The sequence below is a fragment of the Rhizobium phaseoli genome, from assembly GCF_010668805.1.
Lineage (GTDB): Bacteria > Pseudomonadota > Alphaproteobacteria > Rhizobiales > Rhizobiaceae > Rhizobium > Rhizobium phaseoli_A.
On sequence record NZ_WUFT01000026.1, the window covers coordinates 1 to 55,464 of the forward strand.

At 58.3% G+C, this 55,464-nt stretch carries 58 protein-coding genes and 4 pseudogenes (1 of these 62 only partly in view); 40 read left to right on the forward strand and 22 right to left on the reverse strand.

Features of this window, described 5'->3' with window-relative positions; translation table 11 throughout:
* From GR197_RS32140 to GR197_RS28165, 6 genes and pseudogenes are all read left to right on the forward strand, one after another.
* Positions 1-335: hypothetical protein (locus GR197_RS32140; RefSeq protein ID WP_204330435.1), on the forward strand; the 335-nt coding region annotated here is incomplete at its 5' end.
* The gene (locus tag GR197_RS28145; protein WP_164015586.1) at positions 323-1,360 is read left to right on the forward strand and encodes a phosphatidylglycerol lysyltransferase domain-containing protein; all 1,038 of its coding nucleotides are present in this window, start codon (positions 323-325) and stop codon (positions 1,358-1,360) included. The genes GR197_RS32140 and GR197_RS28145, both read left to right, overlap by 13 nt.
* 59 nt (positions 1,361-1,419) lie before the next feature.
* Positions 1,420-1,836: a response regulator gene (locus GR197_RS28150; protein WP_246724705.1), complete on the forward strand. Its 417-nt coding sequence runs from the start codon at positions 1,420-1,422 to the stop codon at positions 1,834-1,836.
* Positions 1,837-2,058: 222 nt separating this feature from the next.
* Complete coding sequence (locus GR197_RS28155) at positions 2,059-3,942, forward strand: methyl-accepting chemotaxis protein (protein ID WP_164015589.1); 1,884 nt, start codon at positions 2,059-2,061, stop codon at positions 3,940-3,942.
* A 98-nt stretch (positions 3,943-4,040) separates the two neighbouring features.
* A complete protein-coding gene (locus GR197_RS32530; RefSeq protein WP_164015592.1) occupies positions 4,041-4,397 on the forward strand; it encodes a YidB family protein in 357 nt (118 codons plus the stop codon).
* A 55-nt stretch (positions 4,398-4,452) separates the two neighbouring features.
* Positions 4,453-4,718, forward strand: a pseudogene (locus GR197_RS28165) (hypothetical protein); the annotation flags it as partial.
* Positions 4,719-4,966: 248 nt separating this feature from the next.
* On the opposite strand, the gene GR197_RS28170 reads toward GR197_RS28165, so the two are convergent.
* The gene (locus GR197_RS28170; protein WP_164015594.1) at positions 4,967-5,428 is read right to left on the reverse strand and encodes a cupin domain-containing protein; all 462 of its coding nucleotides are present in this window, start codon (positions 5,426-5,428) and stop codon (positions 4,967-4,969) included.
* Positions 5,429-5,536: 108 nt separating this feature from the next.
* Here GR197_RS28170 and GR197_RS28175 point away from each other — a divergent pair, with 108 nt between their 5' ends.
* The 4 genes from GR197_RS28175 (at position 5,537) to GR197_RS28190 (ending at position 8,856) form a co-directional block, all read left to right on the forward strand.
* The gene (locus tag GR197_RS28175; RefSeq protein ID WP_164015597.1) at positions 5,537-7,096 is read left to right on the forward strand and encodes a winged helix-turn-helix domain-containing protein; all 1,560 of its coding nucleotides are present in this window, start codon (positions 5,537-5,539) and stop codon (positions 7,094-7,096) included.
* Positions 7,097-7,319: 223 nt separating this feature from the next.
* The gene (locus GR197_RS28180; protein ID WP_164015600.1) at positions 7,320-7,928 is read left to right on the forward strand and encodes a TetR/AcrR family transcriptional regulator; all 609 of its coding nucleotides are present in this window, start codon (positions 7,320-7,322) and stop codon (positions 7,926-7,928) included.
* A 12-nt stretch (positions 7,929-7,940) separates the two neighbouring features.
* Complete coding sequence (locus GR197_RS28185; RefSeq protein ID WP_164015603.1) at positions 7,941-8,228, forward strand: YciI family protein; 288 nt, start codon at positions 7,941-7,943, stop codon at positions 8,226-8,228.
* A gap of 4 nt (positions 8,229-8,232) precedes the next feature.
* Entirely contained in the window at positions 8,233-8,856 is a 624-nt protein-coding gene (locus GR197_RS28190) for a DNA-3-methyladenine glycosylase I (RefSeq protein ID WP_164015605.1), read from the forward strand.
* On the opposite strand, the gene GR197_RS28195 is transcribed toward GR197_RS28190, so the two are convergent.
* Positions 8,853-9,389: a peroxiredoxin-like family protein gene (locus tag GR197_RS28195; RefSeq protein ID WP_164015608.1), complete on the reverse strand. Its 537-nt coding sequence runs from the start codon at positions 9,387-9,389 to the stop codon at positions 8,853-8,855. The genes GR197_RS28190 and GR197_RS28195 overlap by 4 nt on opposite strands.
* A gap of 47 nt (positions 9,390-9,436) precedes the next feature.
* Here GR197_RS28195 and GR197_RS28200 point away from each other — a divergent pair, with 47 nt between their 5' ends.
* Entirely contained in the window at positions 9,437-10,237 is an 801-nt protein-coding gene (locus tag GR197_RS28200; protein ID WP_348643307.1) for an AraC family transcriptional regulator, read from the forward strand.
* Between the two features lie 188 nt (positions 10,238-10,425).
* On the opposite strand, the gene GR197_RS28205 is transcribed toward GR197_RS28200, so the two are convergent.
* Genes GR197_RS28205 through GR197_RS28220 form a run of 4 tightly spaced genes read right to left on the reverse strand, consistent with a single transcriptional unit; the run spans position 10,426 to position 13,008 of the window.
* Entirely contained in the window at positions 10,426-10,944 is a 519-nt protein-coding gene (locus tag GR197_RS28205; protein ID WP_164015611.1) for a DoxX family protein, read from the reverse strand.
* Positions 10,944-11,744 carry an HvfC/BufC N-terminal domain-containing protein gene (locus tag GR197_RS28210; RefSeq protein WP_164015614.1) on the reverse strand — a complete coding sequence of 267 codons (801 nt, stop codon included), beginning with the start codon at positions 11,742-11,744 and terminating at the stop codon, positions 10,944-10,946. Before GR197_RS28210 ends, GR197_RS28205 begins: the two co-directional genes overlap by 1 nt.
* On the reverse strand, positions 11,731-12,657 hold the full coding sequence (gene bufB / locus GR197_RS28215) for an MNIO family bufferin maturase (RefSeq protein WP_164015617.1): 927 nt from the start codon (positions 12,655-12,657) through the stop codon (positions 11,731-11,733). Before bufB ends, GR197_RS28210 begins: the two co-directional genes overlap by 14 nt.
* 45 nt (positions 12,658-12,702) lie before the next feature.
* Positions 12,703-13,008 (reverse strand): BufA1 family periplasmic bufferin-type metallophore, encoded by a 306-nt coding sequence (locus GR197_RS28220; protein ID WP_164015620.1) that lies wholly within the window; start codon positions 13,006-13,008, stop codon positions 12,703-12,705.
* A gap of 184 nt (positions 13,009-13,192) precedes the next feature.
* Between GR197_RS28220 and GR197_RS28225 the strand changes: the two genes are divergently transcribed.
* Both GR197_RS28225 and GR197_RS28230 read left to right on the forward strand, forming a co-directional pair.
* Positions 13,193-13,786 carry a glycosyltransferase gene (locus tag GR197_RS28225; protein ID WP_432444208.1) on the forward strand — a complete coding sequence of 198 codons (594 nt, stop codon included), beginning with the start codon at positions 13,193-13,195 and terminating at the stop codon, positions 13,784-13,786.
* Positions 13,787-13,996: 210 nt separating this feature from the next.
* Positions 13,997-14,530: a DUF2062 domain-containing protein gene (locus tag GR197_RS28230; protein WP_164015623.1), complete on the forward strand. Its 534-nt coding sequence runs from the start codon at positions 13,997-13,999 to the stop codon at positions 14,528-14,530.
* Between the two features lie 80 nt (positions 14,531-14,610).
* Here the strand turns inward: GR197_RS28230 and nhaA are convergent, their stop codons facing one another.
* The gene (gene nhaA / locus GR197_RS28235; protein WP_164015626.1) at positions 14,611-15,801 is read right to left on the reverse strand and encodes a Na+/H+ antiporter NhaA; all 1,191 of its coding nucleotides are present in this window, start codon (positions 15,799-15,801) and stop codon (positions 14,611-14,613) included.
* A gap of 662 nt (positions 15,802-16,463) precedes the next feature.
* On the opposite strand from nhaA, the gene GR197_RS28240 reads away from it, so the two are divergent.
* The 4 genes from GR197_RS28240 (at position 16,464) to GR197_RS28255 (ending at position 20,098) form a co-directional block, all read left to right on the forward strand.
* Positions 16,464-17,807 (forward strand): chloride channel protein, encoded by a 1,344-nt coding sequence (locus tag GR197_RS28240; protein ID WP_164015627.1) that lies wholly within the window; start codon positions 16,464-16,466, stop codon positions 17,805-17,807.
* A 159-nt stretch (positions 17,808-17,966) separates the two neighbouring features.
* Entirely contained in the window at positions 17,967-18,404 is a 438-nt protein-coding gene (locus GR197_RS28245) for a GFA family protein (RefSeq protein ID WP_164015630.1), read from the forward strand.
* An 835-nt stretch (positions 18,405-19,239) separates the two neighbouring features.
* On the forward strand, positions 19,240-19,593 hold the full coding sequence (locus tag GR197_RS28250) for a MarR family winged helix-turn-helix transcriptional regulator (RefSeq protein ID WP_017991111.1): 354 nt from the start codon (positions 19,240-19,242) through the stop codon (positions 19,591-19,593).
* A gap of 88 nt (positions 19,594-19,681) precedes the next feature.
* Complete coding sequence (locus tag GR197_RS28255; protein ID WP_017991110.1) at positions 19,682-20,098, forward strand: hypothetical protein; 417 nt, start codon at positions 19,682-19,684, stop codon at positions 20,096-20,098.
* Positions 20,099-20,170: 72 nt separating this feature from the next.
* On the opposite strand, the gene GR197_RS28260 is transcribed toward GR197_RS28255, so the two are convergent.
* Together GR197_RS28260 and GR197_RS28265 are read right to left on the reverse strand one after the other, a co-directional pair.
* Entirely contained in the window at positions 20,171-20,479 is a 309-nt protein-coding gene (locus tag GR197_RS28260; protein WP_164015633.1) for a hypothetical protein, read from the reverse strand.
* Positions 20,480-20,501: 22 nt separating this feature from the next.
* On the reverse strand, positions 20,502-20,834 hold the full coding sequence (locus GR197_RS28265; protein ID WP_246724708.1) for a response regulator: 333 nt from the start codon (positions 20,832-20,834) through the stop codon (positions 20,502-20,504).
* Positions 20,835-20,995: 161 nt separating this feature from the next.
* Here GR197_RS28265 and GR197_RS32685 point away from each other — a divergent pair, with 161 nt between their 5' ends.
* From GR197_RS32685 to GR197_RS32535, 3 genes are all read left to right on the forward strand, one after another.
* A complete protein-coding gene (locus GR197_RS32685) occupies positions 20,996-21,124 on the forward strand; it encodes a hypothetical protein (protein WP_018069779.1) in 129 nt (42 codons plus the stop codon).
* 237 nt (positions 21,125-21,361) lie between these two features.
* Entirely contained in the window at positions 21,362-21,589 is a 228-nt protein-coding gene (locus GR197_RS28270) for a hypothetical protein (RefSeq protein WP_094088679.1), read from the forward strand.
* Between the two features lie 24 nt (positions 21,590-21,613).
* Entirely contained in the window at positions 21,614-21,958 is a 345-nt protein-coding gene (locus GR197_RS32535) for a hypothetical protein (protein ID WP_246724709.1), read from the forward strand.
* 9 nt (positions 21,959-21,967) lie between these two features.
* Here the strand turns inward: GR197_RS32535 and GR197_RS28280 are convergent, their stop codons facing one another.
* Positions 21,968-22,456: an invasion associated locus B family protein gene (locus GR197_RS28280; RefSeq protein WP_164015636.1), complete on the reverse strand. Its 489-nt coding sequence runs from the start codon at positions 22,454-22,456 to the stop codon at positions 21,968-21,970.
* A 520-nt stretch (positions 22,457-22,976) separates the two neighbouring features.
* Here GR197_RS28280 and GR197_RS28285 point away from each other — a divergent pair.
* Positions 22,977-23,204 (forward strand): hypothetical protein, encoded by a 228-nt coding sequence (locus GR197_RS28285; RefSeq protein ID WP_164015639.1) that lies wholly within the window; start codon positions 22,977-22,979, stop codon positions 23,202-23,204.
* A gap of 622 nt (positions 23,205-23,826) precedes the next feature.
* On the opposite strand, the gene GR197_RS28290 is transcribed toward GR197_RS28285, so the two are convergent.
* Entirely contained in the window at positions 23,827-24,744 is a 918-nt protein-coding gene (locus tag GR197_RS28290; protein WP_164015640.1) for an NADP-dependent oxidoreductase, read from the reverse strand.
* 160 nt (positions 24,745-24,904) lie between these two features.
* A pseudogene (locus GR197_RS28295) lies at positions 24,905-25,024 on the reverse strand (DUF3788 family protein); the annotation flags it as partial.
* On the opposite strand from GR197_RS28295, the gene GR197_RS28300 reads away from it, so the two are divergent.
* Together GR197_RS28300 and GR197_RS28305 are read left to right on the forward strand one after the other, a co-directional pair.
* Positions 25,009-25,293 carry an HAD family hydrolase gene (locus GR197_RS28300; RefSeq protein ID WP_246724710.1) on the forward strand — a complete coding sequence of 95 codons (285 nt, stop codon included), beginning with the start codon at positions 25,009-25,011 and terminating at the stop codon, positions 25,291-25,293. The pseudogene GR197_RS28295 and the gene GR197_RS28300 sit on opposite strands and share 16 nt — an antisense overlap.
* A 324-nt stretch (positions 25,294-25,617) precedes the next feature.
* Positions 25,618-25,869 (forward strand): hypothetical protein, encoded by a 252-nt coding sequence (locus GR197_RS28305; protein ID WP_164015644.1) that lies wholly within the window; start codon positions 25,618-25,620, stop codon positions 25,867-25,869.
* 55 nt (positions 25,870-25,924) lie between these two features.
* Here GR197_RS28305 and GR197_RS28310 read toward each other — a convergent pair whose 3' ends face one another.
* Positions 25,925-26,353: a hypothetical protein gene (locus GR197_RS28310; protein ID WP_348643305.1), complete on the reverse strand. Its 429-nt coding sequence runs from the start codon at positions 26,351-26,353 to the stop codon at positions 25,925-25,927.
* Between the two features lie 53 nt (positions 26,354-26,406).
* On the opposite strand from GR197_RS28310, the gene GR197_RS28315 reads away from it, so the two are divergent.
* Both GR197_RS28315 and GR197_RS28320 read left to right on the forward strand, forming a co-directional pair.
* Complete coding sequence (locus GR197_RS28315) at positions 26,407-27,009, forward strand: hypothetical protein (RefSeq protein ID WP_164015649.1); 603 nt, start codon at positions 26,407-26,409, stop codon at positions 27,007-27,009.
* 58 nt (positions 27,010-27,067) lie between these two features.
* The gene (locus GR197_RS28320; protein WP_164015652.1) at positions 27,068-27,361 is read left to right on the forward strand and encodes a hypothetical protein; all 294 of its coding nucleotides are present in this window, start codon (positions 27,068-27,070) and stop codon (positions 27,359-27,361) included.
* A gap of 30 nt (positions 27,362-27,391) precedes the next feature.
* On the opposite strand, the gene GR197_RS28325 is transcribed toward GR197_RS28320, so the two are convergent.
* Positions 27,392-27,628, reverse strand: coding sequence for a hypothetical protein (locus GR197_RS28325; RefSeq protein ID WP_164015655.1), 237 nt, complete (start codon positions 27,626-27,628; stop codon positions 27,392-27,394).
* Between the two features lie 105 nt (positions 27,629-27,733).
* On the opposite strand from GR197_RS28325, the gene GR197_RS28330 reads away from it, so the two are divergent.
* From GR197_RS28330 to GR197_RS28340, 3 genes are all read left to right on the forward strand, one after another.
* On the forward strand, positions 27,734-29,272 hold the full coding sequence (locus tag GR197_RS28330) for an IS3 family transposase (RefSeq protein WP_164015658.1): 1,539 nt from the start codon (positions 27,734-27,736) through the stop codon (positions 29,270-29,272).
* A 266-nt stretch (positions 29,273-29,538) separates the two neighbouring features.
* The gene (locus GR197_RS28335) at positions 29,539-30,180 is read left to right on the forward strand and encodes a hypothetical protein (RefSeq protein WP_204330437.1); all 642 of its coding nucleotides are present in this window, start codon (positions 29,539-29,541) and stop codon (positions 30,178-30,180) included.
* Positions 30,181-30,355: 175 nt separating this feature from the next.
* On the forward strand, positions 30,356-31,012 hold the full coding sequence (locus GR197_RS28340) for a hypothetical protein (RefSeq protein ID WP_204330438.1): 657 nt from the start codon (positions 30,356-30,358) through the stop codon (positions 31,010-31,012).
* A 136-nt stretch (positions 31,013-31,148) separates the two neighbouring features.
* Here the strand turns inward: GR197_RS28340 and GR197_RS28345 are convergent, their stop codons facing one another.
* Together GR197_RS28345 and GR197_RS28350 are read right to left on the reverse strand one after the other, a co-directional pair.
* On the reverse strand, positions 31,149-34,946 hold the full coding sequence (locus GR197_RS28345; RefSeq protein WP_164015660.1) for a hypothetical protein: 3,798 nt from the start codon (positions 34,944-34,946) through the stop codon (positions 31,149-31,151).
* 248 nt (positions 34,947-35,194) lie between these two features.
* A complete protein-coding gene (locus tag GR197_RS28350; protein ID WP_164015663.1) occupies positions 35,195-36,340 on the reverse strand; it encodes an RHE_PE00001 family protein in 1,146 nt (381 codons plus the stop codon).
* Positions 36,341-36,354: 14 nt separating this feature from the next.
* Here GR197_RS28350 and GR197_RS28355 point away from each other — a divergent pair, with 14 nt between their 5' ends.
* A complete protein-coding gene (locus GR197_RS28355; protein ID WP_164015665.1) occupies positions 36,355-38,028 on the forward strand; it encodes an IS66 family transposase in 1,674 nt (557 codons plus the stop codon).
* A 326-nt stretch (positions 38,029-38,354) separates the two neighbouring features.
* The gene (locus GR197_RS28360) at positions 38,355-39,503 is read left to right on the forward strand and encodes a tyrosine-type recombinase/integrase (RefSeq protein WP_164015668.1); all 1,149 of its coding nucleotides are present in this window, start codon (positions 38,355-38,357) and stop codon (positions 39,501-39,503) included.
* A 383-nt stretch (positions 39,504-39,886) separates the two neighbouring features.
* Here GR197_RS28360 and GR197_RS32810 read toward each other — a convergent pair whose 3' ends face one another.
* The 5 genes from GR197_RS32810 to repA form a co-directional block, all read right to left on the reverse strand.
* The gene (locus GR197_RS32810) at positions 39,887-40,960 is read right to left on the reverse strand and encodes an RES family NAD+ phosphorylase (RefSeq protein WP_130738468.1); all 1,074 of its coding nucleotides are present in this window, start codon (positions 40,958-40,960) and stop codon (positions 39,887-39,889) included.
* Positions 40,957-41,742: a hypothetical protein gene (locus tag GR197_RS28370; RefSeq protein ID WP_130738469.1), complete on the reverse strand. Its 786-nt coding sequence runs from the start codon at positions 41,740-41,742 to the stop codon at positions 40,957-40,959. The genes GR197_RS32810 and GR197_RS28370 overlap by 4 nt, the downstream gene beginning before the upstream one ends.
* A gap of 481 nt (positions 41,743-42,223) precedes the next feature.
* A complete protein-coding gene (gene repC / locus GR197_RS28375; RefSeq protein WP_130738470.1) occupies positions 42,224-43,438 on the reverse strand; it encodes a plasmid replication protein RepC in 1,215 nt (404 codons plus the stop codon).
* A gap of 191 nt (positions 43,439-43,629) precedes the next feature.
* The gene (gene repB, locus GR197_RS28380; protein ID WP_130738471.1) at positions 43,630-44,667 is read right to left on the reverse strand and encodes a plasmid partitioning protein RepB; all 1,038 of its coding nucleotides are present in this window, start codon (positions 44,665-44,667) and stop codon (positions 43,630-43,632) included.
* Positions 44,664-45,887 (reverse strand): plasmid partitioning protein RepA, encoded by a 1,224-nt coding sequence (gene repA, locus GR197_RS28385; RefSeq protein WP_032999097.1) that lies wholly within the window; start codon positions 45,885-45,887, stop codon positions 44,664-44,666. Before repA ends, repB begins: the two co-directional genes overlap by 4 nt.
* 378 nt (positions 45,888-46,265) lie before the next feature.
* Between repA and traI the strand changes: the two genes are divergently transcribed.
* The 10 genes and pseudogenes from traI (at position 46,266) to GR197_RS28435 (ending at position 55,134) form a co-directional block, all read left to right on the forward strand.
* Complete coding sequence (gene traI, locus GR197_RS28390; RefSeq protein ID WP_130738472.1) at positions 46,266-46,889, forward strand: acyl-homoserine-lactone synthase TraI; 624 nt, start codon at positions 46,266-46,268, stop codon at positions 46,887-46,889.
* Between the two features lie 10 nt (positions 46,890-46,899).
* A complete protein-coding gene (gene trbB / locus GR197_RS28395; protein WP_130738435.1) occupies positions 46,900-47,877 on the forward strand; it encodes a P-type conjugative transfer ATPase TrbB in 978 nt (325 codons plus the stop codon).
* On the forward strand, positions 47,867-48,250 hold the full coding sequence (locus tag GR197_RS28400) for a TrbC/VirB2 family protein (RefSeq protein WP_130738436.1): 384 nt from the start codon (positions 47,867-47,869) through the stop codon (positions 48,248-48,250). Before trbB ends, GR197_RS28400 begins: the two co-directional genes overlap by 11 nt.
* Positions 48,243-48,542: a conjugal transfer protein TrbD gene (locus GR197_RS28405; RefSeq protein ID WP_027681723.1), complete on the forward strand. Its 300-nt coding sequence runs from the start codon at positions 48,243-48,245 to the stop codon at positions 48,540-48,542. The genes GR197_RS28400 and GR197_RS28405 overlap by 8 nt, the downstream gene beginning before the upstream one ends.
* A 10-nt stretch (positions 48,543-48,552) precedes the next feature.
* Entirely contained in the window at positions 48,553-51,009 is a 2,457-nt protein-coding gene (locus GR197_RS28410) for a conjugal transfer protein TrbE (protein ID WP_164015671.1), read from the forward strand.
* Positions 50,981-51,784 carry a P-type conjugative transfer protein TrbJ gene (gene trbJ / locus GR197_RS28415; protein ID WP_128408799.1) on the forward strand — a complete coding sequence of 268 codons (804 nt, stop codon included), beginning with the start codon at positions 50,981-50,983 and terminating at the stop codon, positions 51,782-51,784. The genes GR197_RS28410 and trbJ overlap by 29 nt, the downstream gene beginning before the upstream one ends.
* Positions 51,778-51,981 carry an entry exclusion protein TrbK gene (gene trbK, locus GR197_RS28420; RefSeq protein ID WP_204330439.1) on the forward strand — a complete coding sequence of 68 codons (204 nt, stop codon included), beginning with the start codon at positions 51,778-51,780 and terminating at the stop codon, positions 51,979-51,981. The genes trbJ and trbK overlap by 7 nt, the downstream gene beginning before the upstream one ends.
* Positions 51,975-53,156 carry a P-type conjugative transfer protein TrbL gene (trbL, locus tag GR197_RS28425; protein WP_130738438.1) on the forward strand — a complete coding sequence of 394 codons (1,182 nt, stop codon included), beginning with the start codon at positions 51,975-51,977 and terminating at the stop codon, positions 53,154-53,156. Before trbK ends, trbL begins: the two co-directional genes overlap by 7 nt.
* A gap of 20 nt (positions 53,157-53,176) precedes the next feature.
* Positions 53,177-53,524: pseudogene (locus GR197_RS28430) on the forward strand (VirB8/TrbF family protein); the annotation flags it as partial.
* A 71-nt stretch (positions 53,525-53,595) separates the two neighbouring features.
* On the forward strand, positions 53,596-55,134 hold the full coding sequence (locus GR197_RS28435; protein WP_164015674.1) for an IS3 family transposase: 1,539 nt from the start codon (positions 53,596-53,598) through the stop codon (positions 55,132-55,134).
* Between the two features lie 59 nt (positions 55,135-55,193).
* On the opposite strand, the pseudogene GR197_RS28440 reads toward GR197_RS28435, so the two are convergent.
* Positions 55,194-55,464, reverse strand: a pseudogene (locus GR197_RS28440) (ParB/RepB/Spo0J family partition protein) (its annotated part continues 452 nt past the right edge of the window); the annotation flags it as partial.

Here is a 55,464-nt window from a genome sequence, read left to right on the forward strand (position 1 = left end):
CACCAGCCTCCTGCTCCTTCAGCACCGCAATAATCTGCTCTTCGGTAAATCTCTGCTTCTTCATTCGTCCGTCCTTTGATGGGCCGGACTCTAATCAATTCTGGAGGAAATCCTCAGTGGCAGGTCACCCCCTCGAATATTCGAGGAAGGATTCCAACTTGCTGCAATTCAAAAGCCGCGATCAAGCCCGCGGTGCCAGCGCCCACGACGACGGCGGATTCGACTTCATTTGTTCGGAACACGATATATCTATCCCGTTTTCATTGACATTCTATCCACACGCATTGACGGTGCAACTTGGTGGTCTTGGAATTATTCTAAAATGGTGCCCATGAGAACCTTGATCGATTCTTGTTTTGACCGGAGCCTGCCCGCCATCCCATCTTCCAAGCTGACGCTTGATCAGCGGCTCGCTCTTTGTCGGCAGTACGGTGACTTTTCCTTGGCCTACTCCACAGCCGTTCAACCCGATCTTAGTTATTTCGGCGACGAAAACGGCTACATCGCCTACGCAACGAAGATGGGCCATGTTTTCGCGCTCGGCGATCCCGTCGCCAGTCGGAACTGTAAAGCTGACTACATCGCCCGATTCATCGCCCAATCCGGAAAACCGTGTTTTGTGCAGATACACTCCGTAACCGCCGCCGCACTCACATCACATGGCTACAGTGTCAATCAACTGGGCAAAGACAGTGCCCTTTCATTGCCGAGCCATTCGTTCAAGGGTAAGCGCAACGAAACGCTCCGCTATTCCGAGCGATGGCTATACAAGAACGAGTATACCATTCACGAGTGCGGTAATGGAGAGCTTGGCCCCGAGCTTTCGAATATCTCTGATGATTGGCGGGCTGGTAGAATCGTCAGACGCCGCGAGATGCGGTTTTTAAATCGGCCATTTTGCCTGTCCCTGACGTCCGGTATGAGACGATTTGTTCTTTTGTCGCCTCATTCAAAGCCAATAGCGTTGCTCGATTTCGACCCGCTTTTCCGCGATGGCAAGGCTATTGGATACACGGCAGCGTTCAAGCGGAAGATTCAGGGCACAACGGCCCATGCCGAAATCGGGCTCACGAAGTACGCGGCAGATCGCTTTAGACAAGAAGGCGCTGAAATCATGACGCTCGGCTTGTCACCGCTGGCCGGCATCGAGAAAAGCCAATTTCCCGAGAGCACCGTTTGGCGCTACCTGTATCAGCGCGCTTTTCTGTCGCCGCTCATAAACCGCCGCATTTTCAACGTTCAGGGTCAAGCTGCATTCAAGCGCAGGTTCCACGGCGATGAGTTGCAAACTTACATCGGCTTCAAACGCGGGACTCCAACGGAAAAGGTTGCGCTCTTGCGATTGCTGAAAACGTTCTAGCAGACCAGATCGCGCTTCACGCGCGTCGGGCCTATGTTGCCGACTTGCGCGGTAGTGACATGCATGCGCAGGCGGTGTACTTCAGTTCTATGGAGACTCCGGCTATTGGCCTGCCCGTTCTCATTCTTGAGGACGAACCTTTTATTGCCTTAGATGTCGAGGAGCTTCTCGCCGCGCACGGTTACGGCGAGGCGATCGCCCTTTCCAGAGGCTCGGAAGCTCTGTCCTGGCTGGAGATCAACGTACCGCGGCTGGCGATCATCGATCCCAGGCTGTCCGATGGCATGTGCTCCGCAGTGGTGCGACTGTTGGCCGAGCGCGGCACGCCGTTCATCGTCTACTCCGGGGAGACGAGTTTGTTGACAGACGAGGAACCGGCTTTCGGTGCAGGAGAGCTGGTGTTGAAGCCTGCGCCCCCGGAGGACATCATGGCCGCGGTCACACGAGCTCTGAAACCTGTGCAGGCAACGGATTAGAGCTAAATCCGCGGGCACCAATGATGACCACCTGAAATGCGTGATGCCACTCGCGCCTCCCCAAACGCGAACTCAGACCGACCGTCGGAGCTGCCCCGGAACAACGGGAGGCCATTGAAACAGCGGTCGTCTCTTCAATGTTGGTAAACGGCGTATTATGCTTGAGTAAATCATTAAATTATTTTCCTTACAATGTGTCGGAATTGCCAAAGGGATCCTTCAATGCGTCGTCCAAGCATAAAGTCGAGCCTGCTCATAATTCTCGGCGGCCTCGCTCTTCTATTCGCTCTCATTGCGTATCTTTCAGTCGACGGCCTCAGCAAGACAAACGGCGCGACCGAGGAAATCGCGAAAAATTGGCTACCGAGCGTACAGGCATCGCGGACAATCAATCTCAACATGGCGAATTTGCGCCTCGCGTACCGCGATCACATCATCGCGCAGTCGGACGCGGACAAAAAAACGCGCGAAGAAGCCATGGTCGCGGCAGAGGATACACTTCGCAAATCGATAGATGCTTACCTTTCTTTGGCGTCATCCGACCGCGAGCGCCAGTTGGTCGCCGGGATAAAGGATAGCGTTGAGGGCTATGTCGCCAGCAGGCCGCAGCTTGTGGTTCTTTCCCGCGCGAATAAAATTGAGGAAGCCGGTAAATATCTCGGCGGCGAGATGCGCACCTATTCGGACAAGCTGAAAGAACTTACAACTGCCTTGGTCGAATTCAACGTTAGCGGCAGCAACAAGGCGGCAGAGGCGAGCAAGACGACCTATGCGTCCATAAAGTTCTATCTAATTGCCGCGATTGGAATTGCAGGACTGCTTGTTGTCGGCGCTGTGGCCTTCGTGCTGACCTGTATTGCCAATCCGATCGGTCAGATTACTGTCGCGATGAGGCGGTTGGCCGAAGGAGACATCGGTTCTGACATCCCATTTGCCGGCCGCGCCGACGAAATCGGCTCCATGGCAGTCGCGGTGGAGGTTTTTCGGCAAGCGGCGATCGCCAACAAGCGGATGCAGATCGAAGCGGACGAAAACCGCAAACAGGCAGATGACGATCGCATAGCTGCGCAGCAGAAAGCGGAGTCTGATGCCACCGAGCGTTTACGCATTGCCACATCAGGTCTTGCTTCCGGCTTGCGGCGGTTGGCTGCAGGCGACCTGGCATTTCGTCTCGATGAGCCGTTTGCTCCCGACTTTGAAGCACTACGCCACGACTTCAACCAGTCCATCGCGCAGCTTGCCGAAGTTTTGACGGCTATCTCCTCCAGCATCATCACGATAGAAGATGGCACCCGGGAGATTTCCTCCGGGGCAGATGATCTTTCAAAGCGCACGGAACAGCAGGCAGCAGCCCTCGAAGAAACTGCGGCCGCCCTGGAAGAGATCACCGCCAACGTATCGAACTCGAGCAAGCGGACTGAGGAGACCCGTACGGTAGCCACGCAGGCAAACCAAAGTGCGGTAAAGTCCGCCGAGGTCGTTTCCCATGCCGAAGAGGCGATGGGACGTATCGAGACATCCTCGCAGCAGATCTCCAATATCATCGGCGTGATCGATGAAATCGCGTTTCAGACAAACCTTCTCGCCTTGAACGCTGGAGTCGAAGCGGCCAGAGCGGGCGAAGCGGGCAAGGGCTTCGCAGTCGTCGCTCAAGAAGTGCGGGAACTTGCCCAGCGTTCAGCCAGCGCGGCAAAGGAAATCAAAGGCTTGATCCAGAACTCCTCCAAGGAGGTGGAGAGCGGTGTCAAGCTGGTGCGTGACACCGGGCAGTCTCTAAAGACCATATGCAGTTTCATCACGCAGATTAACCAACATATGGATGCCATCGCAACTTCTGCCAAAGAGCAATCGGTCGGCCTCAGTGAAGTCAACGTCGCAGTCAATCGGATGGATCAGACCACGCAGCAGAACGCCGCCATGGTCGAACAATCGACTGCGGCCTCTAGTTCACTTGCTCAAGAAGCGCAAAAACTTCGTGAGCTTGTCAGCCAGTTCAAGTTAGATGATGTCGCATCCGGCCAATCCACAATGCTGCGAATGACGGCGAGAACCATGGCTCAAGGTGTCGCCCATTCGACCGTCCAATTGGCAAGGGCACATCGCTAGCTCACGGCTACAGCAGCAGGGGTGCCCCTTGTTCATTTTCGGTTCATTCGGCGGGTGTAGCGTTTGCATCATATGACGAGTGGACCAAGGGGAGTGTTATGGGGCTTTTCGATGGTTTGGGCGGTGTCGTCAGCGACCTCTTGAATGGCAGGCCGGTCAATCTTCTGGCGGTTGCCGAGGATGTCTTCCAAAATGCTGGCGGACTCGATGGCGTTCTCACGCAACTCAACCAAAGCGGGCTTAGCCACCAGGTAGCCTCCTGGATAGGTACGGGCGACAATATCCCGATCACCGCGGACCAAATTCGCGCAGCGCTCTCCTCAGAGCAGCTACGGGGCCTTGCCTCCAAACTCGGCATCGATATTAGCAAGGTACCCGAGCTTCTCGCGGAGCACCTTCCGACAGCCGTAGATCAGGCCAGCCCCAATGGAACCCTCCCGTTGTCAGCGTCTTAACGCCGAGGCGGAAGCGAAGACTGAAACGTCAACATCATCGACGGAGGCCGATCATATGTCACACAAACTGCTTCTCTCCGCTGTGCCGGCTCGCTGCTTGCCGCTTTTATTATGTCGTCGCCGGCGCATGCGTTGACGATGAAGGAGTGCAGCACAAAGTATCAGGCCGCCAAGGCCGACGGTTCCGCCAAGGACGTGAAGTGGAACGATTTCCGCGCAAAGTTCTGTGGCGCGGACGCCGCTGCTGCCGACAAGGCTGACGAAGCGGACGTTACCGCCACGAACGAGAAGGAACCGGCAAAGCCGACGACCGCGGCGCCCCTAGTGGTGTAGATCAGCGCTTGGCCTGCCCGGCGCTGGCCGGGGTTGCAGAGGGTAGGCCTCTAAAGCCGAAGACGATCATCCACCCGCACTTCGTCGTCCAAATGATGCATGTTGCGTGCGGTTGGGCGCCTTGATGGCATTGCACCATCGACCCCTGTCGTAGTGGTTCCCGCTTGTCTTTGCGCCGCTATCACCCGACCACGCCCTGACGGCAAGTCCGCAAATCATGCCTGGAGAACGCAGCGTTATGTGCGAGTTGTCAAAGTCGAAAGCTGATCGGTGTCGTAACGATTTCGCAGATCGGCGAGGGCTTCTGGATCCGGTGCGCCCTGCGCGGCAAGTTTCGAGAGTTCTTCGAAATAGTGTTCATGGCCGGGCGGCGAGACTGTCATCAACACGCGGGCCGGCGTCTCGCTGACATTGGTAATGTTGTGCGGCACGCCTGGCGGGATGAAGAGAAAGGTTCCGGGCGTTGCGCGGATCACGCTGTCCGCGACATACCATTCACATTCGCCCTCGAGCAGGTAGAAGCTTTCTTCCTGCACCCGGTGGACATGCCGTCCGGTGGCGAAGCCTGCCGGAATCGTCCAGTCGAACATGCTCGTGTGCTTGGTATTTTCGCCGGTGACGAGGAAGACCATAGGATGACCACGCAGGGTGACTCCATTCGTCTCATCGGGCATGCGGACGACTACATCTGCGCTCATGGGATCCTCCATTGACGGCTTGCTTGCTTGTGCAAATATCTATGGAAGATCAGCGCACCGCGCGGGAAAGTCGTGAATCCGTTCCTAAAAATCTGCTAAAAGTGTCGAATGAAGAGTGGGAGCGACATCTACCGGTTCGGCCCGTTCCGCCTTGACTCGGCGGCAGGCATTTTATACCGGGGGGACGAGCCCACAATGCTTGGACGTCGGGCTGTCGTGCTGCTGTGCCGGCTGCTTGAAAGCGCGAGGGCACCTGTGTCAAAGGATGCGCTGGTCGAGGCTGGATGGGGCGGATTGGCGGTTGCCGACAACAATCTAACGGTACAAATCGCGGCCCTGCGTCGGGTTCTGGCGGAAGCGGACGCCGAGAGTTGGATCGAAACCATTCCGCGGCGCGGCTATCGGTATGTCGGACCGGCCGCTGTTACAAATGTTGCCGATACGGCAACTGCCGGCCACGCCGCATCGGCACTGACACTACCCGACAGGCCCTCCATTGCTGTCTTGCCGTTCTCGAATCTCAGCGGCGATCCGGACCAAGAGTATTTCGCCGATGGGATGGTCGACGATATTATTACCGGCCTTGCACGGATTAAGTGGCTATTCGTCATAGCGCGCAACTCGACCTTCGCATACAAGGGGCGCGCCGTGGACGTGAAGCAGATCGGTCGCGAACTCGGCGTGCGCTATGTTTTAGAAGGCAGCGTGCGCAGGGCAGGCGGTAGCGTGCGCGTAATCGGGCAGATGATCGATGCATCGAGCGGCGCGCATGTATGGGCCCAGCGCTATGAGCGCAGTTCAGAGGACATTTTCGTGCTTCAAGACGAGATCGCGCGCTCACTGGTGGGTGCGATCGCGCCGAGCGTGCGAAAGGCAGAAATCGAACGCGTCTGGCGGAAGCGGCCAGACAGCCTCAATGCCTACGATCTCGTGCTCCAAGCCCAGTCTGACGTCGATTCCGGTATGCCGGAGCAGGTGACGAGAGCGCTGGCGCTTCTTGAGCGAGCAATCGTGCTCGAACCTGCATATGCACTGGCGCATGGCAATGCCGCGATGTGTCACCATTGTTTGTTTCTCCGCGACGGCTTACGGCAAGCCAATCGAGCAGCTTCGATCCGCCATGCCCGTTGCGCGATCCTCCACGGACAGGATGATGCGGCCGCGTTGACACTTGCGGGGTTTTCCATCGGCATGGACGGGCACGACCGCGGCGCCGCTTTTGCTGCGCTGGAAGCCGCGCTCGCCGTCAGCCCGTCGTCGGCGCTGACCTACATCCTTGGCAGCGTTATTCTGGGATGGGGCGGAGATGCCGAACGGGCCATTGAATGGAGCGAGCTCGGCATGCGGCTTAGCCCTTTTGACCCATGGGCTTTTGCCGCCTTTGACGCGCAAGCAATGAGCCATTTGCTGCGCGGCCGCTATGACGAATCCTGTCGCGCAGCCTACAAGTCTGTTCAGGCCAATCCCGCTCATAGCATCACTTATGTGCAGTTGGCCGCCGCGCTGGCCAAACTCGGCCGATTGGACGAAGCAAGGGCTGCCGCCGCGCGCGTGCTCGAACTTCAGCCTTCATTTCGCTACGGCCGTCAGTTTGCTGGCGTAAACTGTGCGCCAGAGCTCGCCTCGGCTCTCGGCGACGCGTTGCGGGACGCCGGATTACCGGAGTAGCGCGACGAGACGATCTTGTCGGCGGCGATCTGCAAAACCTGCATCTTTTGGAGCGCGACGAAGGACCGCGCGATGCGCCCGTCCCGGTGCGAAGGATGCCGAAGCGCGAAGCATCCACGCTCCTGCAATTATCGATCTGCCTAAAAAAATAACTTGAGATCTGTAGGTCAAATGTCCTACGGAACTATAGCTATCGGCAGCGCACAATCCAGAGGAGTCGAGCATGGTCGCGGCGACCACACGGCAGCAAATTGTTCAGGCTGCAGATACGCTTTTCTACGAGCGTGGCTTCGAGGCGACGTCCTTTGCAGACATCGCCGTGGTGGTCGGGCTTTCGCGCGGTAACTTCTACTATCACTTCAAGACGAAGGACGAGATTCTCCATGCCGTGATCGCCTATCGCCTATCCAATATCCAGGCAATGCTCGAGGCGTGGGAGGTTGGCGCGAAAACCCCAATCGATCGCATCCGTAGCTTCATCCAAATTCTGATCCTGAACCAGGCAAAGATAATGGCCTATGGCTGTCCAGTCGGCACACTTTGCAACGAACTCGCTAAGCGCGATCACATTGCCAAGAACAGAGCCGTCGAGCTGTTTACTTTGTTTCGCGACTGGCTGTCGTGCCAGTTTACAGCCCTTGGCCACGGCACCCAAGCCGATGAACTCGCCATGCATATTCTCATGCGCAGTCAAGGTGTCGCCGCCCTCGCGACCGCCTTTCGCGACGAAGCCTTCATCCGCCGTGAAGTCGACGATATTTGCCTGTGGTTGGCAGTGCAGCGACCCAATCTATCCGATAATCCCGAATCCGTTTCCATCCAGAATTCCTGAAGGAGGCCCTGTATGTTCGTCGTTACACTTAAATTCTCCGCCAACAAGGCCCGAGCGTCAGCCCTTATGGAAGGGCATAATGCCTGGGTCAAACAGGGCTTTGAAGATGGTATCTTCCTCCTTACCGGAAGCCTTCAGCAAAATGCGGGCGGAGCGGTTCTCGCCCACAACACATCCCGCGCCGATCTCGAAATGCGCCTTCAGCAAGATCCTTTCGTTGTGGGGGGTGTCGTGAGCGCCGACATTCTTGAAATTGCACCGGGCCGCACCGACGACCGCTTGGCCTTTCTTGGGGCATGAGAAATTGAGCGCGACGATCTTCGGCCCGGATGGGCAGCCGCGTTGCCGCTGGTGCGCAGCCGCTCCGGAGTTCCTGCCCTACCACGACACCGAGTGGGGCTTTCCCGTTGATGATGACCACCGCCTGTTCGAAAAGCTTTGCCTAGAGGGTTTTCAATCAGGCTTGAGCTGGCGGACGATCCTGGCCAAACGCCAGAACTTTCGAGCTGCCTTTCTCGGTTTCGACTTTGACCGCATCGCGCAATTCACGGAGGCCGACATTATGCGCCTGCTCCGGGACGATGGCATCGTGCGCCATCGCGGTAAGATCGCGGCGGTCATAAACAACGCTCAGCGTGTCCAGGAACTGGTGAAGCAGGAGGGATCGCTCGCCGCTTATGTCTGGCGCTTCGAACCGAAGGCGACAGAGCTTGCTGCTCCGCAGACTGCATCCACCTCAGCCGCGTCCATCGCCATGTCGAAAGACTTGAAGAAGCGCGGCTGGTCATTTGTCGGCCCCACCACAGTCTATGCTTTCATGCAGGCGATTGGACTAATCAATGATCACGCCGAAGGCTGCGTATTCCGAGACAGGGCCGAGGCGGCTAGAGCTGCGTTCCAGCGTCCCAGGGCCGCCAACCGGACTTAAACCTCGCCGGTATATTCACCTCGTGCCGGGTAGTCGTTTTTGATGACGAAATCCAATGCTTGCACCATCTCGACGAAATTTGGTCGTGCGAATGGCATGGATTGCACCGAGAGCCAATAGACCGTTTGATCCGGCTTGATCAGGAAGACCCCCGGCTCGGAAAACAGCTCAGGCTCCTCGATGCCGATTGAGGTTTTTCCGCGCGAGGATGAAATGTAGAGGCCCCATTGCCGTGCCACGCTTAAAGGCAGACCGAAGCCGATACGCAAGTGCTCAGCACCAATCTTATCGGCCATTTGCCGGGCGCGGTCCTCCCCATCAGAGCTTATGCAGATTGTACTGACTCCGCGCTCGTCGAAGGATGGCGTCATCCGCTCCAGCTCCTTGAGATAGATGCCGCAGACCGGGCAGTGGAGACCACGGTAAAAGCAGACGAGCGTCATAAGTGATGGCTTTTCGCGGGTGAGATCGAACTCTCCGTGCTGGAGGGTTTTGACGGTCAAATGAGGGGCCAGTGTTCTCGGGACTACCATCGATAAACTCCGCTTGTGTGATACTTCCGACGCCAAAGTTGACGTTGGTGCTTCAACATTCCATAGTCAGAGCCATCAATGGTCCTGAAAGCATGATCGAGAATCCGAAAATCCTTCCGAAAGTGGATCGCCTCTCAGCCTTCTTCGACACGTTCGAGCTGGAAGCCTCGCTGGAACCGCCGCGGGCCTGCGACGGACAAGCGAGGCTATTTGTAATCGGCGAACCGGGGGGACGTGCGGAAAGGATCATCCTTTGCCTGCGCGGCGACACGATCCCTGAACCGCCGGCTTTGGTAACAGCAACGGTCGATTTCGAGGGGGCATACAACCCGCTCTTGAACGCGCTGCCGGATCAAGTTCTGGTCGAAATCAGCGACATTCCAACCCTTCGGGACACGACAGCCGCTTTCCTGGCGGAGGCCTTGGAATCCCGTTGCGGGCGCAGCGCGGCCCTCAACCGCCTCTGCGAAGTGATGGTTTTGCTTATTCTGCGGACAGCGATCGACCGTGGTGCAACAGGACCTGGCTTACTGGCAGGCCTGTCCCATCCCTCATTACACCGGGCATTGGTAGCTATGCATGATGCTCCGACTCGCGCTTGGAACATCGAAGACCTTGCTGCGATGGCGGGGATGTCACGGAGCCATTTCATGGCGCTGTTTCGCGAGGTGGTCGGCACAACGCCGCAGGCTTACTTGACTGGATGGCGTTTGACCGTTGCTCGACGGAAACTCACCAAAGGAGCGAAGGTGAAGGCGGTGGCGCGTCAGGTCGGCTTTGGCAGTGCTGCTGCATTTTCTCGAGCATACTTCCGGAAATTTGGGCACTGGCCATCAGTCCGATCGTAGCACTGAGCATCTAAATCATATTCTGCGGACCTTCGCTTTCGGATTGTTGCATATGTCGAGGCTGGCCACTCGCAGTATTCATTTCCGGGTTATCGAGAGCTTTGCGGTCAAGCTGACCCAGCCGTGGCGTCACTACGGCCGGGCCCTGGCAGGTCAATCTTGCTAACAGTTTGACCGAAAGAGCTGGATCAGGCAGCCCGGCGGCCAAACCAATGTGCAAGCCAATGGTCGATCGACAGCTTTCCCGGTCCCCATGCCATGAGCGACAGCGCCATCGCAGCCCAGGTAATGTGGATCGGCCATCCGTCCGGCACCGTGAGCTCGACGATCAACGTCATGAACAGCAGGCCGGTCGCCGCAAATCGGGTAGCGAAACCCAGGACCAGCAAGATCGGAAAGGTGATCTCGGCAACGCCGGACAGGAAAGCCATGGTGACTGGCGCCGGATAGGCATAGGGACCGCCCGGCAAATGGAGCATGAATTCGTCGGTGAACAATGTGATCGCCGTATCGTTCAATTGCAGGAAACCATCCCACTTCAGAATGCCCGACTTCCAAAAGGGCACGGCCAGAGCGAGGCGCACAACTGCCTGAACGACGCTCGGCAGCGCAAAGGCCCGAACCAGTCTCTGTGCCATCTCTACATGTGTCACGATCGGCTGAAGCCTGGCTCTGATCGAAGTCTGTTGGGTGGTGGTCGATATCATCATGCGTCTCCGAGAGTGATGCCGCAAAATACCCCCGCTTCGATCATGCCGGCCACGCTGGCCGCGATGTCGAACGACGGACAAGCGTCGATGGCCTTGGCTGCGGCGACACCAAGCGGTTCGCCGGAAATGAGGGAAATCAGGAACTCTGCACCGCCCAAAGGAAGATGACGCACCGCCACCTCCATATCCGGCCGCGTTATAAGCGCATCTTCCGGGTCGACCACTTCGATCGGGCTTATGGAGCCGTCACCGCGATTGGCGGCAAAGATCGTCAGCGCCGGATAGTCCGACCGAACGATCCTTGTTGCCGGATGCGCCGCAAAGACCAAATCACCGAGACGGTCCGGCCGAACGGAAGCAAGAGCATCAGCGGCAAGCGGCTCGACATCCGTTGCATGGTAGGCGTCCAGCCAAGCCCGTTCGATCCTGGCGACGTCGGGAAGCCAGGGCAAGGACCGGGCATATTCGTACTGTTCGATGAAAGCAGGAAAATCCCGGCCATATTCGAAGAGAAGCGGCGATGTCGGTGGCGTGGCGCGCACATGAAAGCGCGCCATGGCGCGGAAAAACTCCGCCCCCGTCAGACGTTGCACCGCCGGGAAAATCCCGGCGAGGGCATCGATCAGACTGACGGTGACGTTGTTGCGGTAGACGTTGTAGCGTTTGATCGCTCCCTTGCCGTTTGGCCCGACAACGCCGTCGGGCGTCCCAGCGTCCGGGTTGGTCAGTGCCGGCGCAAAATCCGCCGCATAAGTGAGGGGCTTTATGCGGCGAGATGGAGGATCAAGCCGCAGCATGGCTTTGATCCGGCAACGCGATGGAACCATGGTGATCCATGATCGCCTGCGCTGCGAGGGCCTCGGCACGCAGTATCGGCCAATCGGGTATGTTGCTGTCCCACTCGATGAGCGTTGGAACAGGGCCACCACGGCCAATGACGATCTCGTAAAGCTTCCAGACGGCATCGGCGACCGGACCGTCATGGCTATCGATCAGCAGCAGCTCGTCCTCGTCGTCAGTCTGTTCGGCGTGGCCTGCGAGATGGATCTCACCAACCGCGGCAATGGGAAAATCGGACAGATAGTCGAGCGCTGAAAACCCGTGATTGGTGGCGGAGACGAATACATTATTGACGTCGAGCAGAAGACCGCAGCCGGTGCGCCGGACGATTGCGCGGATGAAGTCGGTCTCGCTCATCGTCGATTGGCGGAACGTCACATAGGTGGATGGGTTCTCCAGAAGGATCGGGCGTCTGATGGCCTCCTGCACTTCCTCGATATGCTCGCAAACCCGCGCCAGACTTTCTCGTGTGTAGGGAAGAGGAAGGAGGTCGTTGAGGAAGGTCGTCCGATGCGTCGACCAGGCCAAGTGCTCAGACACCAGAGCTGGTTCGTAGCGTTCGACGAGAGAGCGGAAACGTTCAAGATGGGCCCGGTCGAGCGGCTGAGGTCCGCCGATCGACATGCACACGCCGTGGAGCGACACCGGATTGTCACGGCGGATCTGTTCGAGAATACGATGCGGCGGCCCGCCGGCCCCCATATAATTCTCGGCATGGACTTCGAAGAACCCGCGATGAGGCCCCTCCGCGGCTATAGCGGCAAAATGCTCGTGCTTGAAGCTCGTCCCCGCGAGACCCTCGATCGGATGGCGGGGAAAGCGGAGAGTAGTTGCCGCAGACGCGGTCGTTGAAATTTGATCGGTGGTCATGGCGTCTCTCCGCCTCCTCTTTGTCATCGCTGTCGCGTGTAGAAATTACATTGCCTTCAGCGTGCCGTGCTTGCCGTTCGGCAGGACGATCGAGGTGCAGGTGCCGCCGCGTACGAACTTCCAGGAATTGCCCTGGAAGTCGACCGTCGAGGTCCCCTGGCAGGACGTGCCGGCGCCGGCTGCACAATCATTCTGGCCCTTCAGGGCAACGCCGAAGCATTTTTCCTTGTGAGCGGCGGTTGCAGCAGCACCCTCGGCTTTGGTGAGCGGTCCGGCGCCGGCCATCGAAGCAAGGGCCGTGGTGACAGCGCCGGCGAGGACGACGGAGTTGATGGCGGATTTGATGGACATTGCGTTCTCCCGATGATGGATGGACGCTCTCGTTGAGCGCATATTCAGGTTCGCAATCTCCCCGACATTGGTTACACGCGTCGCTATCACTAGTTCGTGAAACCTCGTCATGTCACCGGAAACCGGCACGGGCGCGGCGAGGCCGGCAATCGCTTCCAAGCCCTGACCAACATGATGAAGTTGCGTGGAATGTGTATTTACATCGAAAGATTGCGTCGTCGTCCACTACATCGTCGCGTTGGCAGCATTCCTCGCCGAAGGAGAGCCGCCCGTCTATGTCGGCTTCGGAAGCATGCCGGGTGTCGATCCGGCCCGGATGACAGCCATTGTTGTCGAGGCGCTTGCGAGGCACGACAAGCGGGGTATCTTGGCTCTTGGAGGCGGTGCCCTGATCGCAGAACATGAATCCAGGCACGTTCGTTTCATCCGCGACGCCCCTCACGACAGGTTGTTTCGGGAGGTGAGTGCGATCATCCACCACGGCGGCGCCGGAACGACCGCCGCCGCTCTTCGGGCCGGCAAACCTATGATCATTTGCCCATTTTTCGGCGATCAGCCGTTCTGGGCAAGACGGATAACGGATCTCGGCGTCGGACTGTCACTCGATCGCAGAGCATTGACCGTCGAAAGCTTGACAGATGCACTCGCAGCCATGGACGATCCCCTAATGCGACGCCAGGCAGACGCGGTTGGCGCACGGATACGGGACGAGGATTGGGTTGCGACCGCAGTCGGCTTTATTGAGGCTGCTGCAAACAAACTTCAGGCGCATCCTTGAAATGCATGGACGGCGCCCTGCCCCAGTTCCTGCCTGGTCGAGAGCCCTGATTCATACCCAAATCAACAAGATCAGAAGGCGTTGAACGACAGCGGTGCCGTGTGCCAAAATGCGCTCGCCTGCAAAGACAGATGACTTGCACTACAAGCGCGGGTCTCCCGATATATCGTCATTGCAAATCCAAACGTTCACGCGGCGGAAGGTCAAGGCATGCTATTTAGGAGACGGAAGCCGCTCTCACTGGCTCAGCGGATCCGTGCCGTCCTTTGGCCATCCAAGGGCGTATTGCGGTCCATCCGCTACATTGCCATTCGAGTGCTTCGATTAAAGGCAACTCCTCATGCCGTTGCGGCTGGCGTTGCAGCAGGGGTGGCCGTGTCCTGTACGCCGTTCCTCGGCTTTCACTTCATGATGGCTTTTTGTCTAGCCTTCATCCTCAGAGGCAACATGATCGCGGCCGCGCTCGGGACGGCGTTTGGGAACCCCCTTACCTTTCCGCTGATCTTTGCCGCCGCCTACCGAATTGGAGTCTTTCTTTTAGGACGCGCGCCCGAGAGGGTGGGTGAAGCCAATCTGTTCACGCTGCTCCGGCACCTCGATTTTGCACCGCTTTGGCATCCCATTCTAAAGCCGATACTTGTCGGCGGGCTTCCGCTCGCCGCTATCTTCGGTGCAGTCTTTTATGTATTGACATGGCAAAGCGTTCGCCTGTTCCAGCAGCGAGGAAAGCGGCGGAAATCGTAAGCCCCAAAAGAGGCGGCGGCGCGACGACCCTCAGAAGAACTTGAACTTCGCGAGAGGGGTCGTCGCGCATGTGTAAACGCCTACGACCGGCTGCTTTTCCTTCGACTCGCCATCAGAACCGCGGATCCGGCCACGCCAGAGATCGCCGAACCGAGCAGGATACCGATCTTGACCTTGTCCTGTACCGCCGGGTCGTCGAAAGCCAGAAGACCGATAAAAAGGCTCATTGTGAAGCCGATGCCGCAAAGAAGCGCGACGCCCGTCATCTGCGTCCAGTTCGCCATTGCCGGAAGCTGCGCAAAGCGCATTTTCACGAGGAGACCGACGACAGAAAGAACCCCCAGCAACTTGCCAGCAAACAGTCCCGCAGCGACGCCAAGCGTATGAGGATCTGCCAAACTCGAGATGGAGGTGCCGAGAAGGGAGACGCCGGCGTTGGCGAAGCCGAATAATGGGACGATGACGAATGCCACTGGTCGATGAAGGAGGTGTTCGAGCCGGTGAAGCAAGGACTCTTCGTCGCTAGCCTCCGGAGCGCCGGGAGAAAGTTTAATCGGTATCGTCAAGGCCAGCAGCACGCCAGCAAGCGTGGCGTGGATCCCGGAGATGAACATGAGCACCCACAAGGCGACGCCAAGGCCGAGATAAAGCGTCAGCGTCTTCACGCCCGCTCGGTTTATGAAAAACAGGAGGGCCAGAACTGCGGCGGCTCCGGCAAGGGCCAGGAGGTTGAGACCGTTTGTATAGAAGAGTGCGATGACGAGGACGGCGCCGAGGTCGTCGATAATGGCAAGTGCCGCCAGAAAGATTTTCAGGGACGCCGGAACCCGGTTGCCAAAGAGCGACAGCACTCCGAGCGCGAAGGCAATGTCTGTGGCCGTCGGGATCGCCCAACCGCGGAGGCTTGCTGGCGCACCGGCATTGAAAGCCAGATAGATGAGGGCTGGGGCGAGCATTCCTCCCGCCGCGGCGGCACCCGGAAGGATTCGCCTGCTCCAGGTCGAGAGCTGGCCGTCGAGCATCTCCCGCTTGATCTCCAGACCGACAAGCAGGAAGAACACGGCCATGAGGGCGTCATTAATCCAGTGCTGCAAGCTCAGTGGACCGATATAGAAGTGAAGGGCATGGAAATAGGCTTCCGCCAGCGGGGAATTTGCAACGGCAAGCGCCATCGCCGCGGCAGCCATAAGAACGAGGCCACCAGATGCCTCGCTATCAAGAAATCCGCGCAGAGTAGATTGAATGCGACCGGTCGCGATCGGCAAGGACATGGTTTCGCGCTCCCTTGTGGAAGGTTGATCTTTGTCTCCGTCGATTTCGGGAAGCCCGCGGCGCACGCAGCACACGCCATCTTGAAAGGGGTACACAAAAGCAGCACGGATTTCCAGAGCATACCCACGTCTCGCAACACTCGACAGCAGATGGGCATCCTGCCTCGATCAGCGCTTCTCGAAATAGCAAGATGAAACTGGACTACCCGCGAGTTATCACCCTGGCGGACCTGCAATTCGCCAGGAGGCAGAACACAGAAAAAAGCCCGCTCCAGCGGGGGAGCCAGGAGCGAGCCAGATGCCTTTGGCGTTCGACCGCCTAAGGAAGCGCTTCAGATTAAACTCTCGCTCATGCGATGTAAATTATCGGCAGCTCCTATGGGTCCGAAAGCACCCTCGAGAGCTGATCCTTGATTGGCGCGGTCGTCGTTGAATCCCCTGACGGAAATGTGGGGCTGGGCCGCATGCCCTTATCCAACGCATCAAAGCGACGATGTCCGGCCCGAGGGACGGCAAGCCTAAATCGAATGCGTCGAACTGAGCCTCCGTGCTTCGGCACTCCCGCGGTCTTGCCCACGTTCGACACGTTGCAATTGGGGGTGATCTTGGGGCGCGATGGCGCTAGTAAAGGACAACCCCGCCCCGTATCGCCGAGCCCCGACATGCCATCATCCTATCGATATTCCAAGCTCTTTCGCCGCTCCCGCGTCTTATGGGGCTCTTTCTCGCTTTGGCAGCCGAGGCTGGTGTTTTGGTGCGGGGCATTGGCAATCGGGGTGATCAGCGTCGGCTTTGCGAAGCTTGCGGATCTGGCGCAGAAGGGCTTCGGGTCTCTCACCTCGTCCGGTGAATGGGCCTTCCTGTTGCCACTTGTCCTGACCCCGCTTGGCTTCATGCTGTCGGCCTATCTGGCGGCGACGCTGTTTCCGAACTCGCAGGGCAGCGGCATTCCGCAGGCGATCGCCGCGCGACATCTGCGGGACGAGGAAGATCGGACGCGGCTGCTGTCGCTGAAGATCGCTTTCGGCAAGATTGTGTTGACGGTGCTCGGGCTGTTCTCCGGCGCCTCGATCGGCCGCGAGGGTCCGACCGTGCAGGTCGGCGCGTCGATCATGCTCGCCGTCGCCCGGTTCAGTGGCATGGCGCAGGCGCGCGGGCTGATCCTGGCCGGATCGGCGGCGGGCATTGCGGCCGCCTTCAACACCCCGCTTGCCGGTATCGTCTTCGCGATCGAGGAAATGAGCCGGACCTACGAGTCTCGGGCGAACGGGCTGGTGCTGACCGCCGTCATCCTCTCCGGTCTGGCGGCACTCGGGCTTTCGGGCAGCTACAACTATTTCGGCATGGCATCGGCTGCCCCCACCGAGCTTCGCGACTGGGGGCTGGTTCTGATCTGCGGCATCGGCGGTGGTGCGCTTGGAGCAGCCTTCAGCGGCTTCGCGTTGCACTTCGGCCAAAAGATCCGCCGCTGGGCGCAACCACAGCCACTGAAGCGCATGCTGGCGCTTGCGGGCATCTGCGGACTGGTGATCTCAGTCATCGGCGTGGCGTCGGGAGGCACGACTTTCGGCACCGGCTACGAGCAGGCGCGAGCTGCGGTCGAAGGCAATGCCCTGCCTCTGCTCTTCTTCGTTGAAAAGCTCGCCGCCAGCTTCCTGTCCATGCTGTCAGGTATTCCGGGCGGCATCTTTGCGCCGTCTCTTGCCGTCGGCGCCGGTTTCGGCAGCACCGTCGGCTCCCTGCTCGGAACCAGCATCGCACTGGCGGCCATTCTCGGCATGGCCGGCTATTTCGCAGGCGTCGTGCAGGCGCCGATGACGGCCTTCGTCATCATCCTAGAAATGACCGGCGACCACCAGGCCGTCATCCCGATCATGGCGGTGTCGATGATCGGCTACGTGACGTCGCGGATCCTGTCGCGCGAACCGCTCTATCACGGTCTTTCGCGCGTCTTTATTGCGGCGGCGATCCGGGCGCGGCGTGCTGTCGAAAGGGAATCGGAGTAGCGTGCCTACGCGGACGAGCGACAAACCTGCGCGGCATGCTCCCGGCGTCGAAACGCTTCTCGGGCTGTGCTCGATCCGTCCACCGGCATCGCGGGGTCGACGAAGGGAGGCGTAAGTAGTCGGTTGGCATCGCGAACATCAATTAGGGAGGAGCACGGAATGAGACGAGCGGCCAGTTGTTCATGCGGCCAGCTTTCGATAATCGCCGATGGAGAACCCGTCAAAATCTCCGTCTGCCATTGCCGGGCCTGCCAGCGTCGCACCGGCAGCGCGTTCGGAGTGGCCGTCTTCTTCCAAGCGAATCAAATGGAGACTTCCGGAGCGTCGAACAGCTACGTCCGGTCGGGCGACAGCGGGAGATCGATCGATTTCAGGTTCTGCCCGGTGTGCGGGTCGACCGTTTTCTGGATGCCGGAGTTCAGGAAAGGTCTCGTCGCCGTCGCCTTGGGATGCTTCGCCGACCCCTCCTCGCTAGCGCCGACCCAAAGCGTCTACGGAGAAAGTCGCCTGGGGTGGTATCGCTCGATTTCGGTTAGGCAAAGGCGCGTCGGCAGTGGGGCCTCTTTCTCCAGGCGATTTCCGAGGGCCGCCCCCTAGTTTGTGATTTCCTCGCGAGCAAGAAAACCATTAATATCCCGGCATGATATTTTCAGCGTCCGCGATAGGTTTGAAGCTGTTCGGGCTCGTGAGCCTTGCCTTCCACCGACGTCCTGAAGCGACATCGACGGAAGCCAGCGAAAATGTTGTGGTAAGTCTCCTGCTCGACGAATGGTGCAGGCATTCTGCAACGAACCGAAACGATCCGAACTCCTACGCCACCATCCGGTGGATCGTCGCGCTTCGTGCAGCGGGTAAGACCGTGGACGAAATCCGGTCCGAGATTTTCACGGAAGCCGCGGCCGAAGAGGCAGACTAGGGAGGAACATTCACAGGTTCAATCTCGTGGATCATCAGACCGCCCCGATCGATTCGGAAACGTCATCATAGTCACGGGCCACAGCGCTCGAAGCTACATTCTACCAGCTCTCCGCGTCGACAGTGCTAAGCTCTGCATTACGCCGCCAGCCGGTGAAGATACCGGCTATTCCCTTCAAGGCTCACGTCCAAATGATCTGTGTCACGTGGCAACGCTTCGGATTCGCATCTTTGAAACACGACAGAATTTTCTAGTGAGGTCACGAAATTGGCACAGTTTTTTTAGCAACATCGGGAGAATATGGCTCGCGAGCTATCCGTCGACGCCGTTGCGACCCAACACTTACCGCATCGGCTCAACTTGCAGACCGTTCTCCTATTGCGTGCCGCTGTTCATGTCACATCATGACATATGAGAAGGACCATTCGCATGCCTCGATCGGGACGCCGGACTTCTGGCCTGACTGACGACGTCTATGAAGGCCTGGCGGGATTCCGGCTAGCCATGAGGCGGTTTTTGTCGTTCAGCGAGGCGGCCCTTGCCGAGGCTGGTGTCACCTCGCAGCAGTATCAGGCTCTCCTGGTCGTGCGCACGGCGCCGGGCTGGCAGATCAGGCTTCGCGACCTCGCCGAACAGATGCTCATGCAACACAACAGCGCCGTCCAGCTTGTGGATCGGATGTGCTCGGCAGGTCTCGCGGAGCGGATACCCGCAGAAGATGACAAGCGCAGCGTGCTGATCGGCCTGACGACGAAGGGCGAGCTGACCCTTGAATCCCTGGCGAAGGTTCATGTTGAAGCAATGCTTGCGCACGAGCCGCTGCTGGCTGAATCCTTGTCTCGGCTTCGTCAGGTGACGGAACTGGCCTGACCGTCACTCACCATTTCTTGATCGCGACGCGCTTGACCTCCGAACGCCCTATTGTATCATGGCGTGATATAAAAGGAGGAGAACAGCTATGCAAAGCGGCGAAGGTGGCTGGTCCAGCTACCGACCGTCCAAGACCCTATGGGCCTGGTCCATCGTCGGGGCCTCGGCATTGACGATGGCTCTTGGCTTCACCTGGGGAGGATGGACGACGTCGGGAAGGGCCAGGGTGATGACCGACATCGCCGTCCGAAACGCGAAGGCGGACCTGGTCGCGGGCATCTGCGTCCATAACTTTGTGACGGCGAAGGACGCACAGGAGAACCTCAAGGCCCTGCAGGCGAAGTCGTCATGGCAGCGTGACGACTTCATCACCGATGGCGGCTGGACCAACATCGCGGGGATCGACGGTACTATCACGAACGCGGCGGACGCCTGCGCCGACCAACTCGTGAAGATGAAGGAACTGCCGCAATCGGGAGGAGATGCCGCAGTCACCGACAGCTAGAGTTCAGGCCGGAAGTGATGAGTTATCTGGCCCTCGCGAGGCCCGTCCGAAATGATTTCGGGCGGGCCATTGTTACGCTCTGAAATCGCCAGCGGCCTGCGAATCCAATGCCTGGAGAACCTCTCTGGCCATGAGGTGTGCGGCCATCAAGACCGCAGGCGACAACGGTCTGCCGTCGCGCGCGTCCTGGCATATTTTCAGAAGGCCCAGCAGCTCGATCGGGTTCTCGATGAATCCGTCCAGCGCGTCTTCAAGATCCTTGGGAAACTGCGATCCGACCTGGATCGCGAGCTCGCCGTCCTCCCTTAGCACTCCTCGACTGATCAGAATCATTTCAAGCCGCCCTATCCAATGACCGAGTTCGGCGCGTGTATCGATCATGTCGTCCCCCTCCCTAGCTTGTTCAAACGAAGAGCCGCATTCCTCCTGGCGGGACGCCTCGTTCGCCTTCGCGGATTGTTCTCAGATATTCGAGAACGTCCCGGATCAAGTTTGGATGGGCGGGTTTCGATATCAGGCCGATAACCTTTGAAAGATCGGTTTCAATCAGTTCGGGGCTTCCCGTGACCATGACGACCGCGACGCCGAAATCGCTCGCGAGATACTGCCCGATCCGCGGACCGGTCGCTCCGTCTCTCAGGTTGACGTCCACCAAGGCAATCGTGCTGAAGGCAGCGAACTGCTGCACTGTCTCAAAGCTGTCGGCTATCCCGGAGATCTCATAGCCAAGTGTCATCAGAATATCCTCAAGATCAGACGCGATTCATCATGTCGTCTTCGACAATCAGGATTTTCTCCCCAGCCACCAATTTCCCTCCTTCGTTCATGCTGCATTCATGATTGACAATATGGGCGAACTGTCAAAGAATGTCACCACATGATATAAGGAGCGAGCCCATGACGAAGACAGCCTTCCTCTCCGCTGTATTTGCCTGCTATGTCGCGGTCATGTTCGCCATCGCTTCCATCCCCGGCGAGACATCTTCCGAGGTCTCGCAGGCTCAACAGCTACAGGCGGTGAATTGAACTCTGGCGCAGGGCGGCGAAAATCAACGATGAACTGTAGCGTCGGAGCGTGACCGTGTCCCCTGATAGCAAGGTTTTTCTGGTCGCCGTCGTGCTATTCGTCGCGGCGATATGGGGCGGAGCGATCTACGCCTTCCTGCAGCTCTGACCCTCACATACATCATCACGTGACATTTTCTGCTGAAAACGGAACCGTTGCGCGCGCCGCTCATTACTCCTGCCAAGGAGATATTCGACATGCAACGCTCGCTGATCCAGCCAGACCACGCCTATGTGTCGCGCGATCCCGGACGACCGCGTTACGTGTCCCGGATCGAAAACGGCATCATCGCTTATCGCCAGTACCTGTTCGGCATCCCCTTCTCCAGGACGGCGACTTTGGACGATTTTGCCAAGTGGGCGCATGAGGACGTCGAACTGAGAGAGCGACGCGACGTATTCCAGCCGCCGCGGCAAACCGCTTGATAACCGGAGAGCGGTTCAACGTTGATGGCGACCCAGAGTAAAAAAGCCGTTCTCTATCGAGAAACTGAATTGAAGTGCGCCTGCGTTGCCGGTGGCGATGGCATTGTGGATGATCACGAAAACCTTAGCGCTGTGACAACGATGGAAGGGGCTGAAATGCACGCCGAACAAGACGAGTCCTTTTACAACGTCCGCAGCCTACGGCGCTGCTATGGCATTGGTCGGCACGAGGCGGAGCGGCTTCTTCAGCGGTTTGGCAACTCGAAGCAGGAACTGGATCTGCTCCTTTCGGCCCGTGGCAGGACTCCCAGGCATCGCCCGAAGGAACTTGCGACACTCGAGCAGAGAGCCCCGTTTGGAATAGGCTGAACACGCCCCTCACTTGCAGTGGGCAACGCGCTCTAGCGCCGCTGTCACCCCTCTCAGTGAATAGGTATAGGTCGTACGAGTGCCTCGCGCCGACGTCGCATTCAGCGTCATTTGGCTGCCGGACCGAAGTGCATTGACGAGTTCCGGTTCGAGAGCGGCGTCGGAAACCCAGGCGGCGTTGTCCTTGACGAACATCTTGAAGGTCTTGTCCCCGACTGAAACCTGCACTGTCGAGCCAGTTTTCAATGCGTATCCGAGGATGGCTTCGGGTTCATTACCGCCCCCCTTCTCCGCCGGCGCAATCAGGAAATAGTTCTTTCCATGGTCCACATTGACGGGAGCAGATTCCTTCGGCACCGAAAGCGCATAGCAGACCCGAGATCGGTTCCTCGTAAAGGAATACACGCCCCAGTCGCCGCTTTGAGACACCATCCTAGCCGCAGCATGGGCGGCCAATGGCATCGATGCGGCGACAGCAAGGCTGGCAAGCTTCTTCATTTTTTCCTCTTCCTGAAGTGTCGAAATTAACGCTCGGGGCCGGACCTAGCGGGGGTTGGTTGCGCGTTTCCCGCGCAAGAACCGGACCTCTTCGAAGGTGATGCACCCGTTCACGACGTGGCCCTCCCAGACTCGGTTTCCAAGCTGGCAGGTGACCATGAGGCCTTCGCTCTCACCGACGGCGGCGGTTGAGGAAACCGTGACGAGATTCTGGGTGCGATATCGCTGAAACTCTCTGGTCGTGAGGCCCAGACGGTCGGCAAGCACTTCGTCTGAAAGTAGGGATTTGGGGTTCGGGACGTCGGACATGTTGAAGGTCGAGCTCGGGCCGCATCAATATCATGCCGTGATATACTTCTTTCCGGACTGGCGGTTCAACCCCTTGGCGCACGGAAATGGTCATCTGCCCGATTTTGATGGAGAGCCGAACTTATCCCGCGTCCTATCTGCCGGAAGAATGCGAATGATGTTCAATTTTTCAGATTTCTGCTAAAACGTCTCTCCTGAAGGAGTAGGTGTCATGTTCGCAGCGACTTTAGTACCGGACGCATTCTATTGGGCCAGACCCCTCAAGCGGAGTGATGGTCGCCTCACCGTCGTCCAGATATCGACAGTCTTCGGCGTAGATCAGGACTATTGGACTCTGGCGGTGCTGGGGAGCGATCAGCACCAGATGATCGGCGACTATGAAATTGTCGCGCTCGCAGAGCCTCCTGAAGACCAATCTATACGTCTTGCGGCCGAATAGCGGAATAGCGGTGGGTTTTATTGCCCGCACTATCTATCGCGACGCTTGTCACGTGCCCAATCCGCAGGTCGCAGATCGTCTCGCGGGTGCGCGATGCGGCGAACGTACTCGGCGATGACAGGGTCGTCGGTCAAATGCCTCTGAAACTGCACCTCGTCCATTCGGCCGGCGCGATAGGCATTTACTATCTCTTCTTGGGCTGCGGTTAAGGTTGCCTGACCCTCAGGCTCTGGCGGGACGACGCCGAGCTGGGTAGGCACAGCCCCCGTAGCGCCTTCTTTTTTCTCACAATCGTCCATCGTAACCTCCTCCAAGGCGCGATCGCTCACGGCATCGTCAAGCTAGTGCTCTTGATGGAGCGCCCATGTCGCGATGGTGCACGAATGGATAACATGGCCATTGGCCGTTAGTTCCAGCGTCGCTCGCAGTAGACTTTCCTCGAAAAGACATTGAATTCCGAAATTTCGTGGACGCTGGCGATAGTCCCCACTCGCAGCGCTTAGGGTCGCCAACACTGCCCGACCGGCCGGAATGAAGGTGCATACTAAGGCGATAGGTATGCGAACCTTGCGTGCAATGCGCACTCCCTGGAGGAACCTCTTCCAAGGAGTGCGCGTGGCGCTCACGGGAGAACACGGATGACCGTCTTTCCTGCGCGCCGCTCCGTCGAATTGAAGCTAGCGACCGCATCGTCCAGGCTGGAAACCTTGCCGACGTTCGTCCGCAGTCTTCCGTCCCGGACCCGCTGAACGATCTCGGATAGCTGGGCACGATCAGCCTCGACGACGAAGTCGACCGTCAGGCCATCCACAGGTCGAATATCCGTCGGTCGGACGGCTGTCACAAGCGTTCCCCCGGCCCGGATCAGCGCTGCGGACCGTCTCTGAACATCGCCGCCGATGACGTCGAACACCAGATCGACGCCACCGACGTCTTCCAAGGTGTCGTTTCCAAGATCGACGAATTCATTCGCACCGAAGTCCAGAGCCTTCTGGCGGTCAGCGGCGCGTCCGGTGCCGATGACATAGGCGCCGGCTTCCCGCGCAAGCTGCGTCACGATCGAGCCGACGGCGCCAGCCGCTCCGTGTGCGAGCACGGTCTGCCCGGCTTGAAGACGGCCATGCTGAAATAGTCCTTGCCACGCGGTTAGGCCAGATATCGGCAGACTTGCGCCCTCCGTGAAGTCGACGTCGCCCGGCAGAGGCGCGAGGTTGCGGGATTCCACCGCGACGTACTCAGCGAGTGTGCCGTCGCGATACCAGCCACTCAGGCCGAACACCCGCTGACCGATAGACAGACCCGTGGTGCCGTAGCCGAGCGCGGTGACCACACCGGCCAACTCATGACCGAGGATCGATGGCGTCCGATCACGAAAGGTCCGATCGGTCCAGGTCGAAGGCCAGTCCAGTTCGGTGTTGACGAAGCCCGCTGCATGCACCTCAACGACGACGTCGTTTATCGCGGCCTGCGGCTCGGGCCGCTCCACCAGCTTCATTCCGGCTGCTCCCGCAGCCTGGTCGGCTATAACGATCGCTTTCATGGGAATTGTCTCCTCAGATATTTGTTGGTTTGGGGCAGTGCAGGCGCGGAAAGGTCTTCTCGATATCTCGCGCGACTCGTTATCGGTTCGACGCCTTCCGCGAAGACCTTGTTTCGCGTTTGCTGTGTGATGCCGCGCGGCAGCCCGGCTTGCTTCGGCTTCAACTGCGCGGCGGCGGCGGGCGCTTCATCGTCAGAAGGTCCGTCACCTCTTGCAGATCGTCTGCCGATGAGATGGCAAGCGTCAGCCATTTTCCGTCGATGTATGTTTTGGCTTCATCACGGGGATTACGCGGCAAGTAAACCCTCGCCTGACCCGTTCCTGACCGCAGCGAAGAGGCTTAGCGTAGAGCCCGCCCTATGCCTGGCGTTAGAGGATTCCTTCAATGGGGTTCGTTCTGCCTCAGCCGCCGGGATGATGACGTTCATGGTCCCCGATCTTCTTAGCCCAACGCCGGAAATCCATTCCCTATGCACTGGCGTTGTCAGCGACCTCCATGCGGTCTGCAAGCTCATCCTAACCGCCTCGGCTGCTGGCACCATTGAATGACGACACTACCAGGACAGGGATGCGCCATGATTGGTCATTCCGTCTGGCAGCAACGGCATCTTGCACCCCTATGATTTAGATCCATTGCGGTGGCGAGTGTAAAACTCATGAAATACGGCATGAATAGCGTAGCGAGATGACCCGCAACCTCTCTGTATTTTTGACCCGCCCTCGTTCTGATCCCTTAGCCGCGCACCGTATGGCGACAGATGAGGAGTTGGGTTAGGGTCAAGGCGGCAAACCTTAGATCGGGTTATGAGTAGCGAGAAACTGCCGTAGCAGTCAGCGCGTCGAGCCTTTGTAGTGCGGAGGAGCATAACTTCAGTGACACCAGAAGAAAGAACGATTTTGAAGGCTCTTGCTCATATGTGTCTGCAATACATGGACGAAGGCCCGGAGGGGCTACTTCACAAGTCAATGAGCGCCGGCGAAAAGGCGGTCGACGTGTTGGCATACTACGGCTTGGTCAAGCCTGATCTAGGAGGCGGGTTCTGGACCGACGAAGGCTTGCGTCTTCTCGACGATGAATGGACATCGGATCGTGCGAATTTCCTGCAGCGCATGTCAAAGTCCTGAAAGCGGGGCGCTCAAGCATCTGATGATGGGGTGCTCGGCGCGATACCGAGAGCCGCTATTCAAACACTTTTTCAACGGGCTGTCTTTTGATCCCGGCGGCGGCCACTAGCCAGAATAGTCCACCGGCGGCAATGCCAAATACGGCTATTTCTGCGAGCAATTCAGTGGTTTCCAGCAATCCCCACCACGTCATCATTCCGTTTTCGTAGGTGATGTGATCATTCGTGTAGGCCTTATCCGGGCCGAAAAATACAGTTAGGCATAACCACGGGAAGGTAGCAACGGAGGTCCCGGCCATCGCACAATTTGCAAGGGACGCCCTTACTCGTCCCCTGAAATAGAGTATCAATGGAATTCCGAGGACAACAGTTGGCGGGTACGCACCGAAGAATGCGACGACTGCAGTCGTTTGGACAACCCGCTCCATCATATCCGGCAGGCCCTGATAGGCTGGGCTGTAAACCGCATATGCGAACGATGCCACCAAAGGCGCTACAATTAGTGCAACAGCAATTCTCCACCAGGGTGGAGATGCGAATGTTGTTACCGGCATGTGCACCTTTACCTAAACAGCATACGCCACGGATTGCACGCGAAGGTGCGTATGACAACGGTCCGCCCCAGACCATTCGATCAGGGGGCCGCGGGAAACGCCAGAGCTTTCGACAGCGCCATGTCCTGCTGGACATTCATAGCGTCTACAATGCCGCGTTTGCTTTGGCAGAGTTCAAGTCGCCAGAGTTCATCGAAGCAGTTGAGAAGATCGAAAGCGTCGCACACGACCTAATTTTGAAACTCCCGTCCGAAATTCCGGTCATATTGAAGACGGTGCTTGCCGGAACCAGCGATTGGGGAGACGCCGAATGGAAACGGATTGTGCGCCTCGGTGATGAGCGGGGGCCGTTGTTGGTCGTACACATCCACTGCGATCTTGAAGAGAACATCTGCCGCATCGAGACAGCCGGGCGGGTTGCGAAAAGGAAGCCACGCGATGCTGAAATGGCAAGGAGAAACCACGCGCAGGGCAAAGTCCTTGCAGGCATCGACGAGGCCAACCTGCTGCGGCTTGATGTTACGGATTTGTCCGCGAGGGAGGCGGCGACCAAAATTGCAGAATGGGCCCAAAAATCTCGGCAATAGTCGCTCCCCAGGGTATGCGTTCTGATGGAAAAAGAGACTAGAATAGATCGGAGTCGCCGTGTTCACATTGATCGTTGACTACGCCGTCGCACCCGACGGCGGCTCGCTTGCCCTGTCTGTTGAACGACTTGACGGAAAAACGGAGTGCTTCGTCATCAACCGCTCCTTCGCTTCTCGTGGGACGCCCGACTATAACGTAGTCAGATCGAACATCCGTTCCCTCTCCGCAGAAGAATGCGAAGAAATCGCGACGAATATGGAAGGGCTTGTTACCGACGCGGCTTCAATCGATCTGGTCACTGAGTTCATCAACACCCTAAAAGTACAGTCTTCGAAGGTTCGCCACACCTGAACTGGGCGGCGACCATCTCTTTATATCTCTTCAACTCGGCGGGTTGCTGTTTGCAGAACCCACTATCCGCCGTATTTTTCCCTTGAGAGAATCAGTTTGCATTCCAAACACGGCTCGCCCTGTTAGTTTCCCCGAAACCTCATCAGCCAACAAAGCAAATGAAACATAAAATAGAATAACCGCAGGAGAAAATAGCATCAAAACACAGAAGGTTGCCAGTCCCCCCCCTATCGCAAGCTCGGAAGATAATGTTGCTGCAATAGCCATGAATGGAATCCAAGCCAACACCGATGTTGATTGCCACTAAGAACTGACCCGGCGTGGCCTGATAGGGGGTGCGGACGAAAACTTGGACCACCAAGGAGGTAGTTCATGTATTCCTACGCAGACAGACTTCAAGCCGTTGAGCTCTATATCCGGCTGGGAAAGCGGCTCAATGCAACCATTCGGCAGTTGGGCTATCCCACAAAGAATGCCCTGAGGGGCTGGTACCGCGAGTACGTCGAGAATCTCGACTTACGTTTTCAGGCGGTAGCTCGCGCGCCAAAATATTCCGAGGCTCAGAGGCAGGCGGCGCTTGAGCACTTTCGCACCCATGATCGTTGCATCTCCGCGACGATGAGGGCGCTCGGCTATCCCGGTCGAGGAACTCTAACCGCATGGGTTCGTGAGGCGTTTCCCGAGATGCGAACATCGATGGTCGGTCGATCCTGGCATCCGGGCTACTCCGAGGAAGTCCGGCAAGCGGGGGTCATTGGACTATTAAGTGGAGATGAAACCGCCCAACAGGTAGCTGACCGACTGGGCGTCTCAAGGCCGACATTGTACAGCTGGAAGGACCAGCTTCTCGATCATGAGGCCCCATCATCCATGAAACGCCGCAAAGCCAGCCCCAAGATGCCTGAACGTGAAGAGCTCGAGCGACAGCTTGAAGCACTCCAGCGTGATGTCCGCCAGTTGCAACTTGAACACGATCTCCTGAAGAAGGCCAACGAACTCATAAAAAAAGACCTGGGCGTCGATCTGCAGATCCTGAGTAATCGGGAGAAGACACAGCTGATTGACGCCCTAAAGGAAGTTTATCGCTTGCCTGAGCTGCTCGCCCAGCTTCGAATTGCCCGAAGCTCCTATTTCTATCATCGCGCCCGCATGTGTCTGGCAGACAAGTATGCCGCCGTGCGCCTCAGCTTGGCGGAAATCTTTGAAGCGAACCGTCGTTGCTACGGTTATCGGCGACTTCAGGCGTCGCTGGCCAGACAAAGCGTTTTAGTCTCGGAAAAGGTTGTCGAGCGATTGATGAAGCAGGAGCAGTTGGTCGTTCCCAGACCACGTCGACGGCGGTTCGGATCCTATCTGGGAGAGATCAGTCCAGCGCCCGAGAACATAATCAATCGCGACTTCCATGCAAAAGCGCCGAACCTAAAGTGGCTCACAGACATCACCGAGTTCCAGATCCCCGCCGGCAAGGTGTACCTTTCCCCCATCATCGACTGCTTTGACGGCATGGTCATCAGTTGGTCAATCGGAACCCAACCAGATGCGGGTCTCGTCAATACCATGCTGGATGCAGCCATCGGGACCGTAACCGACGGAGATGAACGGCCAGTCATCCATTCCGATCGCGGAGCCCATTATCGTTGGCCTGGCTGGCTCAACAGGATCAGCAATGCGCAGCTGGTCCGCTCTATGTCCCGAAAGGGATGTTCGCAGGACAATGCCGCGTGCGAAGGCTTCTTCGGCCGCCTGAAAACAGAGCTCTTCTATCCACGAGACTGGAAGGCCATCACGATCGAGCAGTTCGTCGCCGAGGTGGACGCCTACATCCGCTGGTATAATGAAAGGCGCATCAAAATATCGCTGGGATCACTCAGCCCGGTCGAGTATCGAAAAAGTCTCGGCCTGATCTTATGAAACAGTCCAAGTTTTCGTCCGCACCCCCGCCGGGTCAGTTCTCAGTGGCAATCAACACTACTGTATTGCAACCATAATTTCCACACCTTTGCGCTAAATCGCGCAGTTCAGGTAATCAGGCCCTGCCAAATCGTGTCTCTACCACTACGCCGAAGGCGATTTCGTGGGATTCAAGACAGCATTCTGGCGCGCGTATTCCCTCGTTGCGGCGCGCATCCGGTTCAGTCATTGTCAGTTCAGCAACGAGCTGAAGAGGATCTGGTCAAATGGCCAACGGACGGCAATCAACGGTAAAGCGCCTTAAGATGGCCGAGCGGGCACAGCAGCAGATGCAGCTGCATTTTCCTGGCGTGCCGGCAGCTTTCTTCTGGCACCGCAAGACGAATGATGGCTATACCACCCTGCCGCGCACCCTCCCGATCGCCATGCAGGCGATCGACGACCAGTCTAAGGGACACCCGGCCGGCCACACCCTATTCAGCTTGTGGGCGCGCGCGCCCGACTACCCGTTCCTGACAATCGAGAACCCAACGACCTTTGCGGCAGAAGCTGGCTTTACAGGTACAAGGGTTGTCGATACCTGGCGAAAGCGGATGAAGGCCTTGCGAGCCCTGTGGTTTATTCAGACCAAGGCGGGTCCGTCGGGAGAATTTCATTACGTCTTTCTCGTCAACCCCAACGTCGCGGTCGAGTGGATGAAGATGAACGGGCAGATCCAGGATGGTCTTTACGCCCGCTTCATCGATCGGGTAATGGAGGTCGGTGCTTTCGGCGAGATCGAAGGATTTCGCGAGCATATGGACCTAGTGAGACAGCAGCAGGCCGCGGCGGAAGCAGCGAAAACCGCAGCGGCGGGGCAAGTCGCCTCCGAAGCACCCGTTGCAGCTGCCAGCGAGCAGACCGTCTGATGGCGGCGGACCAAAACGAGAAATGCCCGCCAGAGGCGGACATTTCCCTTAGATCGTATGACGATGAGGGTGGTGTTAACCCGCGACCTCACGCGCCTTTCAGACACCCTTTTACTACAAGCACGGCACGACTGTCAACGAAATCGTCGCCTGCTGACCATATGGAATAGAGACAATGCCATTCACGCCCGAAGAGATCCATAGGTTGCCGACCGTCCTGTCGGCTCCTCGCTTTGCGACCTATCTCGCCGAGAAGGCTAGTGACAAGGAAGCGGCGTTAGAGCTGTATCGCTGGAACATGGAAGTATCGGCAGCATTTTTTGTTCCTCTTCAGATATGCGAAGTCAGCGTCCGAAATTCAATCGTCAGCGCCATTGAAAACACGTACGGCGCCAACTGGCCGTGGGAGAAGGGCTTCGAGATTTCGCTCAGAAACCCACAGCGCGGCTATAGTCCGCGGCGCGACCTCACCGATCTTGCACGCCGGCTGCCGACGGCCGGCAAGATCGTCGCCGAACTGAAGTTCGTCTTCTGGGAACGCATGTTCACTTTGAGCCATGACAAGACGATCTGGAATTCTCAGCTGATGGCGGTCTTTCCCAATGCCGACCCGGCCAAAACCGTCCAGCAGCTGCGCGGCGAGGGTTTTGACAAGCTTCAAAGGATCCGCGACCTGCGCAACCGCATCGCCCATCACGAACCTATCTTCCGCCGCAATGTGCAGCAGGAGTATGATCGCATCCGCTCGATCGTCGCCTGGACCGACGTCACCACCGCCGATTGGCTCGACAAGGTCGAGACCGTCACTTCAATGATCGCGACCAAGCCCTGATCCCGCCTGTTTTTGCACTAATCGCACACCACATCTATTGATGACTACCACTCCACCCGGGCCTTTCGCGTATGCCAAGCTCCTAACCGGTCTCCCGCGCCGCCCGAATAGCCTTGTCTGTCAGCGCTCTCGGCCGTCAAGGGTGCATCCATCCTATTGGCTCCGGCCATTCCTTTTCGCCAAGCAGGTGCTTTTTCAGCTTGCTACCCAAGGCCAAATTGTTAAGGCGCAGCTTTTCTAGCAGTTCGTTGAATTCGACATTCTCTTCATTCGGATCTGTTAGAAGTCTTTGAATGCGACCGTAAGTGCCGTGCAGACGGGGAAGTTGTCTATTAAATTGCTCAAGGAGCTCGAGCGCTGCTGAGAGCCTGTCCTCCCTTTCAGAAACCTCCCTCGAGGTCATGATCGCTTTGATATCCGGTTCGAGGATGTGCAGCGCAATTATCTTATCGCCTTCGTCAAGCAACCAGAGCTCTAGGTCTCCCAAGTCTTCTAGGATCACTGTCGTGTAAATTAGCGCGCGGCTGAGCCATTCGGTCCGCGTGTCGCGATCAGGGGCTTGGTCCAGAACAGCGGACCATGCTTGAGGCATAAAATCCCCGACGCGTCCAACCTTGTGTTTGATCAACAGACCGAGAAACAGTTCGGCGTGCTGGGGTCCACAGTCCTCGATGATTTGGCGCACGATGTTGGCCTTGCCCGTCCCCGATATCGCATTCCATGCCAATTCGAACAACGGATGATCCGGCCGGCGCACGATGAGATCGACCACCGGTTGCCATACGGCTGCATTTCTGTGAGCCCTGTTCCACAGCCGCGACGGCTGGCCTGTGAAGGCTTGGATACATGCCGTCAAAAGCTCGACTGGAATATCCGCCAAGAGGGTTTCGGGGGGATCATCGAGTGTTAGGCATGCCGGCAACAGCAAATGCTCCAAATCCTTCGGCACTACGGACGACGTAAGAACAGATGCTTTTAGCCACACGGCATCCGAACGGGATGATTCGAGGATGTCTTTCAGGAGTTCACGCTCCGTATCACTTAACGTCTCCCAGTGCTCCGCGATATCGCTCACTACAACATAAGACGCGCTGCTTCCCGGCAATGAGAGGGCGCGTGCGAGCCGTCCCTCTCGGAGCTCAGGTTTCCCATTTGTGATATCGAGAAGCAGGTCGACAAAACCAAGTGAAAAATCGTCGGGGACCAGTCCCTCCCCTGTAAGTCTCTCGAGCCAGTGCAGCCAACTCTCGCAAATGGACGTCAGAAGTTCGGGTGCAATCTTTCCTCGCGCTTCCATAACGACGTTGAATAGGCGTGCCTCCGTGAAATCGGTCGTTGCCGGTAGCGCATCGAGGGCACTCGGCATTACTGCGGCGAAGAGATCCCATGCGCCGGCCGGCCCCGTATATTCAATGCGGTCAAACCTCACGAGGTTCGGCATCATGGCCGCCGCCGCGGCCGGAGACGACGCTTGCGCGGAGATAATGCCAATTAGGCGCGCTCTCCTGTCTTGAGAAAGAGTCGGCCAGCCCTTTACCGCCCCATCAAGCATGGCGGACGCGACGGCTGGGTGGTCGTCGGCGTTGAGTTGACGGAGGATGTCGTCATCTGCTGAACGATCCACTGAAAACCAAATTTCAGCGGCGGTTGCGCGAATAAAGCCTTCCCCATAGTTGAGGAGGCGAGACATGGCCTGGTGACCAAGCGCAAAAGGTTCGCCTTTATAATAGCTTAGGGCGCGGCAGGCACCTTGTGGTCGGAGATAGGACTCTTCTGGTGCTTCGAGGAGATTCAACTCAGTCAAAACGTCTTCTCGCTCAGGCGGAAACAGAAGGGCTTCAAGCCGTTCTGCGCCGCTGAAGGTCCGGCCGAGCGGAAGGCAAGCTTCATCCTCTCGCCACGCCATCGTTGCCACGTCCCGTCGTTGGATTGCGATTACCCAATCAGGCAGGCGTGCCTGAAAATCCCGGGGTAATTCGCCGATGTAGCGCATAAGAAATGCATAGCAAAGGTCGCGCGTCGCCGGAAAATAGCTCTCTAATCCGCGTTCCGCGAGCTCCGGAATTGCGTTTGGTCTTCCGGAACGCACAAATCGGTCGTGGATCCAATCGAGATTCCGGGCGGCGGCCTTCGAGGTCGCCCCGCTCCTGCAAAACAGCGCCCGCGTGAGTACCATAAGTGCGTCTTCTACCTGCTTTTTGGTCGACACCCCCGCTGACGCTTCGCCCGCTGCACGGTAATAGGCATGTGCGAAATTGACACTCTCTGAAGACCCGTAACTGATCAGGCGGCGCGTTTCGAACGCGTCCAAACCGACGAGTGCCGTTTGGTCGAGCTTTGGTTTTTCGTCATAATCTGGATCGGGTGACGGTTCGGGAGGATCACCGCCGATCTGAGTAACGGTGAAGTTTGAGGTTGGCATACCCGGAAGCCCCTCCCCTCCCTTCCCCAGCAGGAACGCAAGTTCCATTTCTGAGATCGGCTCCATGGCAGTGGTCCCGATTGCGAGGCTTCGCGCAAGCGCCTGCAGACCCTCCGCTTTCCATACATCGGCCAGCGCTGAAGCGCGCTCGTGCGCAATCCGCTCAATTTGTCCTACCTTGTAAGGCACGCGGGCCTTTGCGTAGTGTCGCGCCAGGTGACGGATACTGCCGGCATCCAAAACCAATTTTCCGGACGAGAGTGCATCGTTCACAAACTGGGCGAGTTCGGGAGGCATGGCGACTAGTGCAGCTTCCTGACACCAGATTCTGGCGGAAAAGGCTGCCCTGAAGTCGCTGAGGTCGTGCCATGGGTGGCCGTCAATATCCAAGTTTGACGCATCACGCGCGCCAGTCGTCACCAAGAGCTGCTCCTGCGATTGAGATACAATCAACCGTCGGTCGTGGCGCAGGTGACCAATCAGATCCTCCAGCTGCTGGTACATCTTCACGTGTTCCGGCTCGGTATGAGTCCCGCCCAAAGGGTCATCCAGAACGGCGAGCCGCTGGGAGCTACTGGGTTCGCTCAAAAAACGTTCCGCTTCTTTAACGTCAGACAGGACGCGAACGCTGTAACCGAGCTTTTGAAATTTTGCGGCGACGTATCGCGCAGCATCTGATTTCCCAGTTCTTGGTCGGCCTGTCAGCAGTAGGACCTTGCTTTGGGAAAGCGTATCTTCCCAGTGTGCTTCATCGCCCCGCTCGATGTAACCCTGGGGCGAGAGCGAGCCCGCCGAAGATGCGTCCAGAATTCGCGCAATGTCAGGCAAGACATTCGCTGCCAAGCCTTTAGCTGTCTTGATCACGTCTCGTAGGCGACTGATGGTGTCGCTCGTGCGGTCTTTCGGAACGTCGTGAATGCGCACGAGAATATCGTCGCACACCGAGGTTAATCCAATTTCGTCAAGCCGCTCGATCAGCGCAAGGCGTTGTAGCGCGATATTCAACAAGTCCGGTGTCAGGCCTGCCGCAATAGTAGCTCTATGCTGATCTCGCGCCTTCGTCAGTTTGCTTGGGTTCTTTTCGCGTGATGGTTTAGCAAAAGCTGTCAGCAGTGCTTGGGCGTTCGCTATGCCAAAGGAATGATCGCGCTGGGATTCTTTCCACCCGAAGGGTTGCACCAGCGCTGAGGTCGCGTCGTCGCACCGGCTCGACAACACGAGTACGACAAAACGGGAGCTGTCCGCCAGCAGCCTTTCGAGAAGCGTATTTCCGGCGACCCTTTTGCCAGGATGACCGAGGTAATCGGCGAGGTCTTTGATGCCGAAACGACCTTCAGCACCCTTCACCTGGATTTCCACGACGGCGCCGTTCTCTCGAAGCTCGCAGTCTTCGCCACCATCAGGTTCGATTAGCAGTTCCGCCCCGGTTCGGTGAACCGATCGAAGACCAAAAGCAATGCAGACCAAATCTTGAAAGTCATATTTTTTTGGTCCCGTTACGTTGATCGTCAATTTATCCTCCCAAAGCGTAGCTAGCAGGCCGCGACTTACAATTGAGTAGCACGTTTCAGCATGCCTACCTTTTATATCGACCGCCCGTCATCTGCCCAAGCTCGACGTATAGCTTCGGTGGTTCGGCAATCCGTTCATCGGCGTTGGTGTCCTGCCAGAGACAGCGCATCAGAAAATACTGACACCGCTTTTGTCTTCACGACCCCGCCACCACCTGCCGACTCCATCTAGAGAAAGACAGTGGGTGCCTACAGAATTCCCCATGCCCGAAACCTCCCCCTCCCCGTCATCTCGCGAAGGCCAAGTTCCTGAACGATCCGCCGCGCGCCTTGCGGCGTCACCTCAAGCGTCTTAGCCACCATACCGGCGGAAATCAGCGGCCGCGCCATGACGAGCTCAACCAGCTCCGGCAGCCTGGACGACGTTCGCCGCCCTTCGAGCTTTCGCTGCATCATCTGCCGCGCGAGTGCCAGCCGGTCATGCTCCTTCAGCCCCGTTTCGGCGGCGATGCTCAGGGCGCGAGCAATGGCCAGCAACCGCGTCTCGCGATCGCGATGCCGGCGCCGATCGACGGGAATGGCCTTAAGCCCGAGATTGATCGCAGCGAGATGGCCACCGGTGGTGACGCCGGCCTGGCGCAGGATGGAGGCGGCAAATAGCCGGCCGAGCCAGGGCGCATGCTGCAGGACGGCCAACTCGTTCCAGGCATCCAGCGCGACGATCGCCTGCAGGACCGCCGGCAGATCGTTGGCTTGCCGCAGAACGGCGCGCCATTCGTTGAGCCGCGCGTCCTCGTCCCAGTCGAGATCGTAGACCAACGCATCGCGTTCGGGGACTCCGCAGCCGCCGGGCCGCTTCGCTTCTACGATCGCCGCCTCGGATCGGGCCAGTAGCGCGTCGATGGCGGCATAGTCGACGCCGGGTAAATTCTCGGCGTCACCAACATCGTCCCCCTCCTCTTCCGAACCGATAGCGACCGCTGGCCGAACGACGCTGGCCGGCTCCACCGCCTCAGCGCCGACCGGATTGATGTCCGACGTCTGTCGCAAAGTTCGGATACCCTCCGCTGATAACGCCCAGCAGGGCGGGTGGGCGGCGATGCGCCGGCGGGTGCGCAACACATCACGGGCGATTGTCAGCTCATGGGTGGGTGTGCGAATATCCCGCGTAGCGTCATGAAGGACGAGGTCCTCGAGGTGGACGAGTTCGCCATCGATCCACAGTGAGGCGCAGGCGTCGGTGAATTGGGATCGTTCGATCCATCCCTGGCAGACCGGTGAACGGGCGATGCGCTCGTCCAGACGCGTCAGCGCGACACCGGCGTCGAAAGCCGGCCGGATCAGTAACTGGAGCAGATCTGGTGGCACGGGGGATTCCGATTTTTTGTGAATCATGATTCACTTCCTTTATGACGAAGCGCCGCCTCCCCATGGCCGAGCATGCCGATACGCTGTCGCTGAAGGCGTTGCGCGAGCTCGTGACTGGTCTGGTGGCGCGGGCCGATCGGGCAGAGATCCGGATTGAGGCGCTCGAGGCTGACAACCGAAAGCTTCGAGAAGAAAACGATCAGCTGAGGATCGAGAACACCCGGCTGAAGGTCGACAACCAGCTTCTGCGTGATGAGATTGCGCGGCTTAAAAACCTGCCGCCACGCCCACCGTTCAGACCCTCGGGTATGGACCAGGCAACGAGCGACAAGACGGTTGCCGGCAGCCGAAAGCCTGCGCGGCGTCGCGGGCCGAAGGGCGACACCAGGAGCGCCACGCGCGAAGAGGTGCTGCCTGCCAGAGCCCCACCTGGATCGCGGTTTAAAGGCTACAAGGATTGCATGGTCCGTGATCTGGTCGTGCGGGCCGAAGTGGTGCGGTATCGCCGCGAATGCTGGGTGACACCGGAAGGACGCACGATCATTGCGCCGCTGCCAGCAGGGATAAAGGGTGGCTACGGCGCCAGTCTGCGTCGCTTCTGCCTGATGCTTCATAGCCATGGGCAGGTCACAACGCAGCGATTGACGACCTTGCTGAACGATGTCGGTGTCGAGATTTCCAAACGCCAGGTCATCCGGTTTTTGACAGAGCGGCTGGACGGCTTCCATGCCGAGGATGCCGCCGTGCTGCATGCCGGCCTGGTGTCGGCTCCCTTTGTCACGGTCGACGACACAGGCGCCCGTCATGCCAACCGCAATTTCCATACGACACAGATCGGTGGCGAACATTTCACCGCCTTCCGCACGACGCCGTCGAAGTCGCGGCTGAACTTTCTGGCCCTGCTGCGCGGCAACTATCAGGACTATGTTCTCAACGATGCCGCCTTCACCTTTCTGGAAACCCGTCAGGTGGACCCCGCCCTTCTGGCGCATTTGAAGACATGCGAACCGCGGCGGTTTGCCAATCAGGTTCCGTTTCTCGAGTATCTGGCCGCCAATGGTATCAACATCTTCGACAAGGACATAATCCGCCCGTTTGCCGAGGCCGGCATCTGGGGCGCCATCCGCCATCACGGTCTGGTCGGCAATGCGGTGATCGTATCCGACGATGCCGGACAATTCCGCGTCGGCACCCATGCGCTGTGCTGGGTCCACGCCGAGCGGTTGCTGCACAAGCTGATGCCGGCGACGCCCGGCCAAGTGAAACACGTCGAAACCCTGCGCGAGCTTGTCTGGCACTTTTACAAGGCTCTGAAAGCCTATCGGCAAAGACCTGATCCCCGTGCAGCCCGGGGCCTTCAGGCCCGGTTCGATCGGATATTTTCGCTGCGCACCGGTTATGGCGACCTCGACAAACTGCTGTTTCGACTGGGTCGCCGCAAGGCCGAACTGCTGCGGGTTCTGGAGCGGCCTGAAACCCCGCTCCATACCAATGCCTCGGAAAGAGATCTGCGCGGACTTGTCATCAAGCGAAAGATTTCCGGCGGCACGGTCAGTCGCAACGGTCGGCAGGCGCGTGACAGCATGCTCGGCCTGATGAAGACCTGCCAAAAGCTCGGCCTGTCGTTCTGGCACTATCTCGGCGATCGGCTGGGGATCGGTGACGAAGATTATCTTGTGGCACCCCTCGCCTCGATGGTTGCAGCACGCGCCTGAACGCTCTCGGCCCTTCGGGCACCCTGCTTCTGGGTCAGACATGCTGATTGTGTCGGCATGGCCACCAAATCAGCCCCGCTTACCCGGATCAAAGCTGTCATGCTGATTTTCGCGAGATCGTAAGCCATTGTAATCATGGTAAATGATTTGTTAAACGAACGCTATCTGAATATTATGGTTCGCCACATGGTATGATTGTTGGTTGATGGTCTAACCATCGATAAGTACTGGTTATCGATGGTAGATTGATTTGGCGGCGCAAATCAGCAAGGATCGCAGCAAAGCAGGGCCGAGACGGCCGCTGAAACCCGCCATTTGGAGCGCCCGTGCCCAAACCCAAGACATCACTGACCGCCGTCGAGCGACGCGCCGAAGAGCTCGACACGATCGCCGCGGTGCTGCCGATCGAGCGCCGCGACGAATTGGCTGAGCTGCTCACCGACCAGGATGTCGAAACGCTACGACATCTCGTCAATCAAGGCATGGGCGACAACACGCTACGAGCGCTGACCTCGGATCTCACCTATCTCGAAGCCTGGGGACTGGCGGCGACAGGAAACCCCCTGCCCTGGCCGGCGCCCGAGGCGCTGCTGCTGAAGTTCGTCGCGCATCACCTCTGGGATCCGGAAAAGCATGCCACCGATCCCGGTCACGGGATGCCGGCCGAGGTCGACGAAAACCTCAGGAGCCAAGGGTTTCTCAAATCCGTCGGCCCGCACGCGCCATCAACGGTGCGCCGGCGGCTGGCGAACTGGTCGACATTGACCAAGTGGCGCGGCCTCGATGGTGCCTTCGCCTCCCCTGCCCTCAAGTCGGCCATCCGCCTTGCGGTCCGTGCCGTCCCCCGGACGCGGGGTCGCAAGAGTGCCAAGGCGGTGACTGGTGACGTGCTGGCAAAACTGCTGGCGACCTGCGCGACCGACAGTCTACGCGATCTCCGGGACAGGGCAATCCTGATGGTCGCCTTTGCCTCCGGTGGCCGCCGGCGCAGCGAGATCGCCGGGCTGCGACGCGAGCAACTGACCGTCGAGCCGCCGATCGAGATACCGGATGGCCCTTCCCTCCCATCCCTCGCCATCCATCTCGGCCGCACCAAAACCACCTCCGGCGAAGAGGACGATGTCGTCTATCTGACCGGCCGGCCGGTGGAGGCGCTGAATGCCTGGATGACGGCCGCCAGGATCGAGAGCGGCAGCGTCTTTCGGGCGATCGGGCGATGGGGAAATGTGTCGCGGCGGGCGATCGATCCGCAGTCGGTCAATGCGATCATCAAGCAGCGGGTGGAACAGGCTGGATTGGAGCGTGGGGAGTTCTCCGCGCACGGTCTGCGCTCCGGCTATCTCACGGAGGCAGCCAATAGAGGAATCCCCCTTCCCGAGGCGATGGAACAGTCGCGCCACCGATCCGTGCAGCAGGCATCGAGTTACTATAACAGCGCGACACGCCGCAGCGGTCGAGCGGCCAGATTGCTTTGATCACGCATAGAGATCATCGAGGACATCGTGGCCCGCATCAAGCCCCAGTATCGAACCCACCCGCGCCCTCGGGGATCCGGAGCATTATATTTTTGCATGCACCGACACCGCTCCCCCAAAGTTCAGGAGTTACGGAAATGGGCGGTTGCGTCTCGCATTTTAACGCGTGCAATGTGCGCCCGGATTTTAGACTATCAGGGCGGGAAAATGCTTCGCTCGCGCATGATCGAACTGATGATGGACGGACTGATGTCGTTTGCGCCGTTCAAGGACTGCAGCGCGCGCGATACCATTCAGCAGAGAGACTGGGGACTGTCTGCCAGGATCGAGTCCACCGATGAGAGGCTGAAATCCGGCTATCAGGAGGAGCCGTCCGCGGATCATCAGTGCTGGATCGAAAAACCCAAGCGACCATTCGAATCCACGCTGGCAGTCAGTCGTCCACGAAGGCGTCCAGCCTTCACTGTCGTCGGATCGAAGAGGCAGAGCGACTCAGACGACCCGTGAAACGGCGATGCATAGAGAATTCCACGTTTGCCGGCGAGCCTCAACTTTTCGCCTAGGTTTTGCGACTCGAGCCAGTCCGTTCTGTCGATTGGGCGATGACGCAGATCCACGAATTCACCCGCGATATCCCATTCGCTTATGAGGTACGTCCTGCTTGTGCTCATCCGCTCATCTAGGAACCCGGCGAACTGAGCAAGAAAGAACCCAATCTCAGCGGCAGCCCCTTCAATCGTGGTTGATGCATAGAATGCTCCCAATCTTGGCGGAGCGAACTGGCTGCCCGTGGGAGCCGTATTCCGAAACGGTGCAGCCAGAAGGTGTTGTAGCGTCCTTCGCTCCTCAGGCGGCGCCTCAAAAATGAGATCGCGCTCCCCACCATCGGCGTCGCTCCCAATGCGACCCGCAAGTTCTTCAAGCTCGGCAGGTCCGTCCCTATCCAAAAGCGCTCCATCCGGCATCCATGGCGTCAGCCTCGTCACCGTTCTGGAGAGGACTATGGTTCTGACATCCAGTAGTCCGGAATCACGTGCCCTCGCCCTCTCTTTCCTGAGCGCGATGTTGAGCTGAGCCTTGGCCTCAAGTTCCGGGTCCTCGAGGAATCTCGCAACACTCTTCTGGACGAAAGGGAAACTGGCCAGCCTTATCCACTCATTGCGAAGACGGTCAGCGACGTCATTGGCGGTGCCGAAGATGATATCCGGCCCGAGAGTGAGAAAAGCGAGATATGGCTTTCCTGCAAAGCGCACCCTGTGGCCTGGGATTTCGCGAAACGGAGGCGGAACGGTTGGAAGCTCCGGGTTAAGCAACCCCAAAAGATTCAGATCCCGATCGATGTCCTGAATGAACTCTTCGTTCGATCCCTCGAGCACGAATAGTGGCGTTGCAAAGCAGGGCGCCGACTCCCGGATCGGCAACAGGCCAGATAACCTGAAGTTTCCATCGACATTCACAGAAGTCCCTTCCTTTCCAGATAGTCCTTCACTCGCGCCATAACCTCGCGGATGTCGTGAATAGGGCTATCGTGGTAGATATCATACTCAACGATGTCGGCGCCCCAGTCCTCGGTGAGCAGGCTGTAAAGCGCTTCGTCTTCGCAATAATCTCCAGGCATGCAAACAGCCATCACCGACGTTGCATCCAACACAACCGTCTCCGAACTTTGGATCTCGATTGCCGACTTACGGTCGTCGACTTTGGAGAGACCCTGTGCCCGAAACATTCCCAGCAACGATGAGATTGTGAGATTCGTTGGTGGTGCCGCAACGGTATTGGCTGCCCGGCCTCGATAGTAATTCTTGTTCGACTGGAAGAAGAGCGACACGGAGCGTGAGGCGTGCTCGAGGCTTGGGGCAATTTCAAAATTGGCGAGGTTGGCATTTCCCGGAATATACTGGGCATACAGCCCTTCAAAAAAGGCCCCCGTATCGAAGGGGTAGATTCTCTTGATCGGGATTTCCAGATCCGGCCGGAATATAAGCGCGACGGGCCGAAATGCGGCAAGACTGGTGTTCTCTTCTTGCCGGTACGGCCGATATGAGGGTCGCCCGTAGAAGAGGTAAACAAGTTCCTCATTGAAAACGCGACATTGGCGTTTGGCGAGCGCCCCTTGCGATATCATGTCGAAGAAATATTCGCTCTTCGTGCAATGCATCAGCGGCAACGCCGGCGAGCAGGGGACTTCGTCGGTCAAAACGCTCATCAGCGAAAGGTAAGCGTTCCGGTTGTTGGTCATCGGTCGGGGATAACTTCTCGGTCGGGCAGATGTGTAAAGTCTCACCAACGGCGCATCAACGCAACCTTTTGTGGATCGTGCTGGTCGAAACTCGGCCCAATCTCGCCAGAATGGCGGTTTCGTCCTGCCGTCGCCTGACCTGGATAGCGACAATGTAATCGGTGTCGCCCGCGGCTGACGTTTAACAGATCAATAGCTGCCTTGCTGCCAGTGGTGTGCAGTGATCACATGGTGAGACACTATCCGCGCGCCATTTGACGAAGCCCCTGAAACTTCCTGGTGTTCACAAGCCCCGCCTCGCATGCGGCAATGCCATCCAGTACCTTCTGAAGTTGGAACACGGAACCTGGTGGCTACCGACGACAGCAGCCGTTTGCTCTCAACAGCGCCACCATCGGGATTCAATTCGGCAATCCGGCTCCGCCCACGAAACCCTGACAGCTGTCAGGGTTTTTACCTAGTGGCAAATTCCCATCATAGTTCATCCTGCCTTGCGCCCCTTCTCGCCAGCCACACTCAGGAGCGCCATCAGCATCGGTCCGAGTGAAAATTCTCCCCGTTCCGCCTTGCGTGTAAGATCTCGGAGATACCCCCCCGGCGAGTTGATGTGCCCTGCCCGCTCGAGGATACAAGCAATCACCGTCGCCGCATTTTCCGGCCCCATAACGTCGCAAGCCTCTTGGTAGGCCGACGGGCTGACGCCAAGCATCGATCGGGCGACCACTGCTGCAATCATCATTTCGCGCCAATTCCCGACCGAACCACCCGGCCCATACATCGCGATCTCAGGGCAAGCTCGAATTACCATGCCAAGCGGAAAATTCCGGACTGGCTCCCGCTGCGTTCGATCAGCATCCACCCCCTTTTCGCCCGGCTCATTTCTGGAGCTAGGTTCAAGTTCATTGATGGATTCGGGTTTTGAATTCTGTATGTGACGCTCACTGTGATCATCATTGATGCTGATATTTTCGTCTTTTTGTTGCATTTCCAGGGTGTTGACGATCTCCTGATGCAAAATCTGTATTTCGTCCAGAATTGAATTCACGTCACTGAGGGTCGGAGAGCGCGGAATCCTGGCTACGAGGCCAATGTACATCGCTTCGATGCTTTCCCAGTTGCCCGATGCACCTTCCTCGATCGCGGCAGAGATGAGCTTTCGAACGTCGCGCCGGCATATCGTCAAATTTTCCTTCGCCCGGCGAAGGGCAAAACGATCGGCAACGACGTGTTGCGCCATCATGGCAAGCTCATCCACTCGCATGAGCAGCGGTGACAGATCGAAGCCAAATGCGCTATCGATTGCACCCGCCTTATCCTTCCGGGCGTACCGCTTTCCATTCGCGCTGTCCTTCCGCACAATTAGTCCCGCCTCAACGAGAAGGGCTAGATGTCTGCGAAGCGTGGCGCCGGCTATACCGTGAGCTCGAAGCGCCAACTGCGCGTTGGACGGGAATACAATGAGCTGCGCATCTTGACGCAATTCCTTGTCCGGATAAAAGCTCAGCAGTGCGTCGAGGACCGCTAGGCTGCGATCGTGCAATCCAAGCAACTCCCTGGCTTCGGAAGCATCCCGAAAGACCTTCCATTTATCCGCTGTCTTGCCTGGCTTGATCTCACTCGTTTCGATTTGCCGCCTCACCAAGGCAAGCGTCATCGGCCGCCGCCCAAAGGGCGTCGTCACGCTTCCAATCTGCATCTTCTTCACCTTCAAAAAGGCAAAAGAAACCTGCTCACCAAATTACGGTGCCAAAGACTCTTGACTGGGATTCGGGGAAATGCGATTCTCTAGTTGTCACACATTGAGAGAGGCTTCCACGACGGCAACGTTTGGGGGGCCTTTTTCTTTTGCAGTTCTTCCTTTCCTTCACCTCCAAACCCTGACAACTGTCAGGGTTTGTCGTCTTCTCGCAGGCGGGCAAAGCGCTCCGTAAGCTCTGGGAGCTCCGCCTTAACAAACTTCAAAAACTCGATCCCTAGTGATCCCTCGGCCGAAATTCGAACCTCTTTCAAAGACACCACCAAAGCGCCGAGCTTCGTTCCGCTCTTGTCTGTAATCGGGCTTGGCTCCCGACGAGCAGTCGATGCTGGCTTGATGGCGTTCAGCGCGCGCTGAAACCTTTGATCGGACGTCTCAACCGCATCGCCCTTCTTAACCAGCGCCGCCCGTAGAGCATCGAGCGTTCCCGAGTCACCGGCAACCGTCTTGGCAAGATCGAGCCAACGCGGCCGCCCGATCTTCGGCGCCCGCCCAATGGCCTCAATGATGTCCGCGGGAATGATCCTGTAGACATTTCGCATCCGAGCCAGTTCGGCGTCCTCGATCGAAAGCGCAGCGTAGATGTGCCGAGGCTTGATCCCCGCATCATCCATTCGGGAGGCAAATAGCGCGCGCTCGATCCAGGTGAGGTCTTGGCGACCCGCGTTTTCGATGCCTTGGGCAAGAACTAGATCGAGGTCAGAAATCTCGACCTCGATGGCTCGAACGGGCTTACCTATCTGCTTGGCAGCAAGCCAGCGCCGGTGACCGTAGACAATCTGGTACCGATCGGGTGACGACGGGTGTTTGCGCACCTGGACGGGAACCTGTTGCCCCTCAGTCTCGATCGACCGCTTGAACGCCTCGAAGCTCGTTGCGTCATCGTCCGGCAGTCTGTCCGGATAAGGGGAAGGATCAATGAGCGACGGATCCAACTCGCGAACCGCACCACCGCCCGACTCCACGATAGCCTTCAAGCGGTCTCGCTCCGTTCGAATGTCGTCGATTGCTCGGTGAGCAGCACCGATCACACCTGCTCCGACACGATTTCCGGGAACCGGGGCAGGGGCCTGCGACGGCTGCTCTTGATCCGCAGCCTGATCACTCTCCAGCTCTGCGGAAAGCAACCCGAAGCTGGCGACAATCGACTTGCGAGGGGATTTGCTCATGTCCGCCCCCAGCTCTCATTGACGAGGCGAACAATCGCCTCGTTCACAGCATCTACCGCCTCGCGGGCACGCTTGTGAGTATCGCGTCCAATCTGCCCCAATTCGAGCTCGTATACCGAACGTTTTGCCAAGCCGGCTGCTTCAACGGCGGTGCTTTCAATGGCGGTGGGCAATAATACGTCGGAGCCGAACAGGTGCCGAAGCATCGCGACGACTTGCGACTGTGGCGCGTCATTGGGGTCGTGTCGAGTAACCAGATACCGAATGAAGTCCTGGTCCAACTGAGCGCCGCTCTCGTTCAGAACACTAATCAGATCGCCCATCATGAGAAGGAACTGACTCATTGACGCGACGTCCAGCATGGCCGGGTGGACCGTAATGATCATGCTGGTCGCGGCGTATATCGCGCTCAACGTGAGGAAGCCGAGCGACGGCGGAGTGTCAAGAATCACGATGTCGTAGTCCGCCTCGACTTCCGAAAGGGCGAGTTTCAGTCGCTCAAAGAAGATTGCGCCGGAGCCGGACTTGTTCGCCAAGATCCGTGGCGTTTCGTGCTCATACTCCATGACTTCAAGATTGCCAGGAATGAGATCGATGCCGTCAAAATATGTCTTGCGAATTATATCGCGGATGGGTCGACGCTCGGCGTCGTCGTAACGCAAAGCGGCATAGATCGTTTCATTCGACCCGACATCAACTTCCGGCTGAGCACCGAACAATGCGGACAAGGATGCTTGCGGATCCAGATCGAGTGCGAGGACGCGATACCCATGAAGGGCGAGATAGTGGGCAAGGTGGACGCAGGTTGTCGTCTTTGCGCTGCCGCCCTTGAAGTTGGCTATCGCAAGAACCTGGAGGTGCTCGCCGGCACGACGACGAGGAAGGAACCGTAAGGCGTCTGCAGGTTTCTGCATCGCGAACAATTCACGCATTTCATTGATCTGGGCCAGCGTGTAGACGCGATGGTTATTTTCCAGCCTGCTGGGAACCGGTCCACGTCCTTCGGTGGACATGAGCTTCAGGGTGGAATCGGGTATAGACGTCAGCTTCGACACTTCGTTGGTCAGAAAGGGACGCAGGGTCTTTTCCGATTTCGGCGGATACATGCGAGTTCTGAGCTGCTGCAATTGCCCGGACAGAAGCCCGGCATGGCGCATGATTTTGCTGCCGGCATCTTCCTTCGAGCCAACCACTGCTTCTACTCGGTTTGCTATCGCCATCTGTCCCTCTTGGCGGCTTTCTACCGGTTTTCCGGCCATTGCCCGCTAAAGATAGAACACGATTCTCCGAACTGGTCCAGAAGTTTAGGGTTAACAGAAGGTTAACGACCGGGGACAATCTGCACCAAACTATTCGGATTTTATCTTTTTTGCTCCGGGAGTTAGCCTCAGATCTCCGGCTCCTTGATCCCGGATTGTTCTCCTGTGAATCCTACAAATCCGAACAGTGTAACTGCAAGGAGATTCGGGAGCTCCCGTAGTGCCACACCCTCAAATATCAGCGACTCACCTCGCAACGTGCATGTTGAATCCTACAACTGCCCGCTGATTCCAATCTGTGCTCAATACCCGACGGCACTTAACGTCGGAGAATCGCATATGCTGGCATCGGTCGTTGCAATCCCCAAATCCGAGCACGAAAGACAGCTCGTTGACGGTCAACACAAACTTCGGGCCCGAGTTTTCGGGGAACGGCTTGGCTGGGACGTCACCGTTCGAGACGGCGGGGAACGAGATGAATTTGACGAACTTCTTCCCACCTACATTGTGACAACAACGGACAAGGGCGCCATCGCGGGATGCGCCCGACTTCTCCCGGCCATGGGGCCCACAATGGTGACGGGCGTATTTCCATCGCTATTGCCGAATGGCCGTCTCAGCGCCCATCCTTCGATGGTCGAGAGTTCCCGTTTCTGCGTTGACACGGCTCTCGCTGAGGGGAGGGGGGACGGCTCGGTCCATGAGGCCACGCTGACCATGTTCGCCGGCATCATCGAATGGTGCTTCGCGAATGGCTACACCGAGATTGTCACCGTAACCGATCTTCGGTTCGAGCGCATCCTTGGCCGCGTCGGATGGCCGCTGCATCGTTTGGGCAAGCCGAAGAAGATCGGCGTGACGATGGCCGTGGCGGGCACACTGCCCGCCAATGCGGAGACGTTCCTCGGGCTCCGTCCTTCCAATTACCGTTCTGAACTCAGCCCTCTCAGCCAGGCAGCGTAAGGAGAAATCCGTGAACCAGCTTCGCTCTCATCCCCGGCTTGTCCGCAAACTTCAGGAGGCGCTCGGCGATCAGCTTTGTGTTGCCCTGGACGACGCGACTGTCGTCGAAATTATGCTCAATCCGGACGGAAAGTTGTTCATTGAACGACTTGGTCACGGCGTTGTGCCCGCTGGCGAGATGTCGTCTGCTGCCGCGGAGATGGTGATCGGTACCGTGGCGCATGCGCTTCAATCCGAAGTGGACACGGAACAGCCGATCATCTCCGGCGAGCTGCCGATCGGCGGCCACCGCTTCGAGGGACTGTTGCCCCCCGTCGTCGCCAAGCCTGCCTTCACAATTCGACGCCGAGCATCGCGCCTCATTCCGCTCGAAGACTATGTCCGTAGCGGCGTGATGACGGAGTACCAAGCCTCCACGATCCGCAGCGCGATCTCCGCGAGGCTAAACATCGTCATTTCCGGGGGAACGGGCTCGGGCAAGACGACGCTTGCGAATGCGGTGATCGACGAGATCGTCAAGTCTGCGCCGGAGGATCGTCTCGTCATTCTTGAGGACACCGCGGAAATCCAGTGCGCGGCAGAAAACGCCGTTCTCCTCCATACCAGCGATTCGATCGACATGGCCCGGCTCTTGAAGAGCACCATGCGCTTGCGCCCCGACAGGATCGTCGTTGGCGAGGTCCGCGACGGCGCAGCCCTGACATTGCTCAAGGCCTGGAACACCGGTCACCCGGGCGGCGTGGCGACCATTCACTCGAACACCGCCATGTCGGCGCTTCGTCGCCTTGAGCAACTGACGGCCGAAGCAAGCCAGCAACCGATGCACGAAGTGATCGGGGAAGCGGTCGACCTGGTCATTTCGATCGAGCGGACGCCGCGCGGGCGGCTTGTTCGCGACATCATCCAAGTCGAGCGGTTCATCAACGGACAGTACGAGATTGAATCCGATCAGCTCACCGAAGAACAGGAGGCGCGCCATGTCGCGTAAGCCTGCCCTCATCGCCGCCGCGCTCTGGGCGGCGCCAATCGTACTTGCCTCTGTCGCGCCGACGCTCGCCAGTTCCGGCGGCAGCCTCCCATGGGAGGGGCCACTGCAGCAGATCCAGGAGTCGATAACCGGCCCGGTCGCGGGTGCGATTGCGCTTGCAGCCGTGGCCATTGCCGGCGGCATGCTCATCTTCGGCGGCGAGCTCAACGATTTCGCGCGGCGCCTTGTGTATGTCGTTCTCGTCGCCGGCATCCTGCTCGGCGCTACCAACATCGTCGGCCTGTTCGGTGCGACCGGCGCTTCGATCGGGCTAACCGACGCGCAGATCACGTCAATTGGTGCGAACGGAGGAGGGGAGGGAGATCATGGCTGAATCCCTTTCCGGCCTGCGGCGCAATCGCATCCACCGCGCGCTGTCGCGCCCGAACCTGCTGATGGGCGCCGACCGGGAGCTGGTTCTGATCACCGGCCTTGCGGCCGTGATCCTGATCTTCGTCGTGCTTACGGCCTATTCGGCACTCTTCGGCGTCGCTGTCTGGGTCGTGATCGTTGGGCTGCTCAGGATGATGGCGAAGTCCGACCCACTGATGCGGCAAGTCTATATCAGGCACATTTCCTACAAGCCCTATTACAAGGCGACCACTTCGCCGTGGCGACGGTACTGAGAAGGCGGCCATGGTAGCTCTCAAACGCTTCCGGGTGACCGGCCCGTCCTTCGCCGATCTCGTTCCTTATGCCGGCCTGGTCGACAATGGTGTCCTCCTCCTGAAGGACGGAAGCCTGATGGCCGGCTGGTACTTCGCTGGCCCGGACTCCGAAAGCGCGACCGACCTCGAGCGCAACGAGCTGTCGAGGCAGATCAATGCCGTTCTGTCTCGGCTCGGAAGCGGCTGGATGATCCAGGTCGAGGCCATCCGTATTCCGACAGTCGACTATCCATCAGAAGATCGATGCCATTTCCCCGACCCGGTAACCCTCGCAATCGATGCCGAGCGTCGGGCGCATTTCGCGCGCGAGCAGGGGCATTTCGAGAGCAAGCATGCGCTAATCCTGACCTACCGGCCCCTCGAGTCCAAGAAGACTGCTCTCAGCAAATACATCTATTCGGACGAGGAAAGTCGGAAGAAGTCCTACGCGGACACGGTGCTCTTCGTGTTCAAGAACGCGGTGCGAGAGCTTGAGCAGTATTTTGCCAACACTCTTTCGATCCGGCGAATGGAAACCCGCGAAACGGTCGAAAGGGGAGGGGAGCGAATCGCCCGATACGACGAGCTGCTGCAGTTCGCGCGGTTCTGCACCACCGGGGAAAGCCATCCAATCCGCCTTCCCGATGTTCCCATGTATCTCGACTGGATCGCCACTGCGGAGCTTGAGCACGGACTGACGCCAAAGGTCGAAAACCGTTTCCTCGGCGTCGTTGCGATCGACGGTCTGCCGGCCGAAAGCTGGCCCGGTATTCTGAACAGCCTAGACCTGATGCCGCTGACCTATCGGTGGTCATCGCGTTTCATTTTCCTTGATGCCGAGGAGGCCCGGCAAAAGCTCGAACGCACCCGCAAGAAGTGGCAGCAAAAGGTCCGGCCGTTCTTCGACCAGATATTCCAGACACAAAGCCGGTCAGTGGATCAGGACGCCATGAGCATGGTGGTCGAGACTGAGGATGCGATCGCGCAGGCCTCGTCGCAGCTGGTTGCTTATGGCTATTACACGCCAGTCGTCGTGCTGTTCGACAGCGATCGCGAGGCACTCCAGGAGAAAGCGGAAGCGGTCCGCCGGCTGATCCAGGCGGAAGGTTTCGGGGCGCGGATTGAAACGCTCAACGCCACTGACGCCTATCTCGGCAGCCTGCCGGGCAACTGGTATTGCAACATCCGTGAGCCGCTGATCAACACCAGCAATCTCGCCGACTTGATCCCGCTGAACTCGGTCTGGTCCGGAAGCCCGATCTCCCCATGCCCGTTTTACCCACCGAATGCCCCGCCCTTGATGCAGGTTGCGAGCGGATCGACGGCGTTCCGTCTGAACCTGCATGTCGATGATGTCGGCCACACACTGATCTTCGGTCCGACCGGTTCGGGTAAGTCGACGCTTCTGGCTCTGATCGCTGCGCAGTTTCGCCGGTACGAAAATGCGCAGATCTTCGCCTTTGACAAAGGCAGTTCACTTCTGCCCCTGACGCTCGCAGCCGGCGGCGATCACTATGAGATCGGCGGCGACAATGCCGAAGAGGGGAGGGCGTTGGCCTTTTGCCCATTGTCCGAACTTAAAAGTGATGCCGACCGGGCTTGGGCGACGGAATGGATCGAGATGCTGGTCGGCCTGCAGGGCGTCACCATCACCCCAGATCATCGCAACGCCATCTCTCGGCAGATCGGCCTGATGGCGAGTGCATCCGGTCGCTCGCTCTCGGATTTCGTCAGTGGCGTGCAGCTTCGCGAGATCAAGGACGCGCTGCATCACTATACCGTCGATGGCCCAATGGGCCAGCTCCTCGATGCGGAAGAGGACGGCCTCACACTCGGCGCCTTCCAGACCTTCGAGATCGAGCAGCTGATGAATATGGGCGAGCGCAATCTCGTGCCAGTGCTGACCTACCTGTTCCGCCGGATCGAAAAACGTTTGGATGGGTCGCCGAGCCTGATCGTGCTCGACGAGGCGTGGCTGATGCTCGGCCACCCTGTATTCCGCGACAAGATTCGCGAGTGGCTCAAGGTGCTCCGCAAGGCGAATTGCGCCGTCGTTCTCGCGACCCAATCAATCTCCGATGCAGAACGATCCGGGATTATCGACGTGCTGAAGGAATCCTGCCCTACCAAGATTTGCCTTCCGAACGGCGCCGCCCGCGAGTCGGGGACGCGTGAATTCTACGAGCGCATCGGCTTCAACGAGCGGCAGATCGAGATCGTCGCTACCGCCATGCCGAAGCGCGAATACTACGTCGCCACGTCAGAAGGCCGGCGGCTCTTCAACATGTCGCTTGGGCCAGTCGCGCTGAGCTTTGTCGGCGCGTCGGGCAAAGAGGACCTCAAACGCATCCGCGCACTGAAATCCGAACATGGCCGCGACTGGCCGATCCACTGGCTTGAAACGAGAGGAGTTCACGATGCCGCATCGCTACTCAAGTACGTATAGATGGTTTGCATGCCTAGCGGCCGCCACGCTCACGATCGTAACCGCAGGTCCGGTGCAAGCCGGGACAGCCACCGGCGCTGCGACGGAATGGACGCAGCTCGCCAACAATGCGCAGCTCGTAGATCTCATGAAAAGCTCCGGCATCCAGGTCGACAATCAGCTGACTCAGATCAGCCAGCTTGCAGAGCAGATCCAGAACCAGCTGAAGATCTACGAGAACATGGTGCAAAACACTGCGCAGCTTCCTGACCATGTCTGGGGTCAGGTCGAAAGCGATCTCAACCAGTTGCGCAGCATCGTCGACCAGGGACAGGGCATCGCCTTTTCGATGGGGAATGCGGATGACGTTCTTCAGCAGCGGTTTCAGAGTTATGCCGATCTCAAGACGAATTTGCCTGACAACGCGACGTTCTCCTCGACCTACCAGTCCTGGTCGAACACCAACCGCGACACGATCGCCAGCTCGCTGAAAGCGGCGAGCCTCACGGCCGACCAGTTCGATAGCGAGGAAGACACGATGTCCTCGCTGCGGTCGATGTCCGAAACAGCTGACGGGCAGATGAAGGCTCTGCAGGTCGGGCACGAGATCGCAGCGCAACAGGTCGCACAAATGCAGAAGCTTCGCGGTCTCGTCTCCCAACAGATGACAATGATGGGAACCTGGCTTCAGACGGAACAGACCGACAAAGACCTGGCGCAGGCGCGGCGGGAAAAGTTCTTCAACGCCGAGGTCAAAAGCGTTCCGGAAGGCCAGAAAATGGAACCGCGATGGTGAGCCGCTCCGTTCTGATTGCCTTGCTGTTGGCTGTCGCCGCTGCATCGTCTGCAGCGACAGTGCTGATCGTCAATTCCCGAAACACCGGAATACCTGCGCTCACCGAGGAGAAGCGCGCCGTCCGGGAAAAATTCTTCGGCTCCGACAAGGATCTGCCGCCGATCAAGGAAGGCCAGGAGATGCGCCCGAGATGGTGAAGGTAACTGTTGCGCGTTCTTTCCTGATTACAGGTCTCTTTTTCCTTGCCTATGCTGTTCCCGCATTCGCGCAGGAGGGGCAGGTCCTCACGGAACTGGAAAATCAGGTCTCCTCCGCTGCGAAGGGGTGGGAGACCACCATCATGGAGGCGGCGAAATCCCTATTCTGGATTCTCGCAACGATCGAGATCGGAATTGCGGCCGTCTGGCTGGCGATCCAATCGGCCTCGCTGGACAGCTGGTTCGCCGAACTGGTGCGGCGGATCATGTTCATCGGGTTCTTCGCATTCGTTCTGACCCAAGGTCCGACCTTTGCGCGAGCGGTGGTTGACAGTCTTTTCCAGATTGGCGCCGGTGCTGGTTCAGCGTCGCCCGCGGAAGTGTTCGATGCAGGCATCCGGGTCGCCTCGCAGATGTCGGAGCAGGCACAGTTCGGGGTGTTCGAAGACAATGCGCTTGCGATCGCGGCGGTGTTGGCGATGGGCATCGTCGTTATCTGCTTCTCACTGGTCGCAGCGATTTTCGTGTCGGTCATGGTTGAGATGTATGTCGGCCTGCTCGCCGGCATGATCATGCTCGGACTGGGCGGCTCTTCCTTCACGAAGGACTTTGCCATTCGCTACCTCGTCTATGCCTTCGGCGTCGGCATGAAGCTGATGGCCTTAGTGATGATCGCCAAGATCGGATCGAACGTCCTGCTTGGCCTTGCCCAAGCGCCCACCGCGTCGTCCGATCAGTTCGTCACGACCTTGGCCATCGCCGGTATCTCCGTCGTCGTCTTCATCATCGCCATGTATGTCCCGAACATCATCCAGGGCGTTGTCCAGGGCGCATCGGTGTCCGGAGGAATGGAAGCGATCCGCCACGGCGGGCAAGTGGCGTCTTTTGCGGCCGGTGCTGGCTTCCTCGCCGCCGGCGCTGCCGGCGCGGGGTTTGCGGCGGCTCAAGCCGCACGAGCTGGCGGTTCATCCGTTGCAGGTGCTGCTCTTCGCGGCGTGGGCGCGAGCTTCTCTTCCGGCGCGCAAGCAGCCGGAGCTGCCGCGAAGGAAAAGGCAATCGGCTCTCCCGGCGCTTATGCCGGGTCCATTCTCGGACTGGCCAATGCGAAGCTCGATGAACAGCGCGCCGGTCATAGCGGACCGAAACCTCCTCCCGAACGCAACGACAAACCATAATCGAGACAAGGGAAGAATAAATGGCAGCGAACCGCGCCCCGGAAAACCCGTATCTTGCCGCCCGCCAGGAATGGAGCGAACGCTATGGCTCCTATGTCAAGGCCGCAGCCGCATGGCGCATTGTTGGTGTCCTCAGCCTGGTCATGGCCGTCATCGGCTTCAGCTACGCGATGTATCTGAGCACGCAAGTGAGGCTCGTGCCTTACATCGTCGAGGTCGACAAGCTCGGAACCGCAGTCACGGCAGGCTTTCCGGAGCAGATCGAGTATGCCGATGTCCGCGTGGTGCGCGCCACACTCGGTAACTTCGTCACGAGCTTTCGCTCGATCACGCCGGATGCGGTGGTGCAGAAGCAATACATCGACCGCATGTTGATTTCCACTGAGAGCTGACCCGGCGGGGGTGCGGACGAAAACTTGGACCACCAAGGAGGTAGTTCATGTATTCCTACGCAGACAGACTTCAAGCCGTTGAGCTCTATATCCGGCTGGGAAAGCGGCTCAATGCAACCATTCGGCAGTTGGGCTATCCCACAAAGAATGCCCTGAGGGGCTGGTACCGCGAGTACGTCGAGAATCTCGACTTACGTTTTCAGGCGGTAGCTCGCGCGCCAAAATATTCCGAGGCTCAGAGGCAGGCGGCGCTTGAGCACTTTCGCACCCATGATCGTTGCATCTCCGCGACGATGAGGGCGCTCGGCTATCCCGGTCGAGGAACTCTAACCGCATGGGTTCGTGAGGCGTTTCCCGAGATGCGAACATCGATGGTCGGTCGATCCTGGCATCCGGGCTACTCCGAGGAAGTCCGGCAAGCGGGGGTCATTGGACTATTAAGTGGAGATGAAACCGCCCAACAGGTAGCTGACCGACTGGGCGTCTCAAGGCCGACATTGTACAGCTGGAAGGACCAGCTTCTCGATCATGAGGCCCCATCATCCATGAAACGCCGCAAAGCCAGCCCCAAGATGCCTGAACGTGAAGAGCTCGAGCGACAGCTTGAAGCACTCCAGCGTGATGTCCGCCAGTTGCAACTTGAACACGATCTCCTGAAGAAGGCCAACGAACTCATAAAAAAAGACCTGGGCGTCGATCTGCAGATCCTGAGTAATCGGGAGAAGACACAGCTGATTGACGCCCTAAAGGAAGTTTATCGCTTGCCTGAGCTGCTCGCCCAGCTTCGAATTGCCCGAAGCTCCTATTTCTATCATCGCGCCCGCATGTGTCTGGCAGACAAGTATGCCGCCGTGCGACTCAGCTTGGCGGAAATCTTTGAAGCGAACCGTCGTTGCTACGGTTATCGGCGACTTCAGGCGTCGCTGGCCAGACAAAGCGTTTTAGTCTCGGAAAAGGTTGTCCAGCGATTGATGAAGCAGGAGCAGTTGGTCGTTCCCAGACCACGTCGACGGCGGTTCGGATCCTATCTGGGAGAGATCAGTCCAGCGCCCGAGAACATAATCAATCGCGACTTCCATGCAAAAGCGCCGAACCTAAAGTGGCTCACAGACATCACCGAGTTCCAGATCCCCGCCGGCAAGGTGTACCTTTCCCCCATCATCGACTGCTTTGACGGCATGGTCATCAGTTGGTCAATCGGAACCCAACCAGATGCGGGTCTCGTCAATACCATGCTGGATGCAGCCATCGGGACCGTAACCGACGGAGATGAACGGCCAGTCATCCATTCCGATCGCGGAGCCCATTATCGTTGGCCTGGCTGGCTCAACAGGATCAGCAATGCGCAGCTGGTCCGCTCTATGTCCCGAAAGGGATGTTCGCAGGACAATGCCGCGTGCGAAGGCTTCTTCGGCCGCCTGAAAACAGAGCTCTTCTATCCACGAGACTGGAAGGCCATCACGATCGAGCAGTTCGTCGCCGAGGTGGACGCCTACATCCGCTGGTATAATGAAAGGCGCATCAAAATATCGCTGGGATCACTCAGCCCGGTCGAGTATCGAAAAAGTCTCGGCCTGATCTTATGAAACAGTCCAAGTTTTCGTCCGCACCCCCGCCGGGTCAGCTCTCAGTGGAAATCAACACCCTCGACATTGGTGGTGTAGCGGTTGTCCTCATCCCCCTGCGCGAACAGGTCCTCTACCCATTCGATGCCGTAGGCCGCGGCGAGGTCATCGCCGAAGCTCGCGTCCTTGGCGTATATGCGCTTCTTGTTCAGCGCATTGGCGATCGACCACCAGGACGTCGTATCGCCCTTCTTCGGCTTGTTGGCCTTCCAGACCTCCTTTTGCTCATCGACACTTGCAGCGGCAATGACACGGAGTTGCTGCTCGTTCGGCATGTCGCCAAGCGCCATC

What these genes read in the sequence shown, in the direction of transcription:
- GR197_RS28340 (WP_204330438.1), top strand. Translation starts at nt 30,356, where the DNA reads ATGCCATTCACGCCCGAAGAGATCCATAGGTTGCCGACCGTCCTGTCG.
- GR197_RS28155 (WP_164015589.1), top strand. Translation starts at nt 2,059, where the DNA reads ATGCGTCGTCCAAGCATAAAGTCGAGCCTGCTCATAATTCTCGGCGGC.
- nhaA (WP_164015626.1), bottom strand. Translation starts at nt 15,801, where the DNA reads ATGTCCTTGCCGATCGCGACCGGTCGCATTCAATCTACTCTGCGCGGA.
- trbK (WP_204330439.1), top strand. Translation starts at nt 51,778, where the DNA reads ATGGTGAGCCGCTCCGTTCTGATTGCCTTGCTGTTGGCTGTCGCCGCT.
- bufB (WP_164015617.1), bottom strand. Translation starts at nt 12,657, where the DNA reads ATGACCACCGATCAAATTTCAACGACCGCGTCTGCGGCAACTACTCTC.
- trbL (WP_130738438.1), top strand. Translation starts at nt 51,975, where the DNA reads ATGGTGAAGGTAACTGTTGCGCGTTCTTTCCTGATTACAGGTCTCTTT.
- GR197_RS28260 (WP_164015633.1), bottom strand. Translation starts at nt 20,479, where the DNA reads ATGATCGATACACGCGCCGAACTCGGTCATTGGATAGGGCGGCTTGAA.
- GR197_RS28180 (WP_164015600.1), top strand. Translation starts at nt 7,320, where the DNA reads ATGGTCGCGGCGACCACACGGCAGCAAATTGTTCAGGCTGCAGATACG.
- traI (WP_130738472.1), top strand. Translation starts at nt 46,266, where the DNA reads ATGCTGGCATCGGTCGTTGCAATCCCCAAATCCGAGCACGAAAGACAG.
- GR197_RS28300 (WP_246724710.1), top strand. Translation starts at nt 25,009, where the DNA reads ATGTTTTGGCTTCATCACGGGGATTACGCGGCAAGTAAACCCTCGCCT.
- GR197_RS32535 (WP_246724709.1), top strand. Translation starts at nt 21,614, where the DNA reads ATGGCGACCCAGAGTAAAAAAGCCGTTCTCTATCGAGAAACTGAATTG.
- GR197_RS28355 (WP_164015665.1), top strand. Translation starts at nt 36,355, where the DNA reads ATGACGAAGCGCCGCCTCCCCATGGCCGAGCATGCCGATACGCTGTCG.
- GR197_RS28255 (WP_017991110.1), top strand. Translation starts at nt 19,682, where the DNA reads ATGCAAAGCGGCGAAGGTGGCTGGTCCAGCTACCGACCGTCCAAGACC.
- GR197_RS32530 (WP_164015592.1), top strand. Translation starts at nt 4,041, where the DNA reads ATGGGGCTTTTCGATGGTTTGGGCGGTGTCGTCAGCGACCTCTTGAAT.
- GR197_RS28290 (WP_164015640.1), bottom strand. Translation starts at nt 24,744, where the DNA reads ATGAAAGCGATCGTTATAGCCGACCAGGCTGCGGGAGCAGCCGGAATG.
- repB (WP_130738471.1), bottom strand. Translation starts at nt 44,667, where the DNA reads ATGAGCAAATCCCCTCGCAAGTCGATTGTCGCCAGCTTCGGGTTGCTT.
- GR197_RS28185 (WP_164015603.1), top strand. Translation starts at nt 7,941, where the DNA reads ATGTTCGTCGTTACACTTAAATTCTCCGCCAACAAGGCCCGAGCGTCA.
- GR197_RS28285 (WP_164015639.1), top strand. Translation starts at nt 22,977, where the DNA reads ATGTTCGCAGCGACTTTAGTACCGGACGCATTCTATTGGGCCAGACCC.
- GR197_RS28435 (WP_164015674.1), top strand. Translation starts at nt 53,596, where the DNA reads ATGTATTCCTACGCAGACAGACTTCAAGCCGTTGAGCTCTATATCCGG.
- GR197_RS28400 (WP_130738436.1), top strand. Translation starts at nt 47,867, where the DNA reads ATGTCGCGTAAGCCTGCCCTCATCGCCGCCGCGCTCTGGGCGGCGCCA.
- GR197_RS28325 (WP_164015655.1), bottom strand. Translation starts at nt 27,628, where the DNA reads ATGGCTATTGCAGCAACATTATCTTCCGAGCTTGCGATAGGGGGGGGA.
- GR197_RS28330 (WP_164015658.1), top strand. Translation starts at nt 27,734, where the DNA reads ATGTATTCCTACGCAGACAGACTTCAAGCCGTTGAGCTCTATATCCGG.
- GR197_RS28410 (WP_164015671.1), top strand. Translation starts at nt 48,553, where the DNA reads ATGGTAGCTCTCAAACGCTTCCGGGTGACCGGCCCGTCCTTCGCCGAT.
- GR197_RS28195 (WP_164015608.1), bottom strand. Translation starts at nt 9,389, where the DNA reads ATGGTAGTCCCGAGAACACTGGCCCCTCATTTGACCGTCAAAACCCTC.
- GR197_RS28220 (WP_164015620.1), bottom strand. Translation starts at nt 13,008, where the DNA reads ATGTCCATCAAATCCGCCATCAACTCCGTCGTCCTCGCCGGCGCTGTC.
- GR197_RS28405 (WP_027681723.1), top strand. Translation starts at nt 48,243, where the DNA reads ATGGCTGAATCCCTTTCCGGCCTGCGGCGCAATCGCATCCACCGCGCG.
- repC (WP_130738470.1), bottom strand. Translation starts at nt 43,438, where the DNA reads ATGCAGATTGGAAGCGTGACGACGCCCTTTGGGCGGCGGCCGATGACG.
- GR197_RS28170 (WP_164015594.1), bottom strand. Translation starts at nt 5,428, where the DNA reads ATGAGCGCAGATGTAGTCGTCCGCATGCCCGATGAGACGAATGGAGTC.
- GR197_RS28205 (WP_164015611.1), bottom strand. Translation starts at nt 10,944, where the DNA reads ATGATATCGACCACCACCCAACAGACTTCGATCAGAGCCAGGCTTCAG.
- GR197_RS28270 (WP_094088679.1), top strand. Translation starts at nt 21,362, where the DNA reads ATGCAACGCTCGCTGATCCAGCCAGACCACGCCTATGTGTCGCGCGAT.
- GR197_RS28315 (WP_164015649.1), top strand. Translation starts at nt 26,407, where the DNA reads ATGTTGTTACCGGCATGTGCACCTTTACCTAAACAGCATACGCCACGG.
- GR197_RS32685 (WP_018069779.1), top strand. Translation starts at nt 20,996, where the DNA reads ATGACGAAGACAGCCTTCCTCTCCGCTGTATTTGCCTGCTATGTCGCG.
- GR197_RS28335 (WP_204330437.1), top strand. Translation starts at nt 29,539, where the DNA reads ATGGCCAACGGACGGCAATCAACGGTAAAGCGCCTTAAGATGGCCGAG.
- GR197_RS28280 (WP_164015636.1), bottom strand. Translation starts at nt 22,456, where the DNA reads ATGAAGAAGCTTGCCAGCCTTGCTGTCGCCGCATCGATGCCATTGGCC.
- repA (WP_032999097.1), bottom strand. Translation starts at nt 45,887, where the DNA reads ATGGCGATAGCAAACCGAGTAGAAGCAGTGGTTGGCTCGAAGGAAGAT.
- GR197_RS28370 (WP_130738469.1), bottom strand. Translation starts at nt 41,742, where the DNA reads ATGACCAACAACCGGAACGCTTACCTTTCGCTGATGAGCGTTTTGACC.
- GR197_RS28350 (WP_164015663.1), bottom strand. Translation starts at nt 36,340, where the DNA reads ATGATTCACAAAAAATCGGAATCCCCCGTGCCACCAGATCTGCTCCAG.
- GR197_RS28145 (WP_164015586.1), top strand. Translation starts at nt 323, where the DNA reads ATGGTGCCCATGAGAACCTTGATCGATTCTTGTTTTGACCGGAGCCTG.
- trbJ (WP_128408799.1), top strand. Translation starts at nt 50,981, where the DNA reads ATGCCGCATCGCTACTCAAGTACGTATAGATGGTTTGCATGCCTAGCG.
- GR197_RS28240 (WP_164015627.1), top strand. Translation starts at nt 16,464, where the DNA reads ATGCCATCATCCTATCGATATTCCAAGCTCTTTCGCCGCTCCCGCGTC.
- GR197_RS28230 (WP_164015623.1), top strand. Translation starts at nt 13,997, where the DNA reads ATGCTATTTAGGAGACGGAAGCCGCTCTCACTGGCTCAGCGGATCCGT.
- GR197_RS28210 (WP_164015614.1), bottom strand. Translation starts at nt 11,744, where the DNA reads ATGCTGCGGCTTGATCCTCCATCTCGCCGCATAAAGCCCCTCACTTAT.
- GR197_RS28175 (WP_164015597.1), top strand. Translation starts at nt 5,537, where the DNA reads ATGAAGAGTGGGAGCGACATCTACCGGTTCGGCCCGTTCCGCCTTGAC.
- GR197_RS28265 (WP_246724708.1), bottom strand. Translation starts at nt 20,834, where the DNA reads ATGACACTTGGCTATGAGATCTCCGGGATAGCCGACAGCTTTGAGACA.
- GR197_RS28245 (WP_164015630.1), top strand. Translation starts at nt 17,967, where the DNA reads ATGAGACGAGCGGCCAGTTGTTCATGCGGCCAGCTTTCGATAATCGCC.
- GR197_RS28150 (WP_246724705.1), top strand. Translation starts at nt 1,420, where the DNA reads ATGCATGCGCAGGCGGTGTACTTCAGTTCTATGGAGACTCCGGCTATT.